This window comes from Geomonas propionica, from assembly GCF_016458235.1.
GTDB lineage: Bacteria > Desulfobacterota > Desulfuromonadia > Geobacterales > Geobacteraceae > Geomonas > Geomonas propionica.
This window is the reverse complement of the sequence record NZ_JAEMHK010000002.1, coordinates 1-56,741: the sequence shown is the minus strand read 5'-3', so window position 1 is coordinate 56,741 and position 56,741 is coordinate 1. Positions and strand designations below refer to the sequence as shown.

Annotated in this window: 55 protein-coding genes, 3 tRNA genes and 1 other RNA gene (1 of these 59 running past the window's edge); 34 read left to right on the top strand and 25 right to left on the bottom strand. The window is 59.4% G+C overall.

Going from position 1 to position 56,741, the window contains the following annotated elements:
• The 3 genes from JFN90_RS02890 to serA form a co-directional block, all read left to right on the top strand.
• Window positions 1-953 carry the 3' portion of a TrpB-like pyridoxal phosphate-dependent enzyme gene (locus JFN90_RS02890; protein WP_199393603.1) on the top strand. Its footprint begins 403 nt before the window's first position, so only the last 953 of its 1,356 coding nucleotides appear in the window; its start codon lies beyond the left edge, outside the window; the stop codon is at window positions 951-953.
• Between the two features lie 143 nt (window positions 954-1,096).
• Window positions 1,097-1,717 (top strand): phosphoribosylanthranilate isomerase, encoded by a 621-nt coding sequence (locus JFN90_RS02885; RefSeq protein WP_199393602.1) that lies wholly within the window; start codon window positions 1,097-1,099, stop codon window positions 1,715-1,717.
• A gap of 112 nt (window positions 1,718-1,829) precedes the next feature.
• Complete coding sequence (gene serA / locus JFN90_RS02880) at window positions 1,830-3,428, top strand: phosphoglycerate dehydrogenase (protein ID WP_199393601.1); 1,599 nt, start codon at window positions 1,830-1,832, stop codon at window positions 3,426-3,428.
• Window positions 3,429-3,681: 253 nt separating this feature from the next.
• On the opposite strand, the gene JFN90_RS02875 is transcribed toward serA, so the two are convergent.
• From JFN90_RS02875 to JFN90_RS02860, 4 genes are all read right to left on the bottom strand, one after another.
• Window positions 3,682-4,749 (bottom strand): 3-deoxy-7-phosphoheptulonate synthase, encoded by a 1,068-nt coding sequence (locus JFN90_RS02875; protein WP_199393600.1) that lies wholly within the window; start codon window positions 4,747-4,749, stop codon window positions 3,682-3,684.
• A 160-nt stretch (window positions 4,750-4,909) separates the two neighbouring features.
• Entirely contained in the window at window positions 4,910-5,533 is a 624-nt protein-coding gene (locus JFN90_RS02870) for a nicotinamidase (RefSeq protein ID WP_199393599.1), read from the bottom strand.
• 48 nt (window positions 5,534-5,581) lie between these two features.
• Window positions 5,582-7,012, bottom strand: a complete 1,431-nt coding sequence (locus JFN90_RS02865) for a nicotinate phosphoribosyltransferase (protein WP_199393598.1) — start codon at window positions 7,010-7,012, stop codon at window positions 5,582-5,584.
• Between the two features lie 12 nt (window positions 7,013-7,024).
• A complete protein-coding gene (locus JFN90_RS02860; RefSeq protein ID WP_199393597.1) occupies window positions 7,025-7,591 on the bottom strand; it encodes a tetratricopeptide repeat protein in 567 nt (188 codons plus the stop codon).
• A 172-nt stretch (window positions 7,592-7,763) separates the two neighbouring features.
• On the opposite strand from JFN90_RS02860, the gene JFN90_RS02855 reads away from it, so the two are divergent.
• Both JFN90_RS02855 and JFN90_RS02850 read left to right on the top strand, forming a co-directional pair.
• Window positions 7,764-8,606 carry an NAD-dependent epimerase/dehydratase family protein gene (locus tag JFN90_RS02855; protein WP_199393596.1) on the top strand — a complete coding sequence of 281 codons (843 nt, stop codon included), beginning with the start codon at window positions 7,764-7,766 and terminating at the stop codon, window positions 8,604-8,606.
• A 133-nt stretch (window positions 8,607-8,739) separates the two neighbouring features.
• Window positions 8,740-9,270 (top strand): Hsp20/alpha crystallin family protein, encoded by a 531-nt coding sequence (locus JFN90_RS02850; RefSeq protein WP_199393595.1) that lies wholly within the window; start codon window positions 8,740-8,742, stop codon window positions 9,268-9,270.
• A 497-nt stretch (window positions 9,271-9,767) separates the two neighbouring features.
• On the opposite strand, the gene ssrS is transcribed toward JFN90_RS02850, so the two are convergent.
• The 5 genes from ssrS to JFN90_RS02830 form a co-directional block, all read right to left on the bottom strand.
• Window positions 9,768-9,956: non-coding RNA, 6S RNA (ssrS, locus tag JFN90_RS22680), on the bottom strand.
• Between the two features lie 330 nt (window positions 9,957-10,286).
• On the bottom strand, window positions 10,287-11,558 hold the full coding sequence (locus JFN90_RS02845) for a Ni/Fe hydrogenase subunit alpha (RefSeq protein ID WP_199393594.1): 1,272 nt from the start codon (window positions 11,556-11,558) through the stop codon (window positions 10,287-10,289).
• Complete coding sequence (locus tag JFN90_RS02840) at window positions 11,542-12,291, bottom strand: NADH-quinone oxidoreductase subunit B family protein (protein ID WP_215906681.1); 750 nt, start codon at window positions 12,289-12,291, stop codon at window positions 11,542-11,544. Before JFN90_RS02840 ends, JFN90_RS02845 begins: the two co-directional genes overlap by 17 nt.
• A 5-nt stretch (window positions 12,292-12,296) precedes the next feature.
• Window positions 12,297-13,148 (bottom strand): FAD/NAD(P)-binding protein, encoded by an 852-nt coding sequence (locus tag JFN90_RS02835; protein ID WP_199393592.1) that lies wholly within the window; start codon window positions 13,146-13,148, stop codon window positions 12,297-12,299.
• A complete protein-coding gene (locus JFN90_RS02830; protein ID WP_199393591.1) occupies window positions 13,145-14,110 on the bottom strand; it encodes a 4Fe-4S dicluster domain-containing protein in 966 nt (321 codons plus the stop codon). Before JFN90_RS02830 ends, JFN90_RS02835 begins: the two co-directional genes overlap by 4 nt.
• A 153-nt stretch (window positions 14,111-14,263) precedes the next feature.
• Between JFN90_RS02830 and JFN90_RS02825 the strand changes: the two genes are divergently transcribed.
• The 3 genes from JFN90_RS02825 to modC all read left to right on the top strand — a co-directional run bounded on the left by JFN90_RS02825 (window position 14,264) and on the right by modC (window position 17,075).
• On the top strand, window positions 14,264-15,046 hold the full coding sequence (locus JFN90_RS02825; protein WP_199393590.1) for a tyrosine-protein phosphatase: 783 nt from the start codon (window positions 14,264-14,266) through the stop codon (window positions 15,044-15,046).
• Window positions 15,047-15,331: 285 nt separating this feature from the next.
• A complete protein-coding gene (gene modB / locus JFN90_RS02820) occupies window positions 15,332-16,015 on the top strand; it encodes a molybdate ABC transporter permease subunit (protein WP_199393589.1) in 684 nt (227 codons plus the stop codon).
• 1 nt (window position 16,016) lies between these two features.
• A complete protein-coding gene (gene modC, locus JFN90_RS02815; protein WP_199393588.1) occupies window positions 16,017-17,075 on the top strand; it encodes a molybdenum ABC transporter ATP-binding protein in 1,059 nt (352 codons plus the stop codon).
• 16 nt (window positions 17,076-17,091) lie between these two features.
• Here the strand turns inward: modC and mnmA are convergent, their stop codons facing one another.
• The 7 genes from mnmA to JFN90_RS02780 all read right to left on the bottom strand — a co-directional run bounded on the left by mnmA (window position 17,092) and on the right by JFN90_RS02780 (window position 22,337).
• Window positions 17,092-18,162, bottom strand: coding sequence for a tRNA 2-thiouridine(34) synthase MnmA (mnmA, locus tag JFN90_RS02810; RefSeq protein ID WP_199393587.1), 1,071 nt, complete (start codon window positions 18,160-18,162; stop codon window positions 17,092-17,094).
• A gap of 113 nt (window positions 18,163-18,275) precedes the next feature.
• On the bottom strand, window positions 18,276-18,500 hold the full coding sequence (locus tag JFN90_RS02805) for a sulfurtransferase TusA family protein (protein WP_199393586.1): 225 nt from the start codon (window positions 18,498-18,500) through the stop codon (window positions 18,276-18,278).
• Between the two features lie 21 nt (window positions 18,501-18,521).
• Window positions 18,522-19,472 carry a 4Fe-4S dicluster domain-containing protein gene (locus JFN90_RS02800; protein ID WP_199393585.1) on the bottom strand — a complete coding sequence of 317 codons (951 nt, stop codon included), beginning with the start codon at window positions 19,470-19,472 and terminating at the stop codon, window positions 18,522-18,524.
• A 128-nt stretch (window positions 19,473-19,600) separates the two neighbouring features.
• Window positions 19,601-20,008, bottom strand: a complete 408-nt coding sequence (locus tag JFN90_RS02795; protein WP_199393584.1) for a M67 family metallopeptidase — start codon at window positions 20,006-20,008, stop codon at window positions 19,601-19,603.
• A 1-nt stretch (window position 20,009) separates the two neighbouring features.
• Window positions 20,010-20,822, bottom strand: coding sequence for a HesA/MoeB/ThiF family protein (locus JFN90_RS02790; protein ID WP_199393583.1), 813 nt, complete (start codon window positions 20,820-20,822; stop codon window positions 20,010-20,012).
• On the bottom strand, window positions 20,822-21,034 hold the full coding sequence (gene thiS, locus JFN90_RS02785; protein ID WP_199393582.1) for a sulfur carrier protein ThiS: 213 nt from the start codon (window positions 21,032-21,034) through the stop codon (window positions 20,822-20,824). The genes JFN90_RS02790 and thiS overlap by 1 nt, the downstream gene beginning before the upstream one ends.
• 49 nt (window positions 21,035-21,083) lie before the next feature.
• A complete protein-coding gene (locus JFN90_RS02780; protein ID WP_199393581.1) occupies window positions 21,084-22,337 on the bottom strand; it encodes an O-acetylhomoserine aminocarboxypropyltransferase/cysteine synthase family protein in 1,254 nt (417 codons plus the stop codon).
• Window positions 22,338-22,911: 574 nt separating this feature from the next.
• On the opposite strand from JFN90_RS02780, the gene cysK reads away from it, so the two are divergent.
• The 26 genes from cysK (at window position 22,912) to JFN90_RS02650 (ending at window position 48,697) form a co-directional block, all read left to right on the top strand.
• A complete protein-coding gene (gene cysK, locus JFN90_RS02775) occupies window positions 22,912-23,865 on the top strand; it encodes a cysteine synthase A (RefSeq protein WP_199393580.1) in 954 nt (317 codons plus the stop codon).
• A 589-nt stretch (window positions 23,866-24,454) separates the two neighbouring features.
• A complete protein-coding gene (gene hybB, locus JFN90_RS02770; protein WP_199393579.1) occupies window positions 24,455-25,705 on the top strand; it encodes a Ni/Fe-hydrogenase cytochrome b subunit in 1,251 nt (416 codons plus the stop codon).
• A gap of 83 nt (window positions 25,706-25,788) precedes the next feature.
• Entirely contained in the window at window positions 25,789-26,364 is a 576-nt protein-coding gene (locus JFN90_RS02765; RefSeq protein ID WP_236018833.1) for a thermonuclease family protein, read from the top strand.
• A gap of 491 nt (window positions 26,365-26,855) precedes the next feature.
• Window positions 26,856-28,004 (top strand): iron-containing alcohol dehydrogenase, encoded by a 1,149-nt coding sequence (locus JFN90_RS02760; protein ID WP_199393577.1) that lies wholly within the window; start codon window positions 26,856-26,858, stop codon window positions 28,002-28,004.
• 25 nt (window positions 28,005-28,029) lie between these two features.
• A complete protein-coding gene (locus JFN90_RS02755; protein WP_199393576.1) occupies window positions 28,030-29,712 on the top strand; it encodes an ATP-binding protein in 1,683 nt (560 codons plus the stop codon).
• An 11-nt stretch (window positions 29,713-29,723) separates the two neighbouring features.
• A complete protein-coding gene (locus JFN90_RS02750; protein ID WP_215906667.1) occupies window positions 29,724-31,244 on the top strand; it encodes a sigma-54-dependent transcriptional regulator in 1,521 nt (506 codons plus the stop codon).
• Window positions 31,245-31,475: 231 nt separating this feature from the next.
• A complete protein-coding gene (locus JFN90_RS02745) occupies window positions 31,476-32,576 on the top strand; it encodes a glycosyltransferase family 9 protein (RefSeq protein ID WP_199393574.1) in 1,101 nt (366 codons plus the stop codon).
• Between the two features lie 89 nt (window positions 32,577-32,665).
• Window positions 32,666-32,740: transfer RNA gene (locus tag JFN90_RS02740), tRNA-Val, on the top strand.
• A gap of 94 nt (window positions 32,741-32,834) precedes the next feature.
• Entirely contained in the window at window positions 32,835-34,745 is a 1,911-nt protein-coding gene (gene thrS, locus JFN90_RS02735) for a threonine--tRNA ligase (RefSeq protein WP_199393573.1), read from the top strand.
• 11 nt (window positions 34,746-34,756) lie between these two features.
• Entirely contained in the window at window positions 34,757-35,275 is a 519-nt protein-coding gene (gene infC, locus JFN90_RS02730) for a translation initiation factor IF-3 (protein ID WP_199393928.1), read from the top strand.
• A 28-nt stretch (window positions 35,276-35,303) separates the two neighbouring features.
• A complete protein-coding gene (gene rpmI, locus JFN90_RS02725; RefSeq protein WP_015720526.1) occupies window positions 35,304-35,501 on the top strand; it encodes a 50S ribosomal protein L35 in 198 nt (65 codons plus the stop codon).
• A 231-nt stretch (window positions 35,502-35,732) separates the two neighbouring features.
• Window positions 35,733-36,086: a 50S ribosomal protein L20 gene (gene rplT / locus JFN90_RS02720; RefSeq protein ID WP_012530425.1), complete on the top strand. Its 354-nt coding sequence runs from the start codon at window positions 35,733-35,735 to the stop codon at window positions 36,084-36,086.
• A 76-nt stretch (window positions 36,087-36,162) separates the two neighbouring features.
• Entirely contained in the window at window positions 36,163-37,179 is a 1,017-nt protein-coding gene (pheS, locus tag JFN90_RS02715; RefSeq protein ID WP_199393572.1) for a phenylalanine--tRNA ligase subunit alpha, read from the top strand.
• A gap of 130 nt (window positions 37,180-37,309) precedes the next feature.
• Window positions 37,310-39,715, top strand: coding sequence for a phenylalanine--tRNA ligase subunit beta (gene pheT, locus JFN90_RS02710; protein ID WP_199393571.1), 2,406 nt, complete (start codon window positions 37,310-37,312; stop codon window positions 39,713-39,715).
• Window positions 39,716-39,801: 86 nt separating this feature from the next.
• Window positions 39,802-40,080 (top strand): integration host factor subunit alpha, encoded by a 279-nt coding sequence (locus JFN90_RS02705; protein ID WP_199393570.1) that lies wholly within the window; start codon window positions 39,802-39,804, stop codon window positions 40,078-40,080.
• Window positions 40,081-40,082: 2 nt separating this feature from the next.
• Window positions 40,083-40,421, top strand: a complete 339-nt coding sequence (locus JFN90_RS02700; protein WP_199393569.1) for a MerR family transcriptional regulator — start codon at window positions 40,083-40,085, stop codon at window positions 40,419-40,421.
• Between the two features lie 14 nt (window positions 40,422-40,435).
• Window positions 40,436-40,512 (top strand) — tRNA-Pro (locus JFN90_RS02695).
• A gap of 158 nt (window positions 40,513-40,670) precedes the next feature.
• The gene (locus tag JFN90_RS02690; protein ID WP_199393568.1) at window positions 40,671-41,303 is read left to right on the top strand and encodes a paraquat-inducible protein A; all 633 of its coding nucleotides are present in this window, start codon (window positions 40,671-40,673) and stop codon (window positions 41,301-41,303) included.
• Window positions 41,300-41,938, top strand: coding sequence for a paraquat-inducible protein A (locus JFN90_RS02685; RefSeq protein WP_199393567.1), 639 nt, complete (start codon window positions 41,300-41,302; stop codon window positions 41,936-41,938). The genes JFN90_RS02690 and JFN90_RS02685 overlap by 4 nt, the downstream gene beginning before the upstream one ends.
• Window positions 41,931-43,610 carry a PqiB family protein gene (locus JFN90_RS02680; protein WP_199393566.1) on the top strand — a complete coding sequence of 560 codons (1,680 nt, stop codon included), beginning with the start codon at window positions 41,931-41,933 and terminating at the stop codon, window positions 43,608-43,610. The genes JFN90_RS02685 and JFN90_RS02680 overlap by 8 nt, the downstream gene beginning before the upstream one ends.
• 2 nt (window positions 43,611-43,612) lie before the next feature.
• On the top strand, window positions 43,613-44,194 hold the full coding sequence (locus JFN90_RS02675) for a PqiC family protein (RefSeq protein WP_199393565.1): 582 nt from the start codon (window positions 43,613-43,615) through the stop codon (window positions 44,192-44,194).
• 174 nt (window positions 44,195-44,368) lie between these two features.
• The gene (gene glk, locus JFN90_RS02670) at window positions 44,369-45,349 is read left to right on the top strand and encodes a glucokinase (protein ID WP_199393564.1); all 981 of its coding nucleotides are present in this window, start codon (window positions 44,369-44,371) and stop codon (window positions 45,347-45,349) included.
• 251 nt (window positions 45,350-45,600) lie between these two features.
• Window positions 45,601-46,179, top strand: a complete 579-nt coding sequence (locus JFN90_RS02665; protein ID WP_199393563.1) for a MucR family transcriptional regulator — start codon at window positions 45,601-45,603, stop codon at window positions 46,177-46,179.
• A 144-nt stretch (window positions 46,180-46,323) separates the two neighbouring features.
• Complete coding sequence (locus tag JFN90_RS02660; protein WP_199393562.1) at window positions 46,324-46,983, top strand: FKBP-type peptidyl-prolyl cis-trans isomerase; 660 nt, start codon at window positions 46,324-46,326, stop codon at window positions 46,981-46,983.
• A 159-nt stretch (window positions 46,984-47,142) separates the two neighbouring features.
• A tRNA-Met gene (locus JFN90_RS02655) sits at window positions 47,143-47,219 on the top strand.
• A 548-nt stretch (window positions 47,220-47,767) separates the two neighbouring features.
• Window positions 47,768-48,697, top strand: a complete 930-nt coding sequence (locus JFN90_RS02650) for a hypothetical protein (protein WP_199393561.1) — start codon at window positions 47,768-47,770, stop codon at window positions 48,695-48,697.
• A 133-nt stretch (window positions 48,698-48,830) separates the two neighbouring features.
• Here the strand turns inward: JFN90_RS02650 and JFN90_RS02645 are convergent, their stop codons facing one another.
• The 9 genes from JFN90_RS02645 to JFN90_RS02605 form a co-directional block, all read right to left on the bottom strand.
• Window positions 48,831-49,391, bottom strand: coding sequence for a hypothetical protein (locus JFN90_RS02645; RefSeq protein WP_199393560.1), 561 nt, complete (start codon window positions 49,389-49,391; stop codon window positions 48,831-48,833).
• A 79-nt stretch (window positions 49,392-49,470) separates the two neighbouring features.
• Window positions 49,471-49,920, bottom strand: a complete 450-nt coding sequence (locus JFN90_RS02640; protein WP_199393559.1) for a hypothetical protein — start codon at window positions 49,918-49,920, stop codon at window positions 49,471-49,473.
• Window positions 49,921-50,067: 147 nt separating this feature from the next.
• The gene (locus JFN90_RS02635) at window positions 50,068-51,198 is read right to left on the bottom strand and encodes a hypothetical protein (RefSeq protein WP_199393558.1); all 1,131 of its coding nucleotides are present in this window, start codon (window positions 51,196-51,198) and stop codon (window positions 50,068-50,070) included.
• Window positions 51,199-51,313: 115 nt separating this feature from the next.
• The gene (locus JFN90_RS02630) at window positions 51,314-52,213 is read right to left on the bottom strand and encodes a DUF2157 domain-containing protein (protein WP_199393557.1); all 900 of its coding nucleotides are present in this window, start codon (window positions 52,211-52,213) and stop codon (window positions 51,314-51,316) included.
• Between the two features lie 357 nt (window positions 52,214-52,570).
• A complete protein-coding gene (locus JFN90_RS02625) occupies window positions 52,571-53,128 on the bottom strand; it encodes a GNAT family N-acetyltransferase (protein WP_199393556.1) in 558 nt (185 codons plus the stop codon).
• 496 nt (window positions 53,129-53,624) lie between these two features.
• On the bottom strand, window positions 53,625-54,128 hold the full coding sequence (locus JFN90_RS02620) for a hypothetical protein (RefSeq protein WP_199393555.1): 504 nt from the start codon (window positions 54,126-54,128) through the stop codon (window positions 53,625-53,627).
• Between the two features lie 100 nt (window positions 54,129-54,228).
• Complete coding sequence (locus tag JFN90_RS02615; RefSeq protein ID WP_199393554.1) at window positions 54,229-54,948, bottom strand: hypothetical protein; 720 nt, start codon at window positions 54,946-54,948, stop codon at window positions 54,229-54,231.
• Between the two features lie 164 nt (window positions 54,949-55,112).
• Entirely contained in the window at window positions 55,113-55,859 is a 747-nt protein-coding gene (locus tag JFN90_RS02610; protein ID WP_199393553.1) for a tetratricopeptide repeat protein, read from the bottom strand.
• A 168-nt stretch (window positions 55,860-56,027) separates the two neighbouring features.
• Complete coding sequence (locus tag JFN90_RS02605) at window positions 56,028-56,531, bottom strand: hypothetical protein (RefSeq protein ID WP_199393552.1); 504 nt, start codon at window positions 56,529-56,531, stop codon at window positions 56,028-56,030.
• Window positions 56,532-56,741: the final 210 nt, after the last annotated feature.

The window sequence follows — 56,741 nt, the reverse complement described above, 5'->3', positions numbered from 1 at the left end:
GCGCCGGGCAGTGGGGGAGCTCACTGGCCCTGGCCTGCTCCATGTTCGGCCTGGAGTGCACCATCTACATGGTGAAGGTCTCCTGCACCCAGAAGCCGTACCGCAAGAGCATGATGCAGCTCTGGGGCGCGACCGTGATCCCGTCGCCGTCCGAGTTCACCAACGCCGGGCGCGGCATCCTGGCCCACGACCCCGACAACATGGGGAGTCTCGGTATCGCCATCTCCGAGGCGGTGGAGGATGCTGCCACCCATGACGACACCAATTACGCGCTCGGGAGCGTTCTGAACCACGTTTGCCTGCACCAGACTGTGATCGGCCTGGAGGCGAAGGAGCAGATGGCGCTGGCCCAGGATTACCCCGACGTGGTCATCGCCTGCTGCGGCGGCGGTTCCAACTTCGCGGGCCTTGCCTTCCCGTTCCTGTCGGACCGTGCCAACGGCAAGAAGGTGCGCTGCCTGGCCGTCGAGCCTGCCTCGTGCCCGACCCTCACCAAAGGGGTCTACGCGTTCGACTACGGCGACACCGCGAAGCTTGCGCCCATCACCAAGATGTACACCCTGGGGCATGACTTCATGCCGCCGGGGATCCACGCGGGCGGTCTGCGTTACCACGGCGAGTCAGCGCTCATCTCGCAGCTCTACCACGCCGGCGAGATCGAGGCGAAGTCCTACAAGCAGAACGCCTGCTTCGAGGGTGCGCTCCTCTTCGCCAGGACCGAGGGAATCGTCCCCGCGCCGGAGTCCTCCCACGCCTTGCGTGCCGCCATCGACGAAGCGGTGCTCGCCAAGGAAGAGGGGAAGGAGAAGACCATTCTGTTCGGTCTTTCCGGTCACGGCCAACTCGACATGGGCGCCTACGACGCCTACCTCTCCGGCCATCTCGAGGACTTCGAGTACCCCGAAGAGATGATCCGTCAATCCCTGGAGCGTCTGCCGAAGGTATGCCTGTAACAGAAAAGTGGTACGGGGTGGCAAAAGAGAGCTGGCTGGAGTTTTCCCAGAAAGAGCTTTCTGGTTTTCTCAGAAGTCCTCAGATTTTCTCCGTGGCTAACGGTTTTGCTTTGTAAGTTGAGTAATTTTAAGGGTATACGCGCATGACAAAGGTGAAGATTTGTGGCATAACATCGGAGGACGATGCTCTGATGGCCGTCGATGCCGGGGCCGACGCGCTCGGCTTCGTGTTCTTCGACAAGTCCCCCCGCTACATCGGAGCGGCGGCCGCGCAGAAGATCATCGCCAAGCTCCCTCCCTTCGTCCAGGTGGTCGGTCTTTTCGTCAATGCCGATCTCGATGTGGTCAACAGCACCGCCGACTGCTGCGGCTTGGACATCGTCCAGCTGCACGGTGAGGAAAGCCCGGAGTACTGCCGACTGGTCAACCGCCGGCTAATGAAGGCGTTCCGCGTGCGCGGGCCGGAGAGCCTGACCCCGCTGTCGGAGTATCGGGTGGCTGCTTATCTCCTCGACGCCTATTCGCCCCACGCCTATGGCGGGACCGGCGAGGTGTTTGACTGGGACTGCGCCGTTGCCGCCAAGGAGCATGGGCGTATCGTCCTGGCCGGCGGGCTCACCCCCGACAATGTCGCGGAAGCGGTGCTGCGGGTACGCCCCTACGGCGTGGACGTCTCCAGCGGCGTTGAAGCGTCCCCCGGCAAGAAGGATCCGGACAAGGTGCGCCGCTTCCTCCAGTTGGCCAAGTATCCGCACCCGGTCTGAAGCACAAGGCAAGTTCCATGAGGACAAGACATAGTAGCGAACAGTAAATGAGTACGTACAACGGCGAACGTTGAACGCAGAACCGGTTTCCAACCTAAACAAAGGAGTGGCAATGAAGATTATCGTAACCGATGAGGTGGCTCAGGAAGGACTGGCGATTTTGCAGCGCGACCCGCGCGTGCAGATGGACATCAAGCTGGGACTGAAGAAAGAGGAGCTTTACTCGATCATTGGTGATTACGACGTTATCATCACCAGAAGCGGTACCACCGTGGACAAGCCCCTGCTCGACCATGCGACCAACCTGAAGCTCGTCGCCCGCGCCGGTGTCGGCGTCGACAACGTCGACGTGGATTACGCCTCTGCCAAGGGCGTTATCGTGGTCAACGCACCTTTCGGCAACACCAACAGCGCGGCCGAGCACGCCATGGCGCTTTTGCTTTCTTTCTGCCGCAACGTAACCAAGGCCAACGGCTCCCTCAAGGGCGGCGCCTGGAAGCGCGCTCCTTTCACCGGCTTCGAGCTTAAGGGTAGGACCGCCGGCGTCATCGGCCTGGGCAAGGTCGGCGGCCGCGTCGCCACCCGCCTCAAGGCGTTTGAGTGCGAAGTGCTCGCCTGCGACCCGTACATCGCCGAGAAACGCGCTCATGACCTGGGCGTCAAGCTGGTCACCCTCGACGAGATCATCAAGAACTGCGACATCATCACCGTCCACACCCCACTCACCAGCGAGACCCAGAACATGATCGGCAAGAAGGAACTGGCCGGCATGAAGGACGGCGTCATTATCATCAACGCAGCGCGCGGCGGCATCATCAACGAAGAGGCAATGTTGGAAGCCCTCGACTCCGGCCGTGTCGCCGGCGCCGCCTTTGACGTCTGGAGCCAGGAGCCGCCCGACTCCGAGATCCTCAAGAAGCTGATCGCCCACGAAAAGATGGTGGTCACCCCGCACCTGGGCGCCAACACCTTCGAGGCACAGGTGAACGTCGCCGTCGACGTGGCCAAGGAAATCCTGCGCTACATGGACGAGCAGCCCATCGAGAACGCCATCAACATTCCCAAGTTCGACGCTTCCCTCATGGGGCAGATGCGTCCTTATCTGAACCTGGTGAACGTGCTGGCGGACTTCATCATCCAGTTGGCCGACACCAACCTGAACAAGATCACCTTCACCTACACCGGCGGCTTGGCGCAGTACGACTGCACCCCGATCACCGTGTGCGGCCTGGCGTCGCTCTTGAACCGCAGGGTGGAGCAGGAAGTGAACATGGTGAACGCGCAACTCGTGGCGGACAACATGGGCATCGTGATCGAAGAGGTGAAGTCCACCCAGTCCGAGGACTTCTCCAACCTGATCACCGTGAGCATCGAAGGCCCGGGCGAGAAGCGTCTCATCTCCGGCACCGTGTTCGAGGGCGTGCCGCGCATCGTCAAGCTGCGCGACTACCAGATGGACTTCCGTCCGGAAGAGCACATGCTGCTGCTTGCCTACGGCGACCGTCCGGGCATCATCGGCAAGATCGGCACCATCCTCGGCAAGCACGAGATTAACATCGCCGCCATGAACCTTGGTCGTCGCGAGAAGAAAGGTGAAGCGATGGTCATTCTCTCGCTGGACTCCGCTGTCCCGGCGGGTGTGGTCGACGAGGTGAGGGAAGCCACCGACGCCACCTTCGTCAAGCCGCTCTACCTGATCACCGCGAAATAAGCGGGACAGACAGCAGGAAAAGAAAAGGCCCCCGGCGCAAGCTCGGGGGCCTTTTTTATTGGTCGTCAGCACCAATTGGCTGGTTCTGTAGGGGCGAATAATCATTCGCCCCCCTTATCCGCGCCACGATGGCGCTCGATTCCGGGAAAGACATCCTTTGGGGCACCAGCGCTGGGCGAATAATTATTCGCCCCTACAGGGCATCCGCAACGTCAGGGGGCGGCTTACTTCTGTGTCCTCTGTGTTCCGGGGTTTAAGCTATCTTCCTTCCGCCGCACGCCTTCAGCCTCTGGTGCGCCTCACGCAGGGCCTTTTCGGTAGTCTCCCAGTTGATGCAGCTGTCGGTAATGGAGACGCCGTAGGTCAGTTCGGCGAGGTTCTTCGGCAGCGGCTGGTTCCCTTCTTTCAGGTAGCTTTCGATCATCACCCCGGAGATGGAGCGGTTGCCGGCGGCGATCTGGTCGACCACGCTTTTCAACACCTCCGTCTGGCGCTCGAACTTCTTCTCGGAGTTGCCGTGGCTGCAGTCCACCATCAGGGTCGGGTTCAGCCCGGCCTTGGAGAGCATCTCCTCGGACTTGGCGATATCCTCCGGCGAATAGTTGGGCTTCTTGTTGCCGCCGCGCAGCACCATGTGCACGTCCGGGTTGCCGGTGGTCTGAAGGATGGAGGTGAGACCGTCGCGGTTGATGCCCAGGAAGCTGTGGGGATGCAGCGCGGCCTTCATGGCGTCGATGGCAATCTGGAGGTTACCGTCGGTGCCGTTTTTGAAACCGATCGGGAAGGAGAGGCCGCTGGCCATCTCGCGGTGGGTCTGCGATTCGGTGGTTCTTGCCCCGATGGCCCCCCAGGAGAGGAGGTCAGCCAGGTACTCCGGCGTGATGGGGTCGAGCATCTCGGTCGCGACCGGGAGCCCCATCTCGGTCACGCTGCACAGAAGGCCGCGGGCGATGCCCAGTCCCTTGGAAATCAGGTGAGTACCGTCCATGCCGGGATCGTTGATGAGTCCCTTCCAGCCGACGGTGGTGCGCGGCTTCTCGAAGTAGACCCTCATGATCAGGAGCAGCTCCTCGGAGACTTCCTTGGCCAGGGCCGCCAACTTTTCGGCGTACTCAAGGGCGCCTTTGGGATCGTGGATGGAGCAGGGGCCGACCACGACCATGAGCCGCTTGTCCTCGCCCCTCAGAATCTTCGAGATGGCCGCACGGCTTTCAGTCACGCAGGCGCTGGACTGCCCCGAGATCGGGAAAACCTGCCTCAGATCGGTCGGTGCAATGATCGGGGTGATGCTTTTTACTTTGAGATTGTTCGTCTTAATCATCGTAAGCTCCCGCGCTAGCAGTTTTTAATGTGGCGTAATCTAGCGCGTTTCCCGGACGGTGTCAAAAAAAAATGCCCCATCGGCACTGAATTTTGCCGGGAGCATATTTTTGTATGGCGCAGGTATAAAAATGCCTGCAAAAACTGTAGTTTTAACGCGTTCAGGCCGGCGGGCGCGTTTCTCCTTCAGCCTGCAGGGAACTGCGTACCGAGGCGAAGGTCGCCTGGCTGGCGCCTGCTGTCAGCATCGCCTGCAGCGCGCGTTCCGAGTCGCCTGGTTGCACCTCTACGCCGCGTATGGCGTCGGTCAGTACCGTGACCCCGAACCCCTCCCTGAGCGCGTCCAACACCGACTCCTTAACGCAGTAATCCGTCGCCAGCCCTCCGACGTAAAGCCGGTCCAACTCCATGCGACGCAGCAGCATGGCGAACGGCGTGCCGTTTTCCGTGACCCCCTGCAGTGCGGAGTAACCGTTGTCCCAGGCGGCCATCCCCTTGGAGATGACGATGGTTCCTTCCGGCAGTCGTAACCCCGGGTGGAAATCCGCCCCGAGGGTCCCCTGTACGCAGTGGGGCGGCCAAACCCCGCCCTGCTCCCGGAAGTGTTTGCTCTGCTCCGGGTGCCAATCCCTGGAGGCGAAGATAGGTGCGCTCCTCAGGTTGAAAAGCTCCATGTAACGGTTCAGCGGCCGCAACACCTGGTCGCCGTCCGGGACGGCCAGGGCGCCTCCGGGGCAGAAATCGAGCTGTACGTCGACCACGAGCAAAGCGGCTCTGCGTTGCATCGCGTACCTCCTTTGCCGGTGGCAGCCGCGGGTAGCGGTCATCCGGCGCTAGTTGCGGTACTTGCTCTGGACCCGGTTCATCAGTTTGAGGCGCAGCGTGTTGACACCGGTACTTATGGAGACCTTGTAGATGTGCGGGTTCACCAGGCGCAGGCATCCTTCCGGCAGGAGTTGCAGTTGCTGGGCGGCGAGGTCGGCGCTGCTTTCCAAGTCTGGTGTTGGTGCGCACCTGCTGCCGTTTTTCATCACCATCTGGCGCAGGTCGATCAGCCGCGCCTGTTCCGGAATGCGGACGTGCTGCACCGGGTTGGCGGGATCGAAGACCAGCGCGCCGGGGAGAATCTCCTCGTCCTTAAGCGCGATCAGGTCCAGGATGAAGGTGCCGTCCGGGGCGATGGCGCGCAGCACCTTCTTGCGGTCCGGCAGGGTGGCCTTGGCTACGTCGCTGGTAAGCTTCAGTTTCGGCTCGCCGTCCATGTGCACGAGCTTGTACACGCCGCCCAACGCTCCGCCTCCTACGCCGGCGCAGGTGGCGAGGCGGGTGCCAACTCCGTAGATGTCGATCCTGCTTCCTTCCCGCCGCATCGATTCGATGACGTTTTCGTCCAGCTCGTTGGAGGCGACGATCTGCACCTCGGGGAATCCGGCTTCGTCGAAGGCGGCTCGGACCTGCCGGGAGAGGTAGGCCAGGTCTCCCGAATCGATGCGGACGCCGGCCAGGTGGTAGCCGCGCTCCTTCAGTTCGCGCGCTACGACGAGTGCGTTGGGGAGACCGCTCTTCAAGGTGTCGTAGGTGTCGATCAGCAGGACGCAACTGTTCGGGAACTGGTCCGCGTAGGTGCGGAAGGCGGTGAGTTCGTCAGGAAAGGCCATGATCCAACTGTGGGCGTGGGTGCCGCGCACCGGGATGCCATACTGCATCCCGGCCAGCACGTTGCTCGTCGAGCGCACGCCGCCGATGAAGGCGGCCCTGGCGCAGGAGAGCCCGCCGTCTGGGCCCTGCGCGCGGCGCAGTCCGAATTCGAGCACGGTGGCGTCCCCAGCCGCTACCTTGATACGCGCCGCCTTGGTCGCCGCCAAGGTTTGAAAGTTGATGATATTAAGAAGTGCCGTCTCCACGAACTGAGCTTCGGCGAGGCCCCCCTCCACGGTGAGCAGCGGCTCGCCTCCAAAAACGACGGTCCCTTCGGCAGGCGCGGTGATGGTGCCCCTGAAGCGGAAGTCGGAGAGGTAGGAGAGAAAGGCCGGCTTGAAGATCTTCAGGCTCTCCAGGTAGGCGAGTTCGGTACCATCGAAGGAGAGATCTTCCAGGAAGGAAAGGGCGTTGTCGAGCCCGGCGAAGACGGCGTAGCCGCCGCGGAACGGGTTGTTGCGGAAAAAGAGATCGAAGGCGGCGGGACGCTCGTGCATGCCCTGGTCATGGTATCCCGCCAACATGGTGAGCTCGTACAGGTCGGTAAGCAACGCCGAATAACGCATGGTGTCCTCCCTTCAATTACCAGCACCCTGAATTATCGCACGACGCAGTTTTTCCGCCAGTTCCGGATCCACCATTTTCAATGAAAGGTACTCTCCTTGTGCCTTATCTGCTTCATCGAGCAATAGATGAGACAGTCCCAGCTTGTACAGTGCATTGGCATTGCCCGGCCACAGCTTAAGCACGATAGTGTAGGCAGTGACTGCCTCCTTATAGCGATCAGCCCTAAAACAGACCTCACCCAGATTGGAGTAGCCAAGTGCGAGGGAAGGATCCAGTTGCACCGATTTCTTAAGAGAGTCGATGGCGTGGCCGTAGTCGCCGATCAATGCCTGGGAGGTGCCCAGGTTCAGCCAACCGAGCGGATTGCTGGGCGCCAGGGTGACGCTCCTGCTGAAAGCCTCGGTCGCCTCGCGGTAGCTTCCTTCGCTGTTCAATTCCACCCCGGCCTGGAACCAGTCGTCGGCTTCCAGGAACTCCTCCTGCTCGATATGGACCGGAGGCGGTTTGGGCATCAACGCCCCGGTGGCCAGACCAGTGAAGAGTAGCAGCGCGATAAAGGTACCGGTGCGGTGTCTCATGCCTTACCTCCGTCGAAACCAAAAACATAGCATATTAAAAGTTTTTTACATTAATCAGAGGGAGTGGCGGGGAGGGCGACCGGGTTTTTTGCTGACATAGCGGCGGGGTTTCTGGTAGAAAAGGGAGGCTGCTGCGCCTGCCGCAGCGCAACTCCATGGCACGAGGTCTCACATGCAACAGTTATTGATCATCGGGTGCGGCACCGTCGGCCGGCGGGTGGCCGCACTGGCACTTGCGCAGGGAATGAGCGTCAGCACCCTCAACAGGGGCGAAGCCCCGCTGGACGGGGTGCGCCACCACAGCGGCAACCTTGATGAGCCGGAGACGCTGGCCGGACTCCCCACCCGCGGCGCCGGTGTCATCTACCTCGCGCCGCCGCCGGGAGGCGGCCACGAAGACACCAGGATGCGCAATTTTCTCGCCGGCATTGGCGCAGGCGAAGAGCCCGCCAAGGTAGTCTATATCAGCACCAGCGGCGTCTACGGCGGGGGGAGCGAGGTGGTTACCGAGGAGACCGAGCCCGATCCTCAGACCGCGCGCGGCAAAAGACGCCTGCACGCCGAGCGCCTGCTGCAGGCTTGGGGACGCGAGCGCGGAGTCCCTGTGGTCGTCCTCAGGGTGACGGCCATCTACGCGGCCGACCGACTGCCGGTCACCCAGCTCACCACGGGCCAACCGGTGCTCCGCGAAGAGGAGGCGCTCCCCAGCAACAGGATCCACGCCGACGATCTCTCCCGCATCTGTCTCGCCGCCCTCGAACGCGGAGAGGACGGTGCCGTGTTCAATGTGAGTGACGGCGCCCCCAGCACCATGACCGCCTACTTCAATGCCGCCGCCGACAAGCTTGGGCTCCCCAGGCCCCGGCAGGTGACCATGGCCGAGGCGCGCCAACTCATGACCCCGCTCATGATCTCCTACTTCTCCGAGGGGCGCGTCGTCGACAGCAGCAAGATGCTGAAGGACCTGGGGATCACCCTGCTGTACCCCAACCTGGAGACCGGGCTAAAAGGGTGATTATCCTGTAGGGGCGAATAATCATTCGCCCGCCTTTACCCGAAGGCCCCGCCGCCCTGACAGCGCTTTCTTGACAATTCACGGCTCCGCATTAGTGTTTTCCCATTCCAAAAAACGAGTGGGAGGTGCGGCGATGCTGGAAAAGGAAAGCGACCTGCTAAAGCGTGAGGACCGGCGCCAGGCTGATCGGCACCCGCAGATGGGACGCCGGGAGGACCAGGACGAGCGGCAACTCTCGCCGACGGCCGAGATGGACCGCCTGTTCGACGAGGTGTTCAAGAAGCCCTTCTTCCACCTCTGGTCCCAGAGGATGTCCGGAGAGCAGATAGAGGACCTGAACCCGCCCATCGACATCTATGAGGATGGGGATTCCGTGGTATTGAAGGCTGAAATCCCGGGGTTGAAAAGGGAAGACCTGGACGTGCAACTCTCACCGGAGAGCGTCACCATTTCCGGCCAAAAGGGGCAGGAGCAGCGCATCGATCAGAAGGACTACTTCCGCATGGAGCGGTCCTACGGTTCGTTCCTCAGGACCTGCCGTCTGCCGGTGGCGATCCTTACCGATACGGTCAAGGCGAGTTTCCGGGTCGGCATCCTGGAAATCAGGGCGCTGAAAAAAACCGACGTGATCAAGGACCGGTTCCGGAAGGTGCATGTGGAATAACCGGTGCGCAAACCGGTGCCGATGGGAAAGGGCGTGGCGTTTGTCACGCCTTTTTCGTGCGCGTAATGTGGCTGCCTAAAAAGAGGGCAAAACGCTATCATTAGCGATGGTCACGTTGGTTTTTTCCGTTCCTGGGGCGGTTACCCACAGACTTTTCCACAGCAGTTGTGGAAGATGTGTGACATTATTTATCATAAAAATATAGCTACTTAGATAAAGCAGTCCTGTCGCGTATCCATGCAGCATCCCGCTCTCTTTGCCGCGCCACAGTGGCTCGCGCGCACTAAAAAAGGCCCATGGTGTTCCATGGGCCTTTTCGCTGCATTGGCGTTAGATCGGGGCACTTTCTACCAATCCGTCGGTAAAGCTTCGCGGCCGATTGCTGCGTGGTCGGTGCCTCCTCGCAACGCGTACCGGTCGGCTTCCCTTTTTCAAGCGCAGGCGCCTGGCGGATGAGATAAGTCGCTTTCAGCGTTGTCCCGACTAACGCCAATTTTTTTTGCTCCGGAATACCGCCACGGTGGAGATTGGATTACTGACCAGTGTCGCAACATACCCCGGTGAGACGCTTCAGGCTTCCCTCTGCCTTGTTGAGGGCTTGCACACCACGACTGAAACCAGGGACATCTTGATAAATAAGGTAGTCAGGGACCCAAACGGATGCGCAACGAGTATTCCAGAGCCGCTCGCATTCACATGCTAAAGCTTGACCCAAGTCTAACAACCGGACTATGAGTGTCAAGATGAACATGAGATTAATTTCATCTGATCTAAGATGCTGATAAATAGCAACTTTATTTGATCGGTCAGAGCGTAAAAGCCGCTGTCATTTCGCCAATTTTGCCTGGCTCAGTAACGCTCGACCATGGCCTGTCATACCACTTTCGTTAATTCTTGGTATGACAGTTGCCTTAGGATAATTCCGCTACGGCAAGCTGAAAGGTGCAACGAATATTGCTGCGGCAGGCGGACGATAAAGGCGAAGTAGTGTGACGGGGGTCACATATGCAACGCTGCTAGAGAGTCAGGAGGTGTACCGAGCAGGATATGCAGGGGTCGTAGCAGCGTATCAGCCGCTCCAACGCGGTGGTCATGCGGGTGGTCTCTTCCCCCTCCATGGCGCACGCAAGCGCCAGCAGGTCGCGGGCCAGGGCGCCCTGGTTCAAGGCGGTGGGGGTGATCACGTCGGCCATGGTGCAGAGACCCTGAGCATCGAAACTATAGCTGTGGATCAGGGTGCCGCGCGGTGCCTCGCACGCCGCAGACCCCGTCGCAGCACGGGGGGAGATTGCGGGGGCACTTGCCCTTTGGGGACCGAGCTCGATCAGGCGGTCGATCAGGCGCAGGGCGCGCTCGATGGCGTGGCACATCTCTATGGCCTGGGCCAGGTTGTTGCTCCGCACGTCCTTGCCGACCAGTTCTCGCTTGTGGGTCGCGAAAAGCTGGGCGGCGAGCGGCTCCAGGTCGGGGTCGAGGTTGAGCCGGGCCAAGGCGCCCACCGTGGCTTCCTTCCCTTGCACCGTGGAGAGCTTGGCGTTGGAATAGCCCACCACCCTTTCCTCGACGTGCTGCCGGTAATCCCGCAGCGGGAACGTAGGTCCATCGGCCATACGGCAAAGCCTGGCGCCCAGCGGGCGGTCGGACGGCTGCAGGGCGAGAAAGGCTGGTTCGGGAAGTTCGGGAAAAGGGAAGGGGGTGCTGAAAAGGCGGTGCGCCTCCTGCGCCGCCGGGAGCGCCTGCTGCAGTTCGTCCTTCAACCGCACCAGCTCCTTTTTGTTGAGGCTGCGGCCGAGTCCGCCGAGGCAGATGTTGACCGGATGGATCAGCCTGCCGCCAGCGGTTTCCAGGACCGTGTTGCCGGCCTTCTTGACTGCCAGTCCGGCCTTGAGCAGCTCGGGCGCCACGCTGGCCAGTTCCGCCACCCCGCGCACACCCAGCAGGTCGGGAAGCACCAAGCAGTACAGGTGCAGCGCGTGGTCCTGGATCATCCCGGCCTGCAGCATGAGTTCCCGGGTGAGGGCGGTCACCTCTGAGACCTCGATGCCCAAGGCATCCTCCACCGCGAGGAGCGCGGTCACCTTGTGCACCGTGGAACAGAGGGCGCAGATGCGGCAGATGATCTCCGGCACCTCGGCGAAGCTCTTCCCTATCAGGAGTGCCTCGAAGAGGCGGGGGGAGTCGATGAAGTTCAGTTCCACACGCTCCACCCGGCATCCCTCACGATAGATCCGGACGCTGCCGTGACCTTCCAGCCTGGTCAGAGGCGCTATCTCAACGACGCTGCCCATAATTCCACCCCGGCTTGAAACGGCTCATTCTCCGTTCGACTTCTTCCCTGCCGAACCCCCGCTCCAAAAGGAGTTCCAGTTCCTGGGCCACGTTGGCCTCCCGCACCGGTCCCCGGCACCCCTCACAGACGATCCCGGTGGCGGGGCAGCGCGCATTGCACCCCCCTTGCACCACGGGTCCCAGGCAGAGCTCCCTTTTTTCCAGCAGCAGGCAGAGATTTTCGCGGCTGCGGCACTCCGTGCAGACCGGGTAGCAGCGGGCAGGCGGAAGGGTCCCCGCCGCGAGGGCTGCCACCAACTCCATGATCTCCTGCTTTTCCGGTGGGCACCCGGTTACCGCAGCGTCGACGCTGACATAGTTGGCCAAGGGGGCGGGAGCGAAGCTTTCCGGCAGTTGCACTGCGTCGCCGAATACCGTTTGCAGCAGATCCCTTCTGCAACTGATCGTGTTATTCATGGCGGCGACACCGCCAAAAAGCGCACAGGTGCCGTAGGCGACCAGGACCCTGGCCGCATTTCTCAGGCTGAAAAGGAGTTCCAGGTCCTTCGGTGTGGACACGGCCCCCTCCACGATGGCGGCGTCGAACTGCGCGTCCAACACGTTGCCGCTTTCCGCGAGAGGGAAGTAAACCAGTTCGCATAGGCCCAGCAGTTCCGGAAGTTCGTCCTCGCAGTTCAGCAAGGTGAGTTGGCAACCCGAGCAGGCCGTGAGCCCGGTTATGGCGACTTTCATAGGTCTCACAGCGCCTCCGGTATCCCTTTCAAATCACTGGCCCGGAACACGGGCCCATCCAGGCAACAAAGCTTCTGCCCGATGCCGCAGTGGCAGCAGCGTCCCACGCCGCAGCGCATCCTGCGCTCAAGGCTGAGCAGGATCCGATCCGGTGCGACCCCGCCCGCCTCCAGGTCGGAGATCAGGCAGCGGTACAGGGGAGGGGGGCCGCAGACGGCGGCATAGGTATCGGCGGCATCGAAGCGGAACCCCTTCAGGAGATCGGGCAACAGGCCGAGCGCACAGGAGAAGCTTCCATCCAGCTGCTCCGGCGCGAAGTCAACGGTCAGGTAGAGCCGCATTCCGCCGTCGGCAGCCAGGGCCGCCAGTTCTTGCCGGAACAGCATGAGCTTGGGCTGCTTGGCTCCGTACATAAGGGTGATCTCCCCGTAACCGTCACGGTGCCGCAAAAGGTGCATGAGCAGCGAACGTAAAGGGGCGATGCCGAGCCCTCCGGCGAGCAGCAGGACCGGGTGGCCTGCCATCTCCGGCAGCGGAAAACCGCAGCCGAAGGGGCCGCGTACCCCAAGCGGGGCGCCGGGCTGGAGTTTGTGCAGCAGGTCGGTTACGTGCCCGACCCGGCGCACGCACAGCTCCAGGGTCCCCTCCGGAGTGGGTAGGTCGGCCGGCGAAATGGGGACTTCCCCTGCGTCGGGCACCGAGAGCTGCACGAATTGTCCTGGGACGAAAGAGGAAAGCTCGGCAAGGGCCCCCGGCTCGGGGGCGATGCGGAACAGGGCAGTATCCTCGGAAAGGTCACGGCGCTCGATCAGGTGGGCCGCGTAGGGAACGTGGGGCGAGTGTTGAGGCTGTTTCATGGCTCTACCTTTTCGGGCGCCACGGTCAGTTCGCGCAGGTCTATGTCGACTGGGCAGAACTCTTTGCAGCGGCCGCAGCCGACGCAGGAGCTCATTCCCTGCAGCGGGGTGAAGCCGCAGTATTTATGCAGGAAACGGTAACGTAGCCGGTCCAGCCGATCCGGACGGAAGTTGGCGCCGGCAACCTCGCCGTGAGTGGCGAACAGGCAGTTGTCCCATTCCCTGATGCGCGTACCGCCTCCGGAAAGGGTGGGGTACTCGCGCACGTCGAAGCAGTAGCAGGTGGGACAGCAGACCGAACAGGCCCCGCAGGAGACGCAGGTGGAGGCGAACTTCTGCCAAAGCGGGTGGTCCGAGAAACGCAGTTCGGGATCCTGGGCCGGATAACAGGGACCGGAAATGGCCGGCGACGGTTGGGCTGCCCTTTCTTCCAGCAGGTGATCTGCCGCCGAGAGGAGCGCCGACCCCCGCGCGCTGTAACTAGTGATATGGTATCCATCCTGCCCGGCGCTCAGGAAGAGATCGCAGGAGGCCGATTCCGTCGCTGCCGTGCAAAAACAGAAATCATCGGGCTCGCAAGCGATGCCGACCAGCGTCAGGCGTGACCTGCGCGCGGCGTATCCGGGGTCGGGGCGGTCGGCGAGGAATACCCGGTCCAGGTACGCGATCCCTTCCAGGTCGCAACTGTGGACGCCGAAAATAACGAGGTCGCCAGCACTTGAGTGCCCCTCGCGGTAGCCTCCCCCGCCGTAGTGCAAAATCTCTTCCCTGAAGGGGAACAGGTATTTTTTCGGGGGGATCTGGGTACGGCGGTAGTCGAGGTGCAGTTCGTCTGGGTCTTCAAGGGGGGAGAAGCGGTGCACGCCGCTCTCGGATACGGTGGGGGCATGCAATTCGCCGAAGAGGCGCAGCGTCTCCAGAAACTGGTCCAGTCGCGAGATTTTCAGGAAGTTGTTTGCCACAGCACCTCCTCGCACAAAGGATAATTCTACCGGGGGCATTGCTGATGGCAAGGCGTTTCAAGGGATTCACTAACTGTCTCCACTATTCTTTCAGAGCGCTGTCATGCAGTTCGTTCTTTGACTTCATGCCGAACAGGTGTTACAGAATGTTGCATGACATCTGAGTTCACCGATTTCCATTGCCATCTGCTGCCGGCGCTTGATGACGGTGCAGTCAACCTGAGAGAGTCGCTCAGTATGGCGCGCACACTCTCCAGCTTCGGTTTCGCCACCGTCCACTGTACGCCGCACCTGATCCGGGGAGGCTATGAGAATGAACCGGCCCGGGTTATTCGAGCCGTGCAACTCATGCAGAGGCGTTTAGATGACGAGGGGATCCACCTGCGCCTCGTTCCCGGCAACGAGCACTACCTGGACCAGTATCTTCCCGAGATGCTTCCGACAGCACTCAGGGCGGGGAACTCCCGCTACCTGCTGGTCGAAGTCCCCTTTCATTCTGGTCCCGAACTGCTGCGTCCCATGGTACAAACCCTCGCCAGCCACGGTCTCGCGCCGCTGATCGCTCATCCGGAGCGCTGCAGCGCCTTCGATCCCGCTAGGGCGAGAGGCGGGTTGTGGGGTGCGCTCGCCATGGTGCTGGGCAACGAACCCGAACCCCAAATCGATGAGGGCTCGGAGATCGTGGAGCTCAAGCGGCTCGGCTGCAGGTTCCAGGGCAACCTGGGGAGCTTCGCCGGGTACTATGGCTACGAGGTGCGCGAACGCGCCCTGTTGTTCCTGAGGCACGGCCTGTACTCCTGCTTTGGCAGCGACGCCCACCGCGGAGAAAAGCTATGGGAGATGCTGACGGCCGGGTACGCCGTAGTCGAATCGGTGCTTGGGGAAGCCGGCACCCGCGAACTGCTGCGCGGCACCCTCCTTGCCAACGGTGCCTGACGCGAAAGAGGACGGGGGGCTTTGCGCCGCAGCCGCGCTCTTCATCCACGAACCACCGCCCTTGCCCACGCGTCCCCCACTTTGCGAAGGGGGGACAGGGGGGATTTGCTTTTGAATTCTGCCTGCAACGCAGCCGTAATGCCCCAAATTTCAGCAGTCCCGCCTGAACCTGCCGCAGCTCCCCGATCCGCAGTCCACTGAATCGCCCGTCTCCGCGCCACTTGCACCGTTTACCCTATCTGGAACAAAACCTGCTACCAGGATGGCATCACAGCGAGGTGACCCATGCCGATCCTGAGCAGTCCCGATTCCGATGCCATCGTCCTCTCCATCAAAGTCGCCCTCACCGCGACCCTGCTCAGTCTCCCCTTTGGCTTTCTCTACGCCTACCTGATGACCTTCTTCAAGTTCAGAGCGAAGGTCCTCCTGGAGGTGCTGGTGAACCTCCCACTCACACTGCCCCCGGTGGTCATGGGGTACCTGCTCCTGGTGGCCCTGGGGAAGAACGGCTGGCTTGCCCCGGTGCTTGAGCCCCTCGGGATCCGCCTCATCTTCACCTGGAAAGCTGCGGTGCTCGCATCCGCGCTGGTCGGTTTCCCGCTGCTGGTGCGCTCCATCCGTCTCGCCATGGAATCAATCGACGGTCGTCTTATCCAGACCTCGCGTACCCTTGGAGCGGGGCCGCTGGATTCGCTGCTGACCGTGATCCTCCCCTTGTCACGCCCCGGCATCGTTGCCGGCTCTTCGCTCATGTTCGCCCGTAGCATGGGAGAGTTCGGGGCGACCATCATCGTCGCCGGCAACATACCCGGGATCACGCAAACCATTCCGCTCGCGATCTATGACTATGCCGGTGCGCCCGGTGGCGAGCGTGCCGCGCTGGCCCTGTGCGGCGTCGCCATTGCCCTTTCGGTGCTGGTGCTGCTGGTTCACGAGAGTCTCACCAGGAAGCTGGCCAGGAGGCAATGACATGGAACTGAACATGGCTATATCCAAGAAGTTTCCCGGTTCCTTCGACTTGAAGACAGACTTCACGATAGCGGGTGAGCAGGTGGGTATCTTCGGCGTGTCCGGTAGCGGTAAATCAACGATGGTCAGCCTCATCGCCGGCCTTCTGGAGCCGGACCACGGGGAGATCATTCTTAACGGCGATTGCCTGTTCAGCAGCGAGCGCGGCATCAACCTCCCGCCGCAGCAGCGTCGGGTCGCCATCGTGCTCCAGGACAGCTGCCTCTTCCCGCACTTGAGCGTGGAAGCGAACCTCATCTACGGTTACCGGCGCTGTCCGCCCCGGCACCGGCAGATCGACGTGAAGAGCCTGGTCTCCGTGCTGCAACTGGACGGCCTGCTCGAGCGCGGAGTCAACCGGCTATCCGGCGGCGAGAAGCAGAGGGTGGCCCTGGGGAGAGCAATCCTCGCCAACCCGCGCCTGTTGCTCATGGATGAATCATTGTCCGCGCTCGACGACGGCCTCAAGCTGCAGATCATCCACTACTTGAAACGTGCCAGCGAAAAATTTCGGATTCCTTACCTTTTCATCTCACATTCCCTGCTTGAGATACGGCTTTTGACCGACCAGGTGCTGGCCATGGGTGGGGGGAGGGTGCTCGGGCAGACCACGCCGGAGCAGTTGGCCCGGGAGCGGATGGGGCAGAGCCAGGTGGGCTACATCAACCTGTTGCAGGTGGAGAAATTGCGCAAGATGGGGGGGCTCTACGTATACCGGTGGGGGATGGAGGAGATCTTCGTTTCTGCGGGGGATGACGAGCCCATGGCGGTGTTCGAGCTTTCCTCCCGGGACATTATCCTGTTCACCAGGCACCCCGAGGCGGTGAGCGCGCGCAATCTGCTCAAGTGCACGGTGATGGATACCTTCCCCTCGGGAAACAAGGTAGGGGTGGAACTGCGCTGCGGGCACGAAACGCTGATCGCGGAAGTGGTGGTGCAGGCCGCGGACGATCTTGCCATCCAGGCGCGCACCCAGGTCTACGCCGTCATCAAGGCCTCGTCCTTCCGCCGCCTCAGTTGAAGGGCGCCTGGTGGTCCTAGAGGATCCAGCCGCCGCCGACCACCATGTCCCCATCGTAGAGCACCACGGCCTGTCCCGGGGTGACCCCTGCCTGCGGTGTGTCGAACTCCACCCGCAGCCTGCCGTCCGGGCACGATTCCGCGCGGCACGGCACCGGCTGCTGGCGGTAGCGGATACTGCAGGTGCCGTGGAACGTCCCGGTGATGGGCCTGTCGGTCCAGGTGAGCTGGTCGGCGAAGAGGACACTTTGCTGCAGATCCTCTTTCGGTCCCACCACGACTCGCGCGTTCTCGGTGTCGATCCCTGTCACGTAGAGCGGTTGCTTCCACGCAATGCCCAGGCCGCGCCGCTGTCCCACCGTGTAGCGGTGAATGCCGTCGTGACGCCCAAGCGGCTTGCCGTCACCATCGACGATCTCGCCCGCGCGCGGGGTGACGCCGCTTTCTTCCAGGAAACGGACGTAGTCGTTGTCGGGAATGAAGCAGATCTCCTGGCTTTCCTGCTTTTGCGCCACGGGGAGGTTGAAGCGCGCGGCGAGCTGCCGCACCTCGGGTTTCTCCAGGTGTCCCACCGGGAAAATAGTGCGGGCGAGCTGTTGCTGCTTCATGCCGAACAGGAAATAAGTCTGGTCCTTGCGGGGATCGAGCCCCTTGTGCAGACGGTAGATGCCAGACGCGTCAGGCTCGATGCGGGCGTAGTGTCCGGTGGCAAGGAGGTCGGCGTCGAAGGTGGCGGTCATCTCCAGGAGCAGACCGAACTTGATCCTCTCGTTGCAGCGGGCGCAGGGGTTCGGGGTCCTGCCTGCCTGGTACTCCGAGACGAAATCGTCGATCACCAGTTCCTTGAAGCGCTGGCGCAGGTCCACCACCTGGAACGGGATCCCCAGGCGCTTGGCGACGCGCGCGGCGTCCATGACGTCGGTGAGGGAGCAGCAGGTCTTGCCGCCCGACGGCGTCTGTTCGGGGCGCTCGTAGAGCTGCAGCGAGACGCCGATGACGTCGTGCCCCTGTTCCTTCAGAAGAGCGGCGGTCACCGATGAATCGACGCCGCCGCTCATTGCCACAACAATACGTTTCTTCTCAGACATCTTTCTTTCCGTTGTACCTAGTACCTAGCTGCATGTGAGCCGCGTCACCAACCTTCTAGTGGAGTTTACCCACCGTAGCCTTGGCGGAGGTGGGTAGCCTTGGCGAAGGGGGGTTAGTCCTCTCCCTTTTCCAGCGTGAGCACGTAGTACTCGTCCTTTTCCTGCAGGGCGAGCAGCTTGTGCCCTTCGTCCTTCAGGCTCCTGGGGACGTTCTTGACAGGCTCGCCGTCGTCGAGGAGAAACTCGATCGTGGTTCCCGCCTCGATGTCTTCAAGTTCCAGCTTGGCCATCACGAAGTTGGTAGGGCAGGTGACACCCCTAAGATCTATGGTTTGCATGGCAGTTCCTCTTTTTTTACTTTAAGCCTGCTGACCGGGCAGCGGCACTTGGTTCTGGATGACGTGCGGCGCGATGGTTTCCTGCACCACGTACTGCGGGAACTCGCTGCGCAGGCGCTCCAACAGCGACTGCCACCCCTCGCGGATGATGATGTCGCCCAAACGCACGCGCCCGGCTCCCTCCGCCTTCTCCTGATACCAGGTGAGGACGCAGGCGATGAAGTCCACCACGCGCTCTTCAGGGACGAAGGTGGCGAAGAGGGTCCCGATCAGGGGACGGCGCCCCCACTTGCCGCCGATCCTTACCGTGTACCCTTTCTTCTCCGCGCTCCAGGCGCTGGTCGGGCAGACTTTGATGCAGTCGCCGCAGTAGATGCACTTGGCGGCGTCGAAGACCGGTTTGTTGTCCGCGCCCATGGAAAGCGCTCCCTCGGTGCAGGACTTAGCGCACAGCCCGCAGCTGATGCAGCCGTCCGCGTCGAGCTTGGGCCAGACAGCGCCCTGGAAGCCGACGTCATTGGTGGCCGATTTGGGACAGTCGAAGGGGCAGCCGGCGAAGCCGACCTTGAATTTGTGGTGTCCGGTGGCGGTGCCGAACAGCTTCTGATCCACCTCCAGCGCCGACTTCTGGGTGTCGACCAGCCCGTTGGGGTTGTACTCGCAACCGCCGCAGGCGGTCGGGACGCGCACGCGGGCGCCGCAGGAGGCGACCTTTTGCTGCTCCTCGCCCAGTTCGGCGACCACCGCGTCGAAATCGGCGAAGTTGATGTTGATCAGCTCGATGGACTGGCGCACCGACAGGTGCACGTACCCCTTGCCGTATTTCTGCGCCACCGCCGCGATCTTGGACAGGCGGTCCACCGACATCCTGCCGCCGGGCACGCGCAGGCGTACCGTGAACAGGTCCTTGCCGCGCTCCTTGATGAAGCCGCCGGCCTTCAGGTTCTTCAGATCGATCTTCGGTTCAGCCACGTTTTCTCTCCTAGATTTAAAACCATTGACAGGGATAAAAGGGATCCAAGGGATAAAAACAAGGATTCAGGCGTCGCAACCCTTAAGTAAGGTGTTGCCGTTATCCCCTTTATCCCTTTTATCCCTGTTTAAATTGCCTTTGCCGTTACGATTTCCACCGGCTCCACGTTCCCCGCGCTGATCCTGAAAGCCTTGGCCACCGGCTCCTCGCGGTTTACGAGCGACACGATCAGGTGGCAGACGTTGGGGGTCAGCGCGAGGCGGATGTCTTCCTGCGAGGGGCGGGCGGGGGACTCCGGGTGGGAATGGTAGATGACCAGCATCTCCTCGCCCGCGGCTCGCATAGCCTTAACCGCGGCGAACTGCTCCTTCGGGTCCATCATGAAGTGCTCGTTGCTCGCGTCGGTGTTGGTCATCGGATAGCGGCTCGTTACGCGACTCGCCGTCCCTCCCATGAGGCCACATACCTCCAGCGGGAATCCTTCCTGCGCCTGCGCGATCACCGCGTCCAGTATCTCCCTCGGGATCTCCAGCATCTTAGTGCCCCAGGTCGCAGACGGTCAGGGCATCGAGCTCATCCTTCAGCTCAGTAATGGTCGGGTTGTCGCCGCAGATCGGACACTTCGGGTTTTTCCGGATCGGCACCTCGCGAAAGCGCATGCGCAGGGCGCTGTAGGTGAGCAGGCGTCCGTGCAGCAGGTCGCCGGCGCCGAGCAGGAACTTGATCGCCTCGGTGGCCTGCAGCGTGCCGATGACGCCGGGAAGCACGCCGATCACGCCGGCACGGGAGCAGGTCGGAATGACGTCCTTCGGCGGCGGCTCCGGGAACACGCAGCGGTAGCAGGGGGACTGGCCCGGGGTCACGGTGAAGGTCTGCCCGTCGAACTGCAGGATGCCGCCGTGGGAGTAGGGCTTGCCGGCCAGGACGCAGGCGTCGTTGATCAGGAACTTGGCCGCGAAGTTGTCGGTGCCGTCGATGATGAAATCGTAATCGGCGATCATCGGCAGTATGTTCTCCGCGTTCACCCAGGTCTCGTAGGTGACCACGTTCAGCTCGGGATTGATGGCGAGCATCTTCTCCTTGGCGGAAAGCACCTTCGCCTTGCCCACATCCGGGGTGCTGTGGATGATCTGGCGCTGCAGGTTGGAGAGGTCGACCTGGTCGGCGTCCGCGATGCCGATGGTGCCCACCCCGGCCGCGGCGAGATACAGCGCGATGGGGGAGCCGAGGCCGCCGGCACCGATTACCAGCACCTTGCCGTTCAACAGTTTGAGCTGCCCCTTGCCGCCGACTTCCTTGAGAAGGATGTGCCGCGAGTACCGGTTAATCTGCTCTTCGGTGAGCTTCACTATCTACCTCCGCCCATGAAATAAAGAAATTCGATGCTGTCGCCGTCCTTGACCGTGGTCCCCTCGAAGTCGCCGCGATCCATGATGTCGCCGTTTAGTTCCACGGTGACGTACTCGCGCTGCTCGACCTTTAGTGCTTCGAGCAGGTAGTTGAGGGAGACCGGGGTCTCCTCGGCGATGGTGGCGGGCTTGCCGTTCACAGTCAGATTCATTAGATGTGCTCCTCGTTTAGTAGCATAGATGCCTGGTAAAAAACAGTCTTTAAACCCCTTCCAGCGCGGCACGGAAGTCTTCAACGATGTCAGCCGGATCCTCGATCCCCACCGAGACCCGGACCAGTTCCTCGCTCACCCCCATGAGTGCCTTCACCTCGAGGGTGTAGTCGGCGCAGATGGTGCTGGCGGGGTGGATCACCAGGGTTTTGGTGTCGCCGATGTTGGCCAGGTTCTTGGCGAGCCTGAGAGCGTTGATCAGCCGGAAGGCCGCGGGCTTGTCGGCCAGCCCGAAGGTGAGCAGCCCGCCGAAGCGGCCGCCGAACTGGCGCCCGGCGACCTCGTGGAACGGGGAATCCGACAGCCCCGGGTAGTTGACCCAGGCGACCTTCGGGTGTTCCTTAAGAAACCTCGCCAGCACGAGGGCGTTGGAGCAGTGGCGCTCCATCCTGAGGGCAAGCGTCTCCAGCCCCTCTCCGGACAGGAAGGCGTTGAGCGGCGCTGCGCAGGCCCCAAAATCCTTGTGGATCAGCTTCCTGACGCGGGCCGTGAACGCGAAGTTGCGATACTTGCGGTGAAACTGCTCGAAGTGGGGGAACTTATCGCTGCGCCAGTCGAAGTTCCCCGCGTCGATGATCGCGCCGCCGATGGAGTTGGCCGTTCCGTTTATATACTTACTGGTCGAATGGATGATGATGTCCGCGCCCAGGTCGCGCATGCGAGCCAGGTATGGCGTGGAAACGGTGGCATCGACCATGAGCGGGATGCCGTGTTTTTTGGCAATCGCCGAAAAGGCCGCGATGTCGGGGACGTCCATCTTCGGGTTGCCGATGGTCTCCACGAAGATGAGGCGTGTGCTCTCGCTGATCCCGGCTTCCAGGGCCGCGAGGTCCGTGGGATCGAAGAAACAGGTCTTGATGCCGTAGTTGTCCAAGGTGTCGTGGAACAGTGAGTAGGTGCCGCCGAAGAGCGAAGACGAGGAGAGAATCTCGTCGCCGTTTCGCACCACGGCCATAACCGCGGTGGTAATGGCGGACATGCCTGAGGAGGTGATCACTGCGGCGATGCCGTCCTCAATCACCGCCAGTCGTTTCTCCAGCCCCTCCAGGGTAGGGTTCCCGATCCTGGTGTAGACCTGTCCGACCGCTCTTCCTTTAAAGATGTCCTCCAGTTCCTCAGCGGTTTGATAGGCGAAGGCCGAGGACTGGACTACGGGAGTCTTGGTGGCTCCGAAAGGACCGGGCGCGGTCCCGCCATGGATGAGTTTCGTGTCGAATCTGAGTTCTTGTCCCGCCTCTGCCACATCCCCTCCGTTTGCCGTTAAACGGCGACCGGCATATGCCGGTACTTTCCCCGCATCATAACTGCGGGGGAGAGTAATTTTTAAAAGTCGTTTTGTCAAGAACTAAATAGGAATTGTCATAGTTGTGCAGTGTTGTTTCTGGTGGGCGGTTCTTGTTACAGCCAACGTATTTTATCTGCCAGATGCCATGCCTTTTACCGGTGCATAGAGGGGACGCGCATGCTGGGCAAAAGAAAGATCTGTCAGTGCGTTGAGTGGTGTTGTTTACCGTGCAAGTCTGGTGCAGTACTGCCTGCTACGAGGGGATAATTGACGGATTCATGCGAGAATGTTAATGGCGTTGCGGCCGGATCTGCTTCTGTTTGCAGCGGGCGGATAAAATGGTTTGAGAGGACGTTCATCGTCTTGGAATCGACAAAACACATCATGTGGATCAAGTATCAAAATAAAATAGTTGACAATGTTGCAGGTTAAATATAAAAATTACCAAAACGCTGAGAGATTGTCGACGATTTCACAGTTGTTAAAGTTGGCGCTGCCAACAGGTCAACCACCCGAAAGGAGAACAATCACCATGTCCCGTATCTACCAAGATAACTCCCAATCCATTGGCAACACACCGTTGGTGCGGCTGAACCATGTGACCAAGGGGGCCAAGGCCACTGTCCTCGCCAAGGTTGAAGGGCGCAACCCTGCCTACTCGGTGAAGTGCCGTATCGGCGCCAACATGATTTGGGACGCCGAGGAGCGTGGCGTGTTAAAACCCGGGGTGGAGATCGTCGAGCCGACCAGCGGCAACACCGGCATCGCTCTCGCCTATGTCGCCGCCGCGAGGGGCTACAAGCTGACCCTGACCATGCCGGAGACCATGAGCATCGAGCGCCGCAGGGTGCTGGCCGCTCTGGGCGCCAACCTGATACTCACCCCTGGTTCCGCAGGTATGAAAGGTGCCGTTGCCAAGGCCGAGGAGATCGCCGCTTCCGATCCGGCGCGCTATTTCCTGCCGCAGCAGTTCAAGAATCCTGCTAACCCGGCGATCCACGAAAAGACCACTGGTCCCGAGATCTGGGCTGATACCGACGGGGCTGTCGACGTCATCGTTTCCGGTGTCGGTACCGGCGGCACCATCTCCGGCATCGCGCGCTACCTAAAGCACACCAAGGGCAAAGCTGTTGTCGCCGTTGCCGTCGAGCCCAAGGAAAGCCCGGTGATCACCCAGAAGCTTGCCGGCCAGGAACTCAAGCCCGGCCCGCACAAGATTCAGGGTATCGGTGCCGGGTTCATCCCGGAAACCCTTGATCTTTCCCTTGTCGACCGCGTAGAGCAGGTCGACAGCAACGAGGCACTCGAGTTTGCCAAGCGTCTGACCAAAGAAGAAGGACTCCTGGTTGGGATTTCGAGCGGCGCCGCCGTGGCAGCCGCCGTGCGCCTCGCCAACCTCGATGAGTTTGCCGGCAAGACCATCGTCGTCATCCTCCCGGATCTCGCCGAGCGTTACCTCTCCACCGCGCTCTTCGAAGAAGCATAACCGCCACAACCTCACGTCTGTACCTTGCCCCGGGTTCGCCCGGGGCTTTTTTTTGTCCCTTGTGGACGATTTCGGGCAGGGGGAATGTTGACCGCTAGTCGTATGGTGGCCCTAAGTCCCCCCCTTTTGCAAAGGGGGGACAGGGGGGATTTGCTGTTTGCCGTAAACCAGCCCCATCTCTTCCTGAACCCAAGCCGCTCCCAGAGGAGCCAGCAGCTTGTAGTTTGCCGAATCGTCATCTTCAACGACTGCATGGTCCATCCCAAGGCAAATCCCCTCTGTCTCCCCTTTGCAAAGGGGAGGACGCAGGTTCACGAGCAGACCTTTATGGATCGTTGGCAGGTGACTACATATCCACCCCAAGGCAAATCCCCCTCTGTCTCCCCTTCGCAAAGGGGAGGGCCTTCGTTCTCGTGCTTCGCTTCGTGGAGAGCGGATAGCCGTCACCGGAATTCCTGGAAGAACCTTGGCGAGGGACAGGCCAGGGGGATCTGAATCTCTTGCTGCCGGTATACGCAACTGTTGACAGTTGCCCCTCCCACCCCTTACACTTGCGACGCTTCATCAGCGTAAGGCGCCAGGGACAGAGATGATCGGTAACAGTACACGCGGCCGCGGCAACGAGAGCATCTTCACGAAATCGTTTTTCGTCCTGTCTTTGCTGTCCCTTGTCGGCATCTTCTTCACCGTGGTCCGGTTCACCAAGGGGATCGGCGCCGTCTCCAACCTAAGCGACGGCTACCCCTGGGGCATCTGGGTCGCCTACGACGTCGCCATCGGCACCGCCGTCTCCTGCGGCGGCTACACGGTCGCCCTCCTGAGCTACATAATCAATCGCGGCCACTACCACACCCTGGTCAAATCGGCCATCCTCACCAGCCTGTTCGGCTCCTTCCTGGCGGCCTCCTCCATCGTGGTGGAGATCGGCAGGCCCTGGAACGCCCACGGGCTCCTCTCCGCCACCAGCTGGCAGCCCAACTCGGCGTTTTTCGAGCTGGTGCTCTGCCTCTTCGGCTACCTGGTCGCTCTGAGCCTGGAATACCTTCCCAACCTGCTCGTCCTGATGGGGCGCGGCATGCCCACCTCGCTGCGTACCCTGGCGCTCAACTCCCTGCTGCGCCGGGGGCTGGTCGCCTGGCAATCGGCAGGGGAGGTGAGCAAGCCGGTCGCCTCGTCCAGGCTCGTGACCATCATCAACCGGGTCCTGATCTGCTCCGCGGTGGCGGGAATCATCCTGCCCACCATACACCAGTCCGCGCTCGGCTCGCTGATGCTGATCGCCTCCACCAAGCTGCATCCGCTTTGGCACAGCCCCTTTCTCCCCCTGCTGTTCCTGATCAATTGCATCTACTTCGGCTATGCCATCGTCATCTTCGTTTCCATACTCTCTTCGTTCGTGCTCGACCGCGGCTTCTACAACGCCCAGCTCGCCGCGGTCGGCCGGGTCATCCCCTGGCTCACCATGGCCTGGCTCGTGATCCGCATCGGCGACGTCATGCGCCGGGATCAGGTCCCGGCCGTTTTCCACGGGGATTTTTATTCCATCTTCTTTCTGGCCGAGTGCTTCCTCATGGGCATCGGTGCCATCCCCTTTTTCTGCGTCCGCACCAAGCACTCGCCGCGCCGCCTGTTTCTCGCCGCTGTGGTCATGCTTCTAGGGGGTGGGTTGTACCGGTTCAACGTCTACCTGATTGGATTCAACCCCGGCAACGGCTGGCACTACTTCCCTTCTTTTGCCGAAGTGATGATCGCTGTCGGCATCGTTTCCATCGAAATACTTGCCTACCAGTTGCTGATCAAGCTTCTTCCTCCGCTCCCTGCGCAACAGGCGCGCTATTGAGCATTGCTTTGCCTGGTCTCTTTTGCTAACATGACGCACGCATTTGCAAATCAACCGGTTGTGATGGTGGAAGGGGGCTGTTGTTGAATAAAGCCGGCTGTTTATTGGTGTTCTGGTCGTGCCTGCTCCTTTTGGTAGCGCCGGCCCGGGCCCAGAACGATCCCCATCATGAGGCTCACATCATAGAAGGCCTGGTGGTCGGAGTCAGCGAGGGCGATCGTATGACCGTTAATTCCTACGGCACCGAGATACCGGTTCGGCTCTACGGCATCGCCGCTCCCCAGACCGCCAAGATCGACAAGTTCACCGGTTGGTACAAGCAGGGACAACCCTTTGCGGAAGACGCCTTTCGCGCCCTGTCCCTCAAGGTGCTGCACCAGGTCGTGCGCATCGAGATCCGCGAAACACTGGTCTTCAAGACCGAGCCCACCCAGGTTGCCGTTGCCGTAGTCTACCTGGATGGCCGCAACATCAACCTCGAAATGCTCTACGACGGCTGGGCCTGGGCCTACCGGAGGCTTCTCAGCAGGGCCGATCACCCGCAATACATGGTAACGGAGCGGATGGCGCGAGCCAAGCACAACGGTCTCTGGACTCAGGCAAACCCTCAGCCTCCCTGGGAGTTCAAGCCCCACCTGAAAATCAAACCCAAGATCTGACCTCCGTTTCCGTTTTGCCATTGGCCATTGTCCGTGGTCAAGTGTGCTTGTCCCCCCCGTTTACAGCTGAATAGAATATCTCTGCCCTGTGCTGCATCGGAACACGCCGCCCCGTCGGTCCGCCCGCGCAACTTCCCTTTTCCACGAGGCTTTAGCCACCCCGCCTCCAGAGCCGTTCTCCCGCAGCAGGCAACCCGCTGTCACAATATTGGACATTTTTATGTTCCAAAACATGACACTTGTTAGATATAGTGACATTGTCAGGCGCCGTGGCGCCAGAGTGTTCCAAATCGAGTCGCCTTTTTTTCGCCTACGATAAAAAAGTGTCTCATTGTTTCGTATTCAAATGTTTACCCGCTTTCCTCATTAAAGATTCTGGCGCGGTGAGACCGTTTCCGCCCCGCTTTGGTATCGATCTTGCCTGTGTATACGTTATCTGCAGGCGCAGCCGTCGCCCGTTCAGAACCGCCAGTTTCAGGAGTCACAGGGAAATGGAAATCAGCAAGTTCGTAGCACCGGAAATCATCTTCGGCCGGGGTTCGTTGAGCCAGATCGGGGAAAGTGTCGTTCGCCTCGGCGTCTCCAAGGTCTTCCTGGTCAGCGACAACGACGTCATTTCGGCGGGGTGGGTTGACATCGCGGTGGAGTACCTTCGTGCTGTCGGACTGGATACGGTCATCTTCTCCAGCCTCACCACGAACCCGAAGGACTGCGAGGTCACCGAGGGCGCTGCCAAGTACCTCGTCTCCGGCTGCGACGGTATCGTCTCGGTAGGGGGGGGGAGCCCCACCGACGTGGCCAAGGCCATCGCCACCATCGCCTCCAACGGCGGACGCCTCAAGGATTACGAGGGGATCAACAAGATATCCACCCCGCTTCCCCCCATGGTCATCGTTCCCTCCACAGCGGGGGCCGGGTCCGAGGTGAGCCAGTTCACCATCATCGTGGACACCGACCGCAAACTCAAGATGTCCATCATCTCCCGTTCCCTCATTCCGGATATCGCCATTGTCGACCCGGAACTACTTAAGACCAAGGACGCCAAGCTGGCCGCCGCCACCGGGGTCGACGCCCTGACCCACGGCATCGAATCCTACGTGTCGCTCGCCGCCACGCCGCTCACCGACATCCACGCCCTGAAGGCGATCCAGCTCATCTCCTGCAACCTCAGGCGCGCCGTCTCCGAGCGCAGCGACATGGAGGCCAACACCAATATGGCCATGGCGAGCCTGACCGCCGGGCTGGCTTTCTCCAACGCCATCCTCGGGGCCGCCCACGCCATGACCCACCAGGTAGACGGCCTGCTCGACCAGCACCACGGCGAGACCAACGCCTCCATTTTGCCGCACGTGATGCGCTTCAACCTGCAGGCCTGTCCCGAGCGTTTCCGTGACATCGCGGTCGCCATGGGGGAAGACGTGACCGGGTTGGAGCTTTCCGCCGCGGCCGAGCGTTCCATCGACGCGGTGCAGCGACTGATCGAGGACATAGGACTTGCCAAGGGGCTCTCCGAACTCGGGCTCAAGGAGGAATTCATCCCGCTTTTGAGCGAGAACGCGACCAAGGACGCCTGCCTGGTTACCAACCCGCGCTACGCCACCCGCGAGCAGATCGAGCAGATCTATCGCAATGCCATGTAGGCCAGCAGCCGCTAAAGGAAGTGCCGTGAAAAACAGGGGCAAACTCCTCGAACAGCTGACCGGTGTCGATTCCTCCAAGCTCAACTATTACGTCGAGCTCAAGAAGAGGAACCAGGACGTGCTGAAACAAAACAGCCGTCTGGAGATACTGCAGCAGCTGACCCGCGACATCAACATCGACATGTCCATCGGAGACATCATCGAGAGGGCATTCCGCAGGCTCCCCGAGGCGCTGCCCTGCGACTTCCTGGCGCTGGCCAAGCTCAGCGAGGGAAAGCTGAAGCTGATCGCCATGGCCCCGCGCGACTTCACCGACCTCGGTTACATCCCCAAGCAGTCCATCCTCTGGAACGCCTTCCGGGACAAGGGCGCCACCAGCTATAACCCGATGCTCGATCCGCTGTGCCTTGCCCAGGTGACCAAAAAGCACGTCGAGCCCTTGCGCTCATTGGCCGCGGCCCCGTTGTTCGAACGCTCCTCGGTGACCGGCCTGCTACTTTTGGGCAGCACCATCGACGCCGCCTACGCCCGCGCCGAATTGAATTTCGTACAGCATCTGGCCGACCAGCTCGCCATCAGCATGCAGAACGCGCGGCTGTACAAGCAGGTCTCCCGCGCCAAGAAAGAGTGGGAAGCGACCTTCCGTGCCGTGACCGATCCCATCTTCCTGATCGACACCGACTACAACGTGCTGCTGCACAACGGCCAGCTCCCTCCCGGGATGAGCGACGCCTTCAACCAGGCCGTCAGCAACAAGTGCTTCGCCAAGCTAAGGGGCGGGACCGAGCCCTGTCAGAACTGCCCGATCCAGGAGATCAAGGAGACCGGGAAGCCGGTGTTCCAGCAGTGGCACACCCCCGAGGGGGAGTTCCTGGACCTTTCCTACTACCCCGTGTTCAACGAGGAAAAGCAGCTCGCCGCCGTCACCATCATCATGAAGGACGTCACCAAGAAGCTGAAGATGGAGGCGCAACTGGTGCAGTCGGCCAAGATGGTGGCGCTCGGCGTGATGGCGGCCGGGGTGGCCCACGAGCTGAACAGTCCCATGACCGTGATCATCGGGACCGCGCAGATGCTTGCCCGCGACCTGCAGGGGGATGAGGATTCCGAGCACGGCGAGGCGCTCTCCGACATCATCAACTGCGGCCTGCGCTGCAAGCGCATCATCCAGAACCTGCTTACCTTCTCGCGCCAGGATCAGGCCCCTTTCACGCCGGTGGACCTGAACGTCGAGGCGGAGCGGGTGCTGGACATGATCCAGTACCAGATCAACCGCAGCCAGATCGCGATATTCGAACACTTCGACCGAGATCTCCCCAAGATCAACGCCAACGGCCCGCAGATCCAGCAGGTGCTGACCAACTTCCTGATCAACGCGCGGGATGCGCTCACCGAGGGGGACGGCAAGGAGAAGGTGATCGAGGTCGCCACCTCGCTGCGGGTGGACGGCAAAAGGCGCTGGGCCGTGCTGAGCGTCAGCGACAACGGCATCGGCATAGCACCCGAGAACGTATCCAAGATATTCACCCCGTTTTACACCAGTAAGGAAGCCAGCAAGGGGACCGGTCTCGGTCTCTCGGTCAGCCTGGGCATCGCCGAATCGCACCACGGCAACATCGAGGTGGAGAGCACCTTGGGGCAGGGGAGCTGTTTCAGCCTCGTACTGCCGGTAGATGAAAGCAACGACGAAGGTGGGAGCAGGCCGTGACAGAATCGCAAATGCAAATATTGATAATTGATGACGAGAGGGACGTGTGCACCTTTTTCCGCCGCCTGCTGACCCGCAAGGGGTACCAGGTGGTCACCGCCGCCAACGAGCCCGAGGCGCTGGCAGCGCTGGAGGGGGGGCATTTCAGTGTCGCATTGGTCGACCTGAAGCTCCCGGACACCGACGGCATCACGCTCCTGGAGATCATCAAGTCGCGGCAGCCCTCCTGCGAGGTGATCATCATGACCGGTTACTCGACGGTCAAGACCGCGGTCACCGCCATGCAGTTGGGCGCCTACGAGTACCTGGAGAAGCCCTTCGACGACATCGACCAGATCGAGCAGATGATCGAGCGGGCCGCAGGGGCGGGCGCCGTGCACGGCAGGGGGCTCGCCGCCGCTGACGAGTGGGCCGAGGTGGCCCAAGGGGTCGGTTTCCGGGTCGGCGTCTCTCCTCCCATGAAGCGGATGGTGTCCCTGGCCTACAAGGTGGCCGGCAAGGACATTTCCGTCCTCATTCAGGGTAAAACCGGCACCGGCAAGGAAGTACTGGCGCGCTTCATCCATGCCGCCTCCGCCCGGGCCGGCCAGCCCTTCATCCCGGTCAACTGCGGCGCGCTGCCTGAGAACCTGTTGGAGAGCGAACTCTTTGGCCACGAGAAGGGTGCTTTCACCGGCGCCAACCAGACCCGTCGCGGCATCTTCGAACTCGCCAACAACGGTACGCTCCTTCTGGACGAGATCGGGGACGCCACGCCGCAGATCCAGGTGAAGCTGTTGCGGGTGCTGGAAACCGGCGAGTTCATGAGGGTAGGGGGGGAGCGTCCCATCAAGACCGACGTCAGGGTGATCGCCGCCACCAACGTCGACCTGGAGCAGGCGATCAAGGAGAAGACCTTCCGTGAGGACCTTTTTTATCGGCTGAACGTGGTGCGCCTGGAGATCCCGACCCTCGCCGAGCGCAAGGAGGACATACCGCTTCTGGCCGAGCACTTCGTGCAGCAGTTGAACCGGGAGCTGAGGCTTTCCCCCGCGAGCGTGCGCCTGATGCAGGGGTACTCCTGGCCGGGCAACATCCGGGAACTGGCCAACGTGATGCGGCGCGCGGTGGTGATCTGTAACGGCGACACCATCCTTCCCGAGCACCTGGGGGGCACCTTCCTGGCCGGACCCTCGGCACCGGTTCGTTCCGCCGCCCAGTCCGTACCGCGTCCCGGCGACGCCGACTCGGCCCCGGCGGGGGTGGACCTTGTCGAGCAGTGTAGCAGCTGCGACTGTCTGGACCGGCTTGGTGCCGACGAGTTGACCAGGATGCTCACCTCCCTGCGCCAGGCCCAGTCCAACCTGCTGGCCGTGATGCGCAGGAAGAAGATCGTCCCGCCGCTCAACGCCTTGAAGGATTCCGAGGCCGAGACCATCAAGGAGGCGCTGGCCCAGTACGACGGCAACATCACCGAAGCCGCCAAGGCCCTCGGCATCGCGCGCAATACTCTCTATAGGAAGATGAAGGAGCTGGAGCTTCCCGGGCGGTAATATTACCGCTCCCTGTCCCTCCCCCTCCGGGGGAGGGGACGTAGCGCCCATCATTTCCCTTAAACTTGTCCTCCTCTCCGTCCTCACCCAGTCCTTTAACTCCTCCCCCCGGAGGGGGGAGGTTGGGAGGGGGGCTTCACCCGCCATTGCAAACACCCCACACTTTTTGGTAATAGATATGCTCGCCGGCAGCGTGTGCCGCCGGAAATAACTTTCCACGGGAGGCTTGCCTTGCAGGCCAAAGATCTGAAACGTCTCGACTCACTTGCTGGTCCGCTCCTTGTCCGTCTTCTTCCGCGCCGGAAAAAGTCCGCCCCGGCACAAGCGCCTCGTTCCGCTTTGATCATCCGCCCCGGCGGCATCGGCGACGCGGTCCTGCTCATCCCTGCGCTGCGCGCCCTCCAGGCCGCCTATCCCGCGTGCCGTATCGACATCCTGGCCGAGCGCAGAAACGCTGCCGCCTTCCAGTTTTGCGCCGGGCTGAACGCGGTGCATCGCTACGACGAGCCGGGGGAGTTGCGCGCGGTATTTAAGAACCGCTACGACCTCGTCATCGACACCGAGCAGTGGTACCGGCTTTCCGCGCTGGTCTCCCGCCTGGTGCGCGCCCGCCGCTCCATCGGCTTCGCCACCAACGAGCGCCAGCGGCTCTTCACCGATGCCGTTCCCTACGACATGCAGGAATACGAGCCCTTTTCCTTCTTCCGGCTGCTGGCTCCCCTGGGCATCGATGCGCCGGCCGAGCTCCCGGTGCCGTTTTTGGAACTGCCGGATGCCGCGCGGGAGACCGCCGCACGCTTTTTGGCCCGCCTGGGCGACCAGCCTTTCGCGGCCATCTTTCCCGGCGCCAGCGTGCCGCGCAAAGAATGGGGGGGGGCGCGCTTTCGCCAGGTGGCGGCCTCCGTCGCACTGGCGGGACACGCGACCGTGGTGGTAGGCGGCAAAGAGGACGAGGACGTCGCCGACGCCATCGCACGGGCGACCGGGGCCATAAACTTGGCGGGGCAGACGAGCCTTGCCGAAAGCGCCGCAGTGATCGCAGCCGCGAAAGTCCTGCTCACCGGCGACTCGGGCCTCTTGCACATCGCCGCCGGCCTCGGCACGGCGACCTTGTCGCTCTTCGGCCCGAGCGATGCCGTGAAATGGGCGCCCAAGGGGGATGGTCACCGCGTCTTCGCCTCGTCGCTTTCCTGTGCTCCCTGCGCCAGGTGGGGCACCATCCCGCCCTGTGCCCACGAAACATCCTGCATCGATGCCGATCCATCGGAAGTGGCTCGGACGCTAATTCAGATGCTTAGGGAAGGTGATCGCGACACGGCAAACGTCCAATGAGAAAAATTCATGGGTGACAAACAAAAAGCCTTGACTTTAAAATGGCGAATTGGTACAAAGTCCGAGTTCCACGAAGCAGCAACAAAAACAGGCGCGTAGCTCAGGGGTAGAGCACTAGCTCGACACGCTAGGGGTCGGCGGTTCGAAACCGCCCGCGCCTACCAATCAAAAGAGACCTTCAGTACGAGGTTCGACGGAGGCATCGAGTTTCGATGCCTCTTTCTGTTTTGTCACCAGTTTTTTCAAAAGGGGTCTTGCATGAACGAGATTAAGGTCACGCTCCCGGACGGTTCCCAAAGGCCCTTGCCTGCAGGCTCCTCCATCTTCGATCTGGCCGCTTCCATTGGAGCGGGTCTCGCCAAGGCTGCCATCGCCGGCAAGATCGACGGCAACCTGGTCGATCTCAACACTAAGCTCGCCGACGGCGCCAAGGTGGAGATCATCACCGAGAAGAGCCCCGAGGCCCTGGAGATCATCAGGCACTCCACCTCGCACCTCATGGCGCAGGCGGTGAAAGCTTTGTTCCCGCAGGCCAAGGTGACCATCGGCCCCGCCATCGAGACCGGTTTCTACTACGACTTCGACGTCGATCATCCCTTCACCCCCGAGGACCTCGAGAAGATCGAGGCCAAGATGCGCGAGCTCGCCAAGGCCGACCTGAAGATCGAGCGCTCCGAGCTCACCAGCGCCCAGGCGATCGAGCTGTTCAAGAAGATGGGTGAGGACTACAAGGTCGAACTGATCGAGGACCTTGGCGCCGACCGGGTCTCCCTGTACACCCAGGGCGACTTCGCCGACCTCTGCCGCGGCCCGCACCTTCCCAAGACCTCCTTCTGCAAGGCGTTCAAGCTCACCTCTATCGCCGGCGCCTACTGGCGCGGTGACGAGAAGCGCCCCATGCTGCAGCGCGTCTACGGCACCGCCTTCGCCGACAAGAAGGAGCTCGACGCCTACCTGGAGCGCATCGAGGAAGCCAAGAAGCGCGACCACAGAAAGCTCGGCAAGGAACTCGACCTCTTCTCGTTCAATGACGAAGTCGGCGCGGGCCTGGTCATCTGGCATCCGAAAGGGGCCATGCTGCGCACCATCCTCGAGGACTTCGAGCGCAAAGAGCACTTGAAGCGCGGCTACGACATCGTCCTCGGTCCCCAGATCCTGAAGACCGAGCTTTGGCAGCGTTCCGGCCACTACGAGAACTACCGCGAGAACATGTACTTCACCACCGTGGACGAGCAGGGCTACGGCGTCAAGCCGATGAACTGCCTGGCCCACATGATGATCTACCGCTCGCAGCTTCGTTCCTACCGCGACCTGCCGCTACGCTACTTCGAGCTGGGCACCGTACACCGCCACGAGCGGGCAGGGGTGCTGCATGGCCTCCTGCGCGTGCGCGGCTTTACCCAGGACGACGCGCACATCCTGTGCACCCCGGACCAGCTCGACGCCGAAATCAAGGGCGTCATCCAGTTCGTCACCGAGGTGATGGGGATCTTCGGCTTCGAGTTCGAGATGGAACTTTCCACCCGTCCCGAGAAGTCGATCGGTTCCGACGATGCCTGGGAGCTGGCGACCGCCGCGCTCCTGAACGCGCTCAAGGATTCCGGCCGCCCCTACGAGATCAACGAGGGGGACGGCGCCTTCTACGGTCCCAAGATCGACATCAAACTGCGCGACGCACTTGACAGAAGATGGCAATGTGCTACTATCCAGTGCGATTTTACCCTTCCGGAACGTTTCGACCTCACCTACGTGGACGCTGACGGTGAGAAAAAGCGCCCCGTCATGGTGCACCGGGTCATCCTGGGCGCCATCGAGCGCTTTATCGGTGTCCTCATCGAGCACTTCGCCGGAAACTTCCCGACTTGGCTGGCACCGGTTCAGGCGACCGTTCTTACGGTTACCGACAACCAGATCCCTTACGCACAGGCTGCGTTCGACAAGTTGCGCGCGGCGGGCGTCAGGGTACAGAAGGATTTCAGAAACGAGAAGCTGGGCTTCAAGATTCGCGAGGCACAGCTGCAGAAGATACCGTACATGCTGGTGGTGGGTGACAAGGAGGTCGAAGGCGGCCTGCTCGCTCCGCGCTTCCGCGACGGCAAGAACCTAGACGCGATGACACCCGAACAGTTCATCGCATTCATAGAGAACGAAGTCAAAACCTACAAATAGGAGGTGGCGTCATAGCTAAACCTACAGTCAACATCAATCAGACCATCAGGGCCAAAGAGGTAAGGGTAGTAGGTGCCGATAGTGAGCAGCTTGGTATTCTTCCGCTTCGCGAGGCTCTGGCGTTGGCTGAGAGTCTGCAACTGGATCTGGTAGAGGTTTCGCCGACAGCCGCTCCCCCTGTCTGCCGTATCATGGATTACGGCAAGTTCAAATATCAGCAGGCCAAGAAGCTTGCTGAGGCAAAGAAGAAACAGGTACAGGTCGAGCTCAAAGAGGTTAAGCTTCGTCCCAAGACCGATACGCATGACCTCGAATTCAAGGTGAAGCACGTACGTCGCTTCCTGGAAGAAGGGAACAAGGCGAAGATCACCGTCGTTTTCCGCGGGCGCGAAATCACGCACCAGGAACTCGGCATGGCCGCATTGGAAAAAGTCGCTGCTGAGCTTGCCGACATCGGCATCGTCGAGGTGCGGCAGAAGATGGAAGGGCGCAGCATGTTCATGATTGTCGCCCCCAAAGTAAAAAAATAAACACCACCAACAAAGGAGTAGTAAAACAATGCCTAAAATGAAGACCCATAGGGGCGCCGCCAAGCGTTTCAGCAAGACCGGCACAGGCAAAATCAAGATGGCTCACGCCTTCACCAGCCACATCCTGACCTCCAAAACCAGGAAGACCAAGCGCAACCTCCGCAAAGGCGGCATCGTCGCAGCTTCCGACCACAAGAACATCTGCTGCCTCATCCCCTACAAGTAACGAGGGACTAGGGTCTAGGGACTAGGGGCTAGCCAAGCCTAGAGACCGGAAACTAGAACCGGAGACTTTATAGCATCACTAACCAGGGTAGGACCAGGCCGCGCCGGGAATGTGCGATTTTTACCAGCCCCCCAGCGCCGGCCCCTAGCCCCGGTTTACCGAAGTCCGAGAACCGTGAGGAAACGTCTCCCCTTGCGGATCCGGCTAATTTAAAAACCAGAAGGAGTTCGTATGCCAAGAGTAAAGCGCGGTTTTAAAGCGAGACAGAGAAGAAACAAGGTATTGAAGCTTGCCAAGGGTTACCGCGGCGCAAGGAGCAAATTGTTCAGGAGCGCCACCGAAGCGGTGGATCGCGCACTGAACTACGCGTTCAGGGACAGAAGGGTGAAAAAGAGGGACTTCAGGGCTCTCTGGATCACCAGGATCAACGCAGCGGCGAGGATCAACGGCCTCTCCTACAGCAAACTGATCCACGGTCTCAAGCTCGCCAACGTAGAGATCGACAGGAAAGTGATGGCCGACCTGGCCGTTTCCGACCCGAACGGTTTCGCAGCTATCGCGGCCGCAGCCAAAGCAAAATTTTAATACATACCGCGGGCATGAAAAGAAATGGGATAGCGATGTCCCATTTCTTTTTTTTATCCGTAATAGGGCGATTGCAATGAAGGAACAACTGGAAGCACTTTTACAAGAGGCACTCTCTGAGCTGGGTCAGGCCTCCACTGAAGAGGGGCTGCAGGAACTGCGGGTCAAGTACCTGGGCAAGAAGGGCGCCGTCACCGGCCTGATGAAGGGGCTCGGTGCCCTTTCCGCCGAGGAGCGTCCCCTGGTGGGCCAGGTGGTGAACACCGTCAAGGCCAAACTCGAGGAGACCCTGGATGCGCGCACCGCCGATATCCGCGGCGCCGTCAAGGCGCAGCGACTCGCCGCCGAGAAGATCGACGTGACGCTGCCGGGCCGCAAGCGCCCCCTGGGCTCCAAGCACCCGATCACCCTGGTGACCGAGGAGATCTGCTCCATCTTCGCCGCGCTCGGCTTCGCCGTCGCCGAAGGCCCCGAGATCGAGCTCGACTTCTACAACTTCGAGGCGCTGAATCTCCCCAAGGATCACCCCGCGCGCGACATGCAGGACACCTTCTACTTCGGCGAGAGCGTGCTCTTGCGGACCCACACCTCCCCGGTGCAGATCCGCACCATGCTGAAGCAGCCGCCGCCGGTGCGCATCATCGCCCCCGGCACCGTGTACCGCTGCGACTCCGACGCCACCCACTCCCCGATGTTCCACCAGATCGAGGGGCTCATGGTCGACAAGGGGATCACCTTCGCCGACCTGAAGGGGATCCTGACCCTGTTCATCAGCCAACTCTTCGGCAAGGACATCGGCGTCCGGCTGCGTCCCTCCTTCTTCCCGTTCACCGAGCCCTCCGCGGAGGTCGACATTGCCTGCGTCATCTGCCGCGGCAAGGGGTGCCGGGTCTGCAAGGAGACCGGGTGGCTCGAGATCTTAGGCTCCGGCATGGTCGACCCCGAGGTCTACCGCCACGTAGGCTACGACTCCGAGCAGTACACCGGGTTCGCCTTCGGCATGGGGATCGAGAGGATCGCGATGCTCAAGTACGGCATCGCCGACATGCGGCTGCTCTTCGAGAACGACCTCAGGTTCTTGAAGCAGTTCTAAAAGGCATTGAACAGGGATAAAAGGGATACAGGGGGTAAAACCAAGGCCGGTTTTGCCCCGGTATGACGGTTCTGCCTTTATCCCTTTTATCCCCTTTATCCCTGTAGATTTACGACTTGAAGGAATCGCTATGATAGTTACCTATAACTGGATCAAGGAATTCGTCGATTGCGACCTCCCGGCTGCGGAACTGTCGCACCTGCTCACCATGCTCGGCCTCGAGGTCGAAAGGATGGAAGAGGTGGGCGGCGGCATGGACGACGTGGTGGTGGCCCAGGTGGTGGAGAAAAACCAGCACCCCAACGCCGACAAGCTCTCGCTGTGCAAGGTGGACAACGGCAAGGAGATCCTCGACGTGGTCTGCGGCGCGCAGAACTTCAAGGCCGGCGACAAGGTCGCCCTGGCCCAGATCGGCGCGACCCTCCCCGGCGACTTCAAGATCAAGCGCTCCAAGATCCGCGGCGAAGAGTCCTGCGGCATGCTCTGCTCCGAGAAGGAACTCGCGCTCTCGGCCGAGTCCTCCGGCATCATGATCCTCCCCGAGGATTTCCAGATCGGCACGCCCCTTTTCGACGCGCTCGGCACCAAGGACGTCATCTTCGAGATCGGGCTCACCCCGAACCGCGCCGACTGCCTGAGTGTCGTGGGCATCGCCCGTGAAGTTGCCGCCAAGCTGGGCAAGAAGGTGCACTACCCGGGCCTCGACGTCAACGAGACCGGCGCCCCCATCGGGGGGATCGCCAGCGTCGAGATCCTCGCTCCCGAGCTCTGCCCGCGCTACACCGCGCGCCATATCACCGGCTGCACCTTGGCGGATTCTCCCGCCTGGCTCGCCAACCGGCTCATGGCCGCCGGCATCCGCGCCATCAACAACATCGTCGACGTGACCAACTACGTGCTGCTCGAGTACGGGCACCCGCTGCACGCCTTCGACTTCAAGCTCCTTTCCGGCGGCAAGATCGTGGTCGCCGCGGCAGGGGAGGGCGAGAAGTTCGGCACCCTGGACGGTCAGGAGCGCGAACTCACCGTTACCGACCTCACCATCCGCGACGGCGCGAAGGCCGTGGCGCTGGCCGGCATCATGGGGGGCGGCAACTCCGAGATAGGGGAGGGGACCACGGAGGTGCTCCTGGAGAGTGCCTACTTTAACCCTTCCGCCATCCGCAAGACCTCCAAGCGTCTGGGCATCCACACCGAGTCGTCGCACCGCTTCGAGCGCGGCGCCGACATCGCGGGCCTTACCCGCGCCCTGGACCGCGCAGCGCAGCTGATCGCCGAACTTTCCGGTGGCAAGGTGGCCAAGGGTGTCATCGACGTCTACCCGGCGCCGGTTGAGCCCCGGGTCATCACGGCGCGCCTCGCGCGCATCAACGCGGTTTCCGGCCTCGCGCTCAGTGCGACTGAGGTTGAGGACATCTTCCGCCGCCTGGAATTTGAAGTCACCCAGACCGAAGCCGGTGTGTTCCAGGTCAAGGTCCCGCTGTTCAGGGTCGACCTGGAGCGCGAGATCGACCTGGTCGAGGAAGTGGTGCGCCTGAACGGCTTCGACAAGGTTCCGGCAACCCTGCCGCAGGCCTCAGTCTTCTCCGATCTTCCCTCCGATGACCAGCGCCTCGCCGCCAAGGTGAAAGACCTCCTGGTAGCCCACGGGCTCAACGAGGTGATCAACTACAGCTTCGTGGCGCCTTCTTCCTGCGAGAAGATCCTGCTGCCGCAGGAAGACCTGCGCAGTAACGGCATGGTGCTCCTGAACCCGATCTCCGACGAACTCTCGGTGATGCGCACCACCATGCTTCCCGGCCTTTTGGATACGGCCGTCAAGAACGTGAGCTTCCGCACGCTCAACCTGCGCATCTTCGAGATGCGCCGCATCTACCTCCCCGTGGAAGGGGAGGAACTGCCGCAGGAGCCGCTCTACATTTCCGCGCTCCTCACCGGCAAGCGCGATCTGGAAGGGTGGAACCAGGGCAAGGACGAGATCGACTTCTTCGACGTGAAAGGGATCGCCGAGAACCTCCTTTCCGAACTGAACGTGGGGGGCGTGAACTTCAGCGCCGAGGATCTCGACCCGTACTACCATCCGGGCAAGGCCTGCCGCATCCTCTCCGGCAAAAAGGTGCTCGGCTCCCTGGGGGAGCTGCATCCCACGGTGCAGGAAAACTACGGCATCGCGACGCCGCTGTATTACCTGGAACTGAACTTCGAGGCGCTGCTCGCCTGCCGCAAGAAGCAGGGCGCCGCCCAGGTCCCTTCGCGCTTCCCCTCCACCTTCCGGGATATCGCCATGCTGCTCCCGAGGGAACTCCCCGTCGCCGACGTGATTTCCTGCGTCAACGGCGTCAAGGCGCCGGAGCTGGAAGGGGTGGAAATCTTCGACCTTTACATGGGTGGCAACATCGCGTCTCATGAAAAGAGTGTCGCCATTCGCGTCCGTTACGGCTCCAAGGAAAGGACCCTGACCGACGACGAAGTGACCCGTCTGCACCAGAGGGTTATCGATGCGCTGCAGAAAAAATTAAATGTTTCGTTCAGATAAAAACGGTTGCGAAATCGAAAACGCTATGGTATTAGATTAAGCCGCTGTTGAGAACACACTGAAATGTTTCACCTGTTGAGGGGATTATGACCAAAGCGGACATCGTAGAAAAAATTTATGAGAAGGTCGGTTTCTCCAAAAAAGAATCCGCCGAACTCGTTGAGACGGTCTTCGACCTCATTAAAACCACTCTTGAAGACGGCGATAAAATCAAGATTGCCGGGTTCGGCAACTTTGTTGTGAAAGAGAAGTCCGATCGTCGTGGCAGGAACCCGCAGACCGGCGAGGAGATCACCATCGTGGCTCGTAAGATCCTCACCTTCAAGCCGAGCCAGGTTCTCAAGAGCGCGATCAACAGCCAGTAGCCATGATTACCGGGATCCCGGACAAGCACTACCTGAGGATAGGCGAGGTTTCCGCCCTGACGGGACTCCCCACCTCGGTCTTGCGCTTCTGGGAAACTGAGTTTTCCTCGCTGGCACCCAAGAAAAGCAGCAGCGGCCAGAGGCTCTACACCAGGAAGGACGTAGAGTTGCTCGCTCAGATCAAAGAACTCCTGTACGCGGAAAAGCTCACTATAGAGGGGGCAAGACAGCGTCTGGAGGGTAAGAAAAAGTACCGAAAAACCGACCTTTCCGGTGAAGCGCTCGCGGCGCTCCTTCACGAAGTGAAGCTGGAACTGACCAGTTTGAGGGATCAGTTGTAATTATCAGGTTTAATCGGTGCGTAGCGCAGCCTGGTAGCGCACTAGACTGGGGGTCTAGTGGTCGCTGGTTCGAATCCAGTCGCACCGACCATTTCAATCAGCCGCTTGGGAGACTTCCTGAGCGGCTGATTCAGTTTTCAGCCCGCAATGTGGTATCTTTTCCTCTGTCATTGACTAAAGGGGGACTGGCTCCGCCAGGTGCCTGTCCCCCTCTGACGTCCCCTTTGAAGCTTGGGAGCTCTTCTCCTGATGACTGAGCGAACCGCACAACTCATCGCCTGCCACGACTGTGACCTCTTGCAGCGCGACATACAGTTGAATCCGGGCTGCTATGCCAGTTGTCCGCGCTGCGGCGCCGTATTGTACCGTAACGCCACCGACAGCGTCGATCGCACCCTCGCCTACACCCTGGCCGCGGCCATGGTCTTTCTGGGCGCCAACCTGTTCCCCATTTTCAGCATCGAGGTGCAGGGCGACCGCAGCGCCATCACCCTTTTCGAGGCGGTTCTTTCCCTGTGGGACCAGCACATGAAGAGCATCTCGCTGCTCGTCTTCCTCACCGCGATTGCTGCCCCCGCCGTGGAACTGATCTCTATCACCTACCTCTTGTTGCCGCTCAAGCTGGGCAAGGTGCCGCCGAGCTACCCTCTTTTCATGCGCATGCTCCAGGTGCTGGAGCCTTGGGGCATGGTGGAGGTACTCATGCTGGGGGTGCTGGTGTCGCTGGTGAAGCTCACCAACAACTTTCGCGTCATTCCCGGCATGGCGCTTTGGTCCTTCGCCGTCCTCACCCTGCTCCTCGCCGCCGCGGCTGCCTCCTTCAACGCGCGCGACGTATGGGCGCAGCTGGACGCCAAGTGGAAAGATCAGGTGTCGTCGTGACCGCCCCAGCCCCCATCGCGGCGGCCCGCGGGCTGTGCTCCTGCCATGTCTGCCAGCTCGTGTCGCGGCGCGTCGAGGGGACGCCGGTCGCCCACTGCCCGCGCTGCGGCGCTAGGCTCCATTTTCGTAAGCCGGGAAGCGTGCAGCGCTGCTGGGCACTCATCATCGCCTCGTACATCCTCTACATCCCGGCCAACGCACTGGTGATGATGGAGACCGGTTCCCTGATCACCTACCGCAAGGACACCATCGTCAGCGGCGTGGTGCACCTGTGGAAGACCGGCTCCTGGATGATCGCCGTCATCGTTTTCATAGCGAGCGTGGCGATCCCGCTTTTGAAACTGTTTTCACTGACCCTGCTGCTCATTTCCGTGCAGCGGCGCTCGACCTGGAATCCGCGCCAGCGCACCCGCCTGTTCCGGCTGGTGGAGGCGGTAGGGCGGTGGTCCATGCTCGACATCTACGTAGTGACCCTGCTGGCCGCGCTGGTGCAACTTGGTTCCATGGCCACGGTGAAGGCAGGCCCCGCAGCGGTTGCCTTCGGCGCCGTGGTGGTGCTCACCATGTTCGCCACCATGGAGTTCGACCCGCGCCTGATCTGGGACCCGCTGCAGAAAGAGGAGTTTCATGACTGACAGACAAGACGAGATGCAGGACGTGCCGGAAGCCGTCAGCGAACCCAGACGCCGCTTCTCCATCCAACTGGTCTGGATCATCCCCATCGTGGCCGCCGTCATCGGTCTTTCCATTGCCGCCAAGGCCTGGATCGACCGCGGCGAGACCATTACCATCTCCTTCAAGACCGGCGAGGGGCTGGAGTCCGGCAAGACCAAGCTTAAGTACAAGGACGTCATGATCGGCGAGGTGAAATCCATCGCCATCTCCGATGACCGCTCCCATGTCGTGGTGACCGCCGAGGTCACCAAGGACGCCAAGGTGCTCATGGTCAAGGACACCCGTTTCTGGGTGGTGCGCGCCCGCATCTCCGGCGGCAACGTCACCGGCCTGACCACGCTCTTGGGAGGGTCGTACATCGGCGTCGAGGCGGGCGCGTCGACCCAGCCGCGCGACCAGTTCGTGGGACTTGAGTCACCGCCGGCGGTCTCCATGGACGTTCCGGGACGCCAGTTCGTGCTGCACACCGACGACGTCGGTTCGCTCTATACAGGATCCCCGGTCTTCTTCAGGCGCATGCAGGTGGGGCAGGTCATCGCCACCGACCTCGACAGCGACGGCAAGGGGGTATCTGTCCGTGTTTTCATCCGCGCTCCCTACGACCACTTCGTCACCACCGGCACCTTCTTCTGGCATGCCAGCGGCGTTGACCTCACCGTCTCCCCAGGAGGGGTGAAGCTGAACACGGAATCGATGCTCGCCGTTTTGTTGGGGGGGATTTCCTTCGAGCAGCGTCCCAACGCGCACGAAACACAGTCGGCTCCGCCCAATACCGCCTACACCCTCTACGACACCCACGACGAGGCGCTGAAAAACTCGGCGGTTTCCGAGAAGTTCGCGCTCCGGTTCCGCGAGTCGGTGCGGGGGCTGGCGGTAGGGGCGCCGGTGGACCTGCGCGGGGTGACCGTGGGTGAGGTCAGTAACATCGACGTTGCACTCGATCGCTCCCGCTCCGACTTCTCGGTCACGGTGGAGATCCAGTTCTATCCCGAGCATCTGCTCTCCCACCTGCACCCGGGCGAGGCAGGGAAACTTCCCGCTCCCGGCAGCGGGGAGACGCGCAGGCTCCTCGACGATTTGGTGGCTCACGGTTTCCGCGCCCAGATCAAGAGCGGAAGCCTTCTTACCGGGCAGCTCTACGTCGCCCTCGATTTCGTTCCCGGCGCCCGCCCGGCCAAGATCGACTGGAATACTGCTCCGCCGCGCTTCCCCACCGTCCCCGGTTCGATGGAGAAGCTGCAAAAGAACCTGATCGAGATCGTCCAGAAGATAGAGAAGCTGCCGCTCGAGAAATTGGCCGGGGACGCCGGGCACACCCTGCGCTCCCTGGACGACACACTGAAGAGCGCGGACCAGTTGCTGAAGAACATGGACCGTTCCCTGGTGCCGGAGGCGAAGTCGGTGCTGAGCGAGGCAAGGACCACCCTCGAAGACCTCAGGAAGACACTCACCGACGCGAGAGGCACGCTGGGAGGGGCCACCCAGGTCCTCTCCGCGGACGCCCCGATGCAGGTCGACCTGCGCGACACCATGCGCGAGGTCTCCCGCGCGGCGCAGTCGCTGCGGGTGCTCGGGGACTACCTCGAGCAGCACCCCGAAGCGCTGATACGCGGCAAGAAGGAGGAAAAGTAACCATGCGCAGGATATCAGCCCCCCTGGCCGTCGTTGCCGTCTTGCTGCTTGGTTCGGCCTGCAGCAGGTCGCCCCGCGTCACCTTTTACACCCTCACCCCGGCGACGCCCGCCGCGGCCGTGCAAAATACCTTCTCCAGCGCCGTCGCCGTCGGGCCGGTCACCATCCCCGAACTGGTCAACCGGCCGCAGCTGGTAGTGCGGGTGGCGCCCAACCGCGTCGCCGTCCTGGAGTCGCACCGCTGGGCCGAGCCCTTGAAAAACGAAATACCGCGCCTGCTGGCGCAGGACCTCGGCCCGTTGCTGGGATCGAGCCGCGTCTATGCCTACGACCAGGTCTCCGCCGCAGCGGCGCAGTACCGCGTACTGGTCGACATCGTGCGGCTGGAAAGCGTGCCGGGCGAAAGCGTCACGCTGGGGGCGAACTGGGTGGTGCGCGGAGCCGGCAACGCCAGAAGGGAAGGGCGGGCCGAGATTCGGGAGCAGGTGACCGGTTCCGAATACGAGGCGGTAGCCGCCGCTTTCAGCCGTGCCCTGGCCGCTTTGAGCGCGCAGATCACCAAGAGCCTGCTCGAGCGGAGATGATTTCTCCCGTTCCCTCTCCCTCTGGGAGAGGGTGCCCGAAGGGCGGGTGAGGGGCTGCCGGGAGTATGCGTCGTGGTGTAAGCGCCAGCCGCGCACCCGCAGAAAGGAAAGTAGCGTCTGCACGGGCGGATGGTATGCTCAGACGTGGCCGGCGCTGGGCCGGAAGGGGGGAGTATGCTGATCCTGGCAGGAGACGTGGGAGGAACCTCGACGCGGCTCGCTTATTTCGAGGCGGACGCCGCGGGACTCACCGTGTTGGCTCATGCCCAGTATAAAAGTGCAGCGCATGGCAGTCTCACCGAGATGCTGCGCCACTTCTCACTGCAGCACGGCATAATCTGCGAGCGGGCCTGTCTCGGCATAGCCGGGCCCATCATCGACGGGCGCGTGCGCACCCCCAACCTTCCCTGGACCATCGACAGCGTCGATCTCGCCCAGACCCTCGGGCTTGCCCAACTCCGCCTGATCAACGACCTGGAAGCCAACACCTACGGCATCGCCGCCTTGAAACAGGACGACCTCTTCACCCTCAATGCCGGCACGCCCCATCCCGACGCCACAATCGCGGTCGTTTCCGCGGGGACCGGACTCGGCGAATCGCTCGCCTATTGGGACGGTGGCACCCACCGGCCGCTCCCCTCCGAGGCGGGACACGCCGATTTCGCAGCGCGCAACGACCTGGAAGCCGAGTTGCTCCTCTACCTGCAGGCCAAACACGGCCGGGTGAGTTACGAACGCGTTCTCTCCGGTCCCGGACTGCATGACATCTACCGCTTCCTGCGCGACAGGCGTTACTTCGAGGAGCAAGCCGCGGTGGTCGACGCCATGGCAAGCCTGGACCCTCCTGCGGTAATCACCCGCGCTGCCCTTAAAGATAGCTGCCCGATGTGCGTCAAGGCAGTGGACATGTTCATCGCCATCTACGGCGCCGAGGCAGGCAACGCCGCACTCAGGTTCCTGGCAACCGGCGGGGTGTACCTGGGCGGCGGCATCGCCCCCAAAATACTGGACCTGCTCAAGGGTGCGACCTTCATGGTCGCCTTTACCGCCAAGGGAAGGCTGAGCCCCTTGGTACAGTCCATCCCGGTGCACGTCATTCTCAATGAGGATACTGCGCTGTTAGGTGCGGGACGTGCCGCGTTTTATACCCCCTGATGTTTGTGGGCCACTCCTGTCGCACAAGATTCTGCACCCATATCCCTCCTTCAATGCTAACTACAGCAGCCGTTTAGATCATTCGCTACTTGGAAACATCACTCCCTGCGTCGAGTGCGAATGTACTTGGTGCTGATGATCGTTGTTCCAGAAATCCCTGGCTTAAGCCGTACATTATTTGTATTTTATTATTGACAATATTTTTGTCTCTGCTATTAATCAGTCAATCATATTAACGAGGAGGATGATTAATGGCGACATTAGTAGAAATAGCGGCACAACTCGTCTCATCGCACGCCTCCAGCACGCCGATGACGTCGGACGAGCTTCTTGCAGAAATAGCCAAGGTTCACGCGGCACTTAAAAACCTGGAGGCCGGACAGGCTATTGAAGGTGTAGAAGAGACACGTCCTTCAGTTTCAGTCAAAGAGGCCTTCAAGAAGAACGAGGTCGTCTGCCTCATTTGTGGCAAGGGAGGCTTCAAGACCCTGGCCCGCCATCTGAGCACCGCCCACGGCATGAAGCCCGGTGCCTACAAGAAGCAGTACGGCATCTCCAGCAAGCAGGCACTTTCCGCCAAGAGCTATTCCGAGGCGCGTCGCAAAATGGCCCAGGACCGTGGCCTGGCCGACAACCTTGCCAAGGCCCGTGAAGTCCGTATGGCCAACATAGAGGCGAAGAAAGAGGGTGTTGCCAAGCCCGTCAAGGCAGCCAAGCCGGCCAAGCCGGTCAAAGCAGCTGCCAAGGCGCCGGCCAAGGCACCGGCCAAGACCGCCAAGGCGCCTAAAGTGGCCAAAGCGAAGGCAGCCGCACCCAAGGCGAAGAAGTAGCTCGCCTTGCACCTGTATCACAAACAGCACCTCCACCCGGGGTGCTGTTTTTCATTTTGCCGTATCTGGATCAACTGTTGGATGCACATCGTTGCATAACTGGTATAGTTGTACCTTCGTAAAAACCACTACAGGAGGAGTACTATGAGCAGACTTTTGATTGTTGCACTGGTAGCACTTTTTGCTTTACCGGCCTATGCGGCCGACGAGAAGAAAGCGGACGACCAGAAAACTTTCTATGCGATCGGGCAGGTGATGGCCCGTCAGCTTGCTGTCTTCGACATGTCGCAAGACGAGATGGAACAGGTGCTGAAGGGAGTCAAGGACGGCGTGGAAAGCAAAGCCCCCTTCGACGTAGAGCCCTACAAGGCGAAGATCCAGCAGTTGGCGCTCTCGCGCCGCAACGCGCAGGGTGAGAAACTGGCGGCGAAAACCAAAGAGTTCGTCGAGAAGGCCGCCAAGGAAAAGGATGCCGTCAAGACCCCCTCCGGTCTTATCTACAAATCCCTCAAGGAAGGGACCGGTGCCAGCCCGGCTGCCACCGACAAGGTGAAGGTCAACTATCGCGGCACCCTTATCGACGGCAAAGAGTTCGACAGCTCCTACGCCTCCGGCCATCCCGTCGAATTCGGGCTGAACCAGGTCATCAAGTGCTGGACCGAAGGGCTGCAGAAGATGAAAGTGGGCGGCAAGGCCCAACTCGTCTGCCCCGCAGATCTCGCCTATGGCGAGCGCGGTTCCGGGCAGATTCCGGCCAACGCGACACTGGTATTCGAGGTCGAGCTTCTGGATATCGTGAAGTAGATAGCCGTACGGTACCGAACTGTGACAGATGAAAAACTTTTAGCAGAATTTTTTGTTGACAAAAAAGGCACTCTAGAATATAAAGAGTGTCTCTTGAGGCGGCGCGAAAGAGTCGCTGAGAGGTCAGTAGGTATCTGACATCATTACAATAAAAAGCTTGGCGGTGTAGCTCAGTTGGTTAGAGCATACGGTTCATATCCGTAGTGTCCGGGGTTCGAGTCCCTGCACCGCCACCATACAAAAAGAGCCTTACGGTTTACGCCGTAAGGCTCTTTTTCTTTGTCCGTCCCCCCCTGTGTGCACCCCCGAATATGTAGCCCCCCAACCATTGCGCTCGCCCCCACGTCCTCCCCTTTGTGAAGGGGAGACAGAGGGGATTTGCCTTTCATTCCCGCCAAACATGTTGCCCCCTAACCGTTGCGCGCGCCCTCACGTCCTCCCCTTTGCGAAGGGGAGACAGAGGGGATTTGCCTCCCATTCCCGCTCTACCTTTTTCTCCTCTTTAAACATTCTCATTGACCCGACCCCGTAAACAAAGGTATAAGTATCACCTCCCTAAACTTGCTAAGAGGTCGACATGACACCAGTAAAAGGCAACCTCTCCTATTTTTTCAGCCGCCAGTGCTAATTCCAGCACTGGCGGCTTTTTTAATGGGTTTACTTTTATCTGTGTCCGTGTCGATGTACGCCGCTCTTTGAGAAGCCGTGGGGGTAGGGTAAGTCAGTGAGACTGCGCATGATGTGCAGTACTGTTAAGGTTTCTTTTATGATAGGAGGAGTTTGCGTGAAACTGCTGTGTCGTTTGGTGATGTTATGTTTTGTCGGCTCTTTGCTTGTATTGTCGGGATGCGGTGGCGGTGGCGGCGATGATAAATCGGTTCCAGGTCTCGTCACAAGTGTGGGCTGGGTTTACAACGACCTTCCCGCCGATTATTCCAACAACGCCATAGCGTTGAATGTATGGGTCTATTACGACCAAGCTATTGCAGCGAGTGAAATCGAGGGATTTACTGCGACTCCTCCTGATGGGGTAGGGCGCTGGACGGTAACGGCAAACAGCAATAATACAGGCACTACAAGCAGTGGCCACCCGTATCTGACCGCCAAGCTTGTCAACTCTAATACTCCGGGACAACTCCCTTTAGCAGGCACCTGGACCTTCACGTTAAGGTTGAAAAACGGCACCACTTCGTCCTACCGTAAGCAGTTCCATGAGCCGGGAAGTTCGGCCTATGCGACACATCCGTACGTGTATGTGCGAGAAGAGTGGACCCCGTACACCAACCCCTCCCAATACGTCCCTGCGCTCGGGAGGTTCTCCACCTTCGGCTATACCGTCCAATACTCGTCAGTCGGTGGCGGATCGATAACCAGCACGGGCCTGGCGAATGTCAGGAACGAGTTTTTCAATGCTGAGCCCCTAGCGTATAACAGTTCCTGCTGGCTCTACGACACCAATAACGTCTATCTCGGCTACACCAACTTTGAATACACCACAACAGACCATTCCAGCACCGGTCTTTTTGCATCTAATGGAGAACTGGCGATCACACCGGCAGCAACGACAGCAACGACAGCAACGACAGGCCTGATCGGACCCGTCGACCTCTCGTTGGTGAAGTACATCCGTTTCGTCTATTACGACGGTGCCCAATTTGCCCCAGCGTTTGGCTACGACTTCCGCTCGGTTTCCTATCTTGTACCAGTGAATTAATTTATGTTTGGAGGGATGAGCGAGACGTTCTTGATATTTTGATTGGGCAATCTGCACAGGATGAACATCAATAACTCAAGAGCGTCTCCTTGTCCCGCGGAGCGTCAAGAGACTGCTACTACCACTTTTACCATTATTCGTTGTAATCAGCTGGCTTACAGGATGGCTCAACGTCATAGCCCAGATAGTAGTATTCGTGCCACTGTCGTTTCGATTTCAGCGCCTCTCCTGCCCATACAGTCAAATGCAGTCCCTCATTGCTAGTGCACGACCGGAAGGACTCATAAGCTCCATCACCGTCGAGATCGGCTTGAACCTTTCCTTTTGTCGTCTTGAAAACGCCAGCAAATCCAACTACGGCAATAGCTGGAGGAAAATATTCATCTTTATCGATTGGAAATGAGTAAAACGAGGCGTCGCGTGGCGTTTCAGGATTTCTTGAACAAGTTGCGTTGAGCGTCTTAAGGATTTTTTTCTCAATGACTTTCTGCTGCTTTTCGAGAACGACCAACTGTATCTTCTGATTTTCTTGAATTGTTGGGTTGAAAATGGTCAGGCATCCGTCGCCTGCCTCGGTGATCTCAGCTATACCAATTTGGGCGTTGAAATTGAAATCTTTCTGCTTCTCGCCGGCGAGCGCTGATGCGACTACAGTGAGTAGAGCGACTACCATAGACAGAGCCAGTTTTCGCATTTTTATCTCCATTTCAGTCGCCCTCTACGGGCTGCTGCAAGACCCTTTCTGTGTCATCCAGCGAACTTCACCCAATCTTTCACCTGCTTCTGTGAACAGCGAGTTCTTGTTCCCACCACTCTTTTACAAATCTCCCGCCGCGCCCCCAAAAAACTACCGAAAGATCACTTTTGTGAAAACATATTTCCACTTTTGTAAACAGCCAAGCCGACTTGTCATTGAAGCATTTGATGTCGGATCTGGTGATCAGGACCTCTGGATGGCTAAAGAAATTTGTGCTTAAGCCTAAATATTCATAACTAGCTGAAAGTTGTAGCATGTTGTTAAACCGTAGGGGCAACCCACTACTGACGATCATCGCTGATGTAAATCGTTTCTTTATCCCCAGTTCCAGCTCTTTACCAGGATAGGCCACCGCGAGTTCACGCCAACTCGTTAGCAACCCGCGTGAAATCAGTTTGGATAGCGGAATAGCAACCAAGGTAGCAACTACAAGGAAGACTATTATGAATATCGGAGAATTTTCCATGCCTTTAGGGTCCTAGATTTTCACTCAACATCTGGGCGGTAACCGGGCTCGCGCTTACCGATCCGGTCCACGGGCCTGGTCGGGAGCTTCAAGTTAGGATGTCTAATGTCCATATCTGCACATTCCAACTGCTCTTATCTCTGATATCTAATAGCCGCCGGATGCACCGCCGCCACCGAAGGTGCCGCCGCCGGGTTGGAGTCCCTGGGGCTGGGACACCCTGACCTCCGGGGTGAGGGGCTGGATTGCGGCTAGAGCCTCGGCATCGAGACCATACAGACGCGGTTCGAGGAGCGGTTCGGCGGTAAAGGCGCCCCGACAGAACTTGGAACCGGTGCGCAACCAGCGCAGCAGGCCGAAGGCGAGACCGGCCACCAACAGCCCTGCAACCGTCAACTCCTCGGGAAGATGCCCGAGATGGATGTAGTACTTCAAGGTGAGGATCGACAAGATGGCGGAAACAACGCCGAACCAGAGCAGTGCCCGGTCGCGGCGGCCGATTCCCATCGCCAGGGACGCCATCGGTATGATGGCGGTAAGCAGGGCGCAGAAGTGATCGCTCCAGGGGAGTAGCGATCCTCCCGGCGTCCACCCGAGCCATTCCCGCCAGAGGAGTCGGTGAGCAAAGAGGTTCACGTCAAGGTAGATCCCAGCCCAGGCAGAGAGGCGCACAGTCTCCAGGGACCAGACGTAGCCCCGGTGCAGGCTATTGCGGTCGGCAAGCCGCCGCTGCGCCCAGATTGCCGCTGCACCGAGCGTCAGCAGGAGGACGAGCCGAGGCAGGTGCGGCTGCTGCCAATGGAGAATGTCCGCAAGATGGAAGGGGAGGCCGGCGAGGGCGAGCACCGCCCCGAACGCGGCCAGCGCATAGCCGTAGCGGACCGTGAGCATAATCGCACCGGCCAGGACGATCATGTGCGCCGTCAGCCAGGCCAGACGTTCAGTATCGTGCCCCAGTTGGTGGGCGGGGAGGGCGACCGCTAGGGCGAGCATACCGACCGCCTGTAGCAGCAACGCCTCCTCGGCGCCGCAGCGGTAGAGGCGGCGACCGGCAATGAGCTCGTGATCGGCGACCCAGGCGCAGAGTGGGGCGAAGATCAGGCACAACAGGGCGGAGCCCGTTTCCCTAACATTTAGAACCACGGCCGGCATCGCCACTAGGGCCGTCACTCCAACCATGGTGAACACGGCGAGGAGAATGCGCATGAAGATGTTTACCCGCACCAATTCCGGACGATAGCGCTCTGCCACAGCAGCGGCCTGCTCCGCTGTGATCATCCCGGCCTTCTGCCAGCGCAGGGCCTCCTCCACCACTGTGACCCGGCGTTCACCTTTCTCGTAGAGATCGATCATTCAGCACTCCCTAAGCGGCGATGCAAGGCCACCAAGGCCGTCAGCAGCGTCGTCGCGCTGACCAGAAAGTAGAATATGATCCCTTCACTGCTCCAGTGACCGAGATCGAGCACGAAGGTTGTGATGCCGACATACCGTAAAGGACGGCGTAGAGGAGGAAGGCGAAGCTGCGCTCCCGCAGTGCGTAGAAGGCGCTGCCGCTGCCGGTCAGCAGCAGGCCGGCAAGATAGGCCGAGCCGCCGGCGCGGGAGCCAACCCCGGCTACCAGGGCAGAGAGGAGTACGTTGACCCCGAGATGCAGGTGGACTGGAAGGAAGTGGCGTTTCCAGCCGAGCCGGGTCTGGATAGCCCCCGCCGCAATGACGAGCGCCCCGAAAAAGAGAGCGCTGTCGCGCAAAGTGCCATCCCAGAGCCCCGCGCCAAGCTGGCTAGTTTTCACGCCGAGCCAGGCACCAAGGGTGGAGAGGGCCAGGGAGAGGACCAGGCGGTTGTCGAAGTAATGGGCGCAGAGGAGATAGATGAGGGCCGAGGCCAGCAGCCACCAGTTCCAGTATTGGGCGAGGACCTGGTAGCGGAGTTCCAGATACCCCTGTAGCGTTCCGAGGAGGAGGCAGCCGAGCAGGAGGACGTAGTCGTACGCCGCGTCGGGCGTCGTGAGACTTTCTGGTGAGAAACCGCCACCGCGGCGCAAGCAGTATGCAAAACAGCCCACGCACCCCAGGGCGATCGCCGCGATCAGGGTCAGGTGGCCGATGGAGGCAAAATGTTTGGCGACAAGCAGGCCGAGTCCGGTAGTCAGGATCAGTATGCCGCCGTAGAGGACCAACCGCAGTTCCCAGTGCACAGAAAATAGTTCCCGGCCGTAGATCCGTCGTAGCAGCGCCGCCTGCTCCCGGCTCAGGATTTCGCTACCCTCAAGATCATTCAGTGCCTCTTGCACCTTTGCCTCCCTTCATATTGTCCTATGTGAACTCGTAGACCCATCACACCGTCAGAGCATGATCCTCCTGCAACTGGATGCAAGAGAGAAAAGGGAGACGGGGGCATCAATTTCATCTTGGATAACGGGCCCGGGTCGCACCAGCGCGCCAGGGAAATCTAGGGTCAGGCTTGCAATGTTGCAAAGTTGGCTGCCGAGAGGATCAGAGCTTGCAACTTCGCAAGCCTTACCCCAGATCCCCGTGCGTCCCCTCTGCCCTCATCCTCTTACACAACTACCACTGTCCCCTCATGCCTCTCATGCCTCTCATGCCTCTCGGCTCCCTCGGTTCAGTCGGTTCCCTCGGCTCTTGACAACTCAGGTGTGAGCAGATTTCCACTCTTGTCTGAGCAGCGAGTAGATCAGTGAGTCCACGAATCTGTCCTCGGCCCAAAAGCTCTCCCGTAGGTGCCCTTCAAGGCGGAAGCCGAGTCTCTCCAACATCCGCGTCGAGGCATCGTTCCCTGGAGTGACTCCGGCCTCAACGCTGTGCAGATTCATCGAACTAAAACCGTAATCAAGCATCGCGCGAAGCGCCTCGCTCACGATCCCTTGCTCCCAAAAGTCGCGCGCCAGCAAATAGCTCACGTCACCGCGCCGATGCACCTTGCGCCATTCGTTGTAGCCACACTTGCCAATCAGTCGGTCGTCTCCGGCAAGCGTGATTGCCCAGTGAATGCCTATGCCGTTGTCAGCCGTCAGTTCCATGCTCTCTATGAGCTTATGCGCTTGTTCAACGGACGTATAAGGTCGACAACTCCAATAATGCATTATCTCTGCATCAGAAAAGATACCGAATAGATCATCTGCGTCAGACGGTACAATCTGACGCAGGACTAGTCGTTCGGTATGTAGTCGCGGGAAAGTTGGGAACATTGATGCTTACTCCGGTTTATTTGGATTTAAGAGCAGAACGCCTTCAGGGTGGGCAGCGTTGTAACCGTCCGTCTCAATCCGTCTTGATGGATATCTTCTTTATCAGTATGGGAAATCTAGGGTCAGGCTTGCAATGTTGCAAAGTTGGCGACCGAGAGGATCAGAGATTGCAACTTCGCAAGCCTGACCCGCAGATCTCGCAGATCCCGCAGATCCCGCAGATCCCGCATCTGCGTGCCCGTAGAATCCATCTGCTTCTGCTTCAATAGCAACGAGGTAATCCCCGCTGTCATCGGGCTCGCAACTAAGTGAGAACCTTCCTGTCTCTGAGGTCAGGGGTATTTCCTTCATCGTATTCCTTCTCCCCAACGCCGAGAGCACAGCGGCGGTATATCGTCCGCTGCTGTGCTTTGTTGGGCTACGCGTTTTCCGCAGAGTCTTATGATGCTATACGTCCTCCGTACTCGAATGTCCCTTTAGGCTCTCACAGATGAAGTTATTGAACGGCTGTTCCTAGGCCCCCATCATTTCCGCATCCGTATTGCCAGCCCCCCGTAACAACCCAATCGTAGTAAACCCCACAGCCGTAGAACTTATTACTTGCCTGTCTGTAATGGCTGAAGCGCACTACTTTGTCATTCTCAATATCGACTATGCATTCGTTCTTGTTTATAGGTAGCCACACTAGAGGAATTTTGACCAGCACCAACCACAGGCCTATTCCAGACCCAAAGCGTTCTCTTTCGAAAGTAAGCTTCTCAATTCCGCCAGTAATCTCTTTACGATAAGGTCTGCCCCAGGAAGAAATAAGTTCCTCTTTACTCTTTATTGATATTTCGCCTCTTGCAGGATAAGCATCACAGACCCTTTTTGAAAGGTGTGTGATTTCTTCGCTTGTAGAGATCTCTCTGGAAAAGGGCCAATATGTTACTCCAACAATGGCGCAACCGTTTATCAATATTAGCAAGGTAAGTAAACCCAGAATTCGGAATATTAACATATTCCCCTCGTATGTATCAGCAACTGTAGGTTATATTTGCTTCCCAACGGCTGGTTCGGTTAACGGGTTCACCGCTCCACCTGCCTTGTTATAAGTTCCTTCATTTTGGCAGTGACTTAGCCAATCTTTCTAGGTCGTCAATTAGCATATTTAAACCGATAGGGTTTGTTGGGTGCTCATAGTCAGCTCTCATCCCTGGTCTGTCTTTCGGCTCACTTGGTAGGCGTTTAAGCAGTTCATCGTGGATGAGCGTTGCATCTGCTTTAAACTTTTCGCTATATTCAAAATTCAACGGAGTTGATGTTTGTGAATCATGTGTTTGAGTGTCCCAAATTAGTTGCCTCTCTCCTTCTGTTTTGGCTTCACGCATTTTATTAAAGTAATAATCTGATTTAGTTTGATCTTGAAGGTGCTTGCGTTCCAAATAGTTACGCATTTTTTCAACTAGATTTAGAACTTCTTTTTTGAGTTGGTCATTGTTTAGCGGAGAGTAGGCAGTCTGATGAGCCTCAGTCGCAAGCAAAGTATCGGTTTTAATAGATGTTTTACTTTTTTTCTTTGGACGAGGAGAAATATGAGTGTCAACCGTTACCTTGGTCTCAATTGGTTTGGTTTGTGCATTTGCTTCTTTATTTGCTTGAATCTTCCAAATATCGCTTTGCCAATACAAGAACACAGTAAGCACTCCAAATACTATTCCGCTAAAGAGAGACCAGATGCCAAGGCTCTTGTTCGAACTGAAGAAAATTCCGCAAATGACAAAGGAAACCGTCATGAGGAAAACTGTGGAATAAATGATAGCCTCGGGCATCTGTCTCAATTGGAACTCCTTGCAATTACGTGTTGATCCTATTTTATCGCGTTCGTAACTTCGTATTTACGTCGTCTTTATAACGCTGAGAGCACAGCGGCGGTGGTTTTGCCGTCCGCTGTTGCGCTTCGTTGGCATATTCCTCTGCGAATCTAATGTGCCCATGGTTCTTGCTATAACAGATGAGAAATTTCTGGGTAGTACCTAAAAAAATCAACCTTTGCACCAGTGTATCCTTCTTGTTTTTTTGCTTCTAAAATAATTTTCTCTGCCCTCTGTTTGTCACCCAACATGTAATAGCAATATGCTAAGGCAACTCTATGCCAAGCATACAAATTTTCCTCGCCCCCTCCCCTGATTGATTTGCTTTTATTCAAATTGACTATCGCCCCTTCATAATCCTTTAAACCAATTTGAGCGTAGGCCATATTTGCATATATTCTTCCAAGCTCATCTGGACTACCTTGATAATTTTCAATTAGAAATTGAAAAATCACTCGTGCAGCTTCAAAATTCTTTTCATTCAAAGAAGACCTAGCAACGCTTATAGCAGTCCAGATGTCACCCTGAGACAGCAATGTTCTAATTGGCTTAAGAAAAGCTTCGGCTGGTGCTTTAGGGTCAATTTGATTGATTTCCTGCCTAGCGGAAAGGGTCTGAATATTTGTAAGCAAAGATTTGAATATTTCTTCATCTTTAAAATCTCCTGGTCCATATAGCACCTGAGGTTTCTTCATAAGAACGTAAAAGAATAATAATGTTATTAGCGTTGGATAAAAACAAATAAACCCAATCAATACCATTAGGAGTTGTTTGTCGGATACAATAGAGACAGTAGTTGTAGCTACAACTTCTATCAGCAAGACAAATATACTTATAATTCCCAATGGGCTTTTCGTGAGTGATCTAATATCAATCATAAATTAATTCCTTTCTGGATTTTTGTTATGTTGATTAGGTAAAAACATAGCTATCGCGTCTAAGCATTTAACGGTTGAGTCGATGCTGTCAATGTTTAGACCTGATACTTATACTGCTTGTTTACTGACCTAACGTCACAAGGCGCACCGGGAATTTTCTCGGCCCGGTTATGCCTTTTGTATTGCCAGGATTATTAGCACATATACTGCATAAACACTGATCAGTACGGGGAGAATAAACTCAAATGCTGACCTGATTACACAAGCAATTGGCGATAATGTCTTCCAAAATCGCAAGTTATCCTTAGTTTCATTCAACAGAAACTCATATTCGCTTTTATCTCTGTTGGGCTCACTTATTAGATCCATGAATAATTGGACATTCTTGACATAAAATAATGAAATACGTTTTCTATGCGCGATAAAGTCTGATGTTGCATAGATTGAGAAAGCCAGAATATAATAAATAACTATAAATGCTGCTAGGTATAACAAAACTCCTTGTTTAGCTGATTCCAGTTCAATTCCTAGTATGCTGATTTTTGTGGGCACTATTCCAGCCTTTGCCATGGCAATACCAATCAGACTAACACCAAGTAGAATTTTTCTTTCTTTTCTAGTCTCTTCAGATAATGGATCGTCTAGCAGCACGTCTTTTGAGAGATCATTCATAATTTTGTCCTGTGCCTAACTAGTTATTAAGCAGAATTCTGGTTATCTCCCCAGTCGCACCGGAATATTTAGACATGGGTTAACAACGTCATTCCCTGAGCTATCTTCACTTTTGAGGACACACCATATATCATAACGGACCAGGAGGGTGTGTCATGAGATCGAATCGCAAGTACGATTCAGAGTTTAAACGAGAAGCGATCAAGTTAG

Excerpts from the sequence above, each read along its gene's own strand:
- JFN90_RS02645 (WP_199393560.1), bottom strand. The coding sequence starts at position 49,391 with ATGCGAAAACTGGCTCTGTCTATGGTAGTCGCTCTACTCACTGTAGTC.
- JFN90_RS02850 (WP_199393595.1), top strand. The coding sequence starts at position 8,740 with ATGCTGGAAAAGGAAAGCGACCTGCTAAAGCGTGAGGACCGGCGCCAG.
- serA (WP_199393601.1), top strand. The coding sequence starts at position 1,830 with ATGAAGATTATCGTAACCGATGAGGTGGCTCAGGAAGGACTGGCGATT.
- cysK (WP_199393580.1), top strand. The coding sequence starts at position 22,912 with ATGTCCCGTATCTACCAAGATAACTCCCAATCCATTGGCAACACACCG.
- JFN90_RS02635 (WP_199393558.1), bottom strand. The coding sequence starts at position 51,198 with ATGATCACAGCGGAGCAGGCCGCTGCTGTGGCAGAGCGCTATCGTCCG.
- thrS (WP_199393573.1), top strand. The coding sequence starts at position 32,835 with ATGAACGAGATTAAGGTCACGCTCCCGGACGGTTCCCAAAGGCCCTTG.
- JFN90_RS02750 (WP_215906667.1), top strand. The coding sequence starts at position 29,724 with ATGCAAATATTGATAATTGATGACGAGAGGGACGTGTGCACCTTTTTC.
- JFN90_RS02875 (WP_199393600.1), bottom strand. The coding sequence starts at position 4,749 with ATGATTAAGACGAACAATCTCAAAGTAAAAAGCATCACCCCGATCATT.
- pheT (WP_199393571.1), top strand. The coding sequence starts at position 37,310 with ATGATAGTTACCTATAACTGGATCAAGGAATTCGTCGATTGCGACCTC.
- rplT (WP_012530425.1), top strand. The coding sequence starts at position 35,733 with ATGCCAAGAGTAAAGCGCGGTTTTAAAGCGAGACAGAGAAGAAACAAG.
- JFN90_RS02825 (WP_199393590.1), top strand. The coding sequence starts at position 14,264 with ATGACATCTGAGTTCACCGATTTCCATTGCCATCTGCTGCCGGCGCTT.
- JFN90_RS02665 (WP_199393563.1), top strand. The coding sequence starts at position 45,601 with ATGGCGACATTAGTAGAAATAGCGGCACAACTCGTCTCATCGCACGCC.
- mnmA (WP_199393587.1), bottom strand. The coding sequence starts at position 18,162 with ATGTCTGAGAAGAAACGTATTGTTGTGGCAATGAGCGGCGGCGTCGAT.
- thiS (WP_199393582.1), bottom strand. The coding sequence starts at position 21,034 with ATGAATCTGACTGTGAACGGCAAGCCCGCCACCATCGCCGAGGAGACC.
- JFN90_RS02625 (WP_199393556.1), bottom strand. The coding sequence starts at position 53,128 with ATGTTCCCAACTTTCCCGCGACTACATACCGAACGACTAGTCCTGCGT.
- JFN90_RS02605 (WP_199393552.1), bottom strand. The coding sequence starts at position 56,531 with ATGAATGATCTCTCAAAAGACGTGCTGCTAGACGATCCATTATCTGAA.
- JFN90_RS02700 (WP_199393569.1), top strand. The coding sequence starts at position 40,083 with ATGATTACCGGGATCCCGGACAAGCACTACCTGAGGATAGGCGAGGTT.
- JFN90_RS02610 (WP_199393553.1), bottom strand. The coding sequence starts at position 55,859 with ATGATTGATATTAGATCACTCACGAAAAGCCCATTGGGAATTATAAGT.
- JFN90_RS02680 (WP_199393566.1), top strand. The coding sequence starts at position 41,931 with ATGACTGACAGACAAGACGAGATGCAGGACGTGCCGGAAGCCGTCAGC.
- JFN90_RS02865 (WP_199393598.1), bottom strand. The coding sequence starts at position 7,012 with ATGCGTTATTCGGCGTTGCTTACCGACCTGTACGAGCTCACCATGTTG.
- JFN90_RS02760 (WP_199393577.1), top strand. The coding sequence starts at position 26,856 with ATGGAAATCAGCAAGTTCGTAGCACCGGAAATCATCTTCGGCCGGGGT.
- JFN90_RS02835 (WP_199393592.1), bottom strand. The coding sequence starts at position 13,148 with ATGAAACAGCCTCAACACTCGCCCCACGTTCCCTACGCGGCCCACCTG.
- JFN90_RS02675 (WP_199393565.1), top strand. The coding sequence starts at position 43,613 with ATGCGCAGGATATCAGCCCCCCTGGCCGTCGTTGCCGTCTTGCTGCTT.
- JFN90_RS02840 (WP_215906681.1), bottom strand. The coding sequence starts at position 12,291 with ATGAAAGTCGCCATAACCGGGCTCACGGCCTGCTCGGGTTGCCAACTC.
- JFN90_RS02705 (WP_199393570.1), top strand. The coding sequence starts at position 39,802 with ATGACCAAAGCGGACATCGTAGAAAAAATTTATGAGAAGGTCGGTTTC.
- glk (WP_199393564.1), top strand. The coding sequence starts at position 44,369 with ATGCTGATCCTGGCAGGAGACGTGGGAGGAACCTCGACGCGGCTCGCT.
- rpmI (WP_015720526.1), top strand. The coding sequence starts at position 35,304 with ATGCCTAAAATGAAGACCCATAGGGGCGCCGCCAAGCGTTTCAGCAAG.
- JFN90_RS02805 (WP_199393586.1), bottom strand. The coding sequence starts at position 18,500 with ATGCAAACCATAGATCTTAGGGGTGTCACCTGCCCTACCAACTTCGTG.
- hybB (WP_199393579.1), top strand. The coding sequence starts at position 24,455 with ATGATCGGTAACAGTACACGCGGCCGCGGCAACGAGAGCATCTTCACG.
- JFN90_RS02870 (WP_199393599.1), bottom strand. The coding sequence starts at position 5,533 with ATGCAACGCAGAGCCGCTTTGCTCGTGGTCGACGTACAGCTCGATTTC.
- JFN90_RS02845 (WP_199393594.1), bottom strand. The coding sequence starts at position 11,558 with ATGGGCAGCGTCGTTGAGATAGCGCCTCTGACCAGGCTGGAAGGTCAC.
- JFN90_RS02885 (WP_199393602.1), top strand. The coding sequence starts at position 1,097 with ATGACAAAGGTGAAGATTTGTGGCATAACATCGGAGGACGATGCTCTG.
- modC (WP_199393588.1), top strand. The coding sequence starts at position 16,017 with ATGGAACTGAACATGGCTATATCCAAGAAGTTTCCCGGTTCCTTCGAC.
- JFN90_RS02620 (WP_199393555.1), bottom strand. The coding sequence starts at position 54,128 with ATGTTAATATTCCGAATTCTGGGTTTACTTACCTTGCTAATATTGATA.
- pheS (WP_199393572.1), top strand. The coding sequence starts at position 36,163 with ATGAAGGAACAACTGGAAGCACTTTTACAAGAGGCACTCTCTGAGCTG.
- JFN90_RS02660 (WP_199393562.1), top strand. The coding sequence starts at position 46,324 with ATGAGCAGACTTTTGATTGTTGCACTGGTAGCACTTTTTGCTTTACCG.
- modB (WP_199393589.1), top strand. The coding sequence starts at position 15,332 with ATGCCGATCCTGAGCAGTCCCGATTCCGATGCCATCGTCCTCTCCATC.
- JFN90_RS02855 (WP_199393596.1), top strand. The coding sequence starts at position 7,764 with ATGCAACAGTTATTGATCATCGGGTGCGGCACCGTCGGCCGGCGGGTG.
- JFN90_RS02795 (WP_199393584.1), bottom strand. The coding sequence starts at position 20,008 with ATGCTGGAGATCCCGAGGGAGATACTGGACGCGGTGATCGCGCAGGCG.
- JFN90_RS02690 (WP_199393568.1), top strand. The coding sequence starts at position 40,671 with ATGACTGAGCGAACCGCACAACTCATCGCCTGCCACGACTGTGACCTC.
- JFN90_RS02860 (WP_199393597.1), bottom strand. The coding sequence starts at position 7,591 with ATGAGACACCGCACCGGTACCTTTATCGCGCTGCTACTCTTCACTGGT.
- JFN90_RS02640 (WP_199393559.1), bottom strand. The coding sequence starts at position 49,920 with ATGGAAAATTCTCCGATATTCATAATAGTCTTCCTTGTAGTTGCTACC.